Origin of the sequence: uncultured Nonlabens sp., from assembly GCF_947495285.1 — a bacterium.
In the GTDB taxonomy this organism is placed as follows: domain Bacteria; phylum Bacteroidota; class Bacteroidia; order Flavobacteriales; family Flavobacteriaceae; genus Nonlabens.
Window position 1 is genome coordinate 1 of record NZ_CANLXZ010000011.1, and the last position, 57,671, is coordinate 57,671.

Sequence of the window (57,671 nt, forward strand, 5' to 3'; positions counted from 1 at the left end):
AATCTAATGATAAAGATGGTGAAACATGACAGGATGAATCAATCAGAATTAGTAAGTAATTAAGTGACTACCTCTATTTAATAATTTATAATAGCATAGAAATTGGAAGAAACAAGACCTCCTTTATGGAATAGTAAGAGTATCGCGACTGTAACTAAAGTGATTGCTATTTATGCTGCGTTTTATTTATGTGTTGTCATTGTGCAAATTTTCACTAATCCGTTGTGGGATAATCCACTCGCTCCATCAAATGCTTACTATCCACTTTATTTAATGGCGGCTATTCATTTGATAGTATTGATACTAACCGGTGCTAGCGTTTTATTTAAAAACTACCATTGGGTAGTGACTGTAATTGCAGTATTAATCGTCACGCTGTCTCGATTTTATTACAATGAAATAGCAGAGTATATTTGGAATATAAGTGCGACACCATTTTATTAAATGATCTTATGAAAATCACTTTCACCTTTTTAGTATTAGTTTTCAGTTTAGGATTATCGGCGCAAGATTATGAGCAAGAATCATTAGACTACCGCAAGAATTTATCTGCCGAATATAAGTCGGGAGAGAATAATGTATTAACAGCCAAAGAAAGAAGAACCTTCGGCTATTTGAATTTCTATGATTTTGATCCTGAATTTGTTGTTGAGGCTCGATTTGAAAAAATAAATAATACAGAAGAGGTGAAGCTAGCAACATCTACCTCTCGCATTGCTTCTTATGTAAAGTATGGCTATTTATACTTTACCTTAAAAGGGAAGAAATGTAAATTACTAGTTTTATCTAACCCTAGTTTAAAAGATGATCCAGAGTACTACAATTACCTATCGGTTTTTTTTACTGATATGACTAACGATAAAGGTTCTTATGTTGTAGGACGTTATATGGAATTGAGATCTCCATTAAGTGAAAGAGTAGTTCTTAATTTCAATAATACGTATAATCCTTATTGTGCTTATAGTAATCGGTTTTCATGCCCAATTCCTTCTGCAGAGAATTATTTGCCTCTAGAAGTAACGGCAGGTGTTAAAAAAGGTTTTAAGAGTTTTAGGAAGTTTTAGAAATAGAAGGAATATCCTAATCCTAGTTGAAATTCTTCATAATTAGCGAGGTGTTTGTAATTGTCTGAAATATTCCATCTTCTCCAATTATAAGAAGCATTTACATTGAATTCATTAAATTTTTGCCAGTGGATGAAGCTAGTGCCTAATTTAACATTTCGTACTATAGATTTTTTAAAACCTGCTCCATATCCAAAGTCTTTATTTTTAGATAACCCATCATAATTGATGTGTCCAGATATGATTTGTATTTCTTCATAATCAGTTTTTGTAAATAAATGAACTGATTTCTCTAAGTTTAATTTATAACTATGGTATTGTAAATTATTGAAATTTGCAGTTTCAAAACTAGCTCTAAGGTTTAGATAGAATGAATCTGAAAATCGAACATCCTTTTCAAGTCCAAAATTAAAGTTTGAATTGTTTTTAAAATCTGTAGAATATAATAAGTCAAAATTGAAATGATGAGGTAATAGATTATAATCATTCTCAAATGACAAACCGTAAGTGTTGTAATTAAGGCCTTGTATAGTATACAATCGGTTAGAATAAGGGAAACAATGATAAAATAATACAATGTCTAAAGCAGGTTTTAAAAATATATCTATCGTTGTCAACTCTAAAACTTTTGACTCCTGAGTATCATAACCACTATAAGAAAAAACCAAAACATCTTCTGGATTCGCCTGAATAGAATACTTTCCATTAAAATCTGTTTGAGTAAAAACGCTTGTTCTTTTTACTAAAATAATAGTATTATAAATGGGTTCCCTATCTGTATCACTAACTGTCCCAGTAATCGTCCTTTGTGAAAAGCAAAAACTGGTAACAAATAATAAGAATTAGAGTAGTGCTGGTTTCATAAATTAGTTAAGTTACTCAAACATAAGAAGAACAATAACTTTTTTAAAGAAAGAATGAGTGGATAGCTGCTTTTGATTACAGAAAAGGTATTTTAAACTTAAACTTAAACTTAAACTTAAACTTAAAGCTAAACCTTATACCTAGATACGGCCAAAACTTCTCCATCACCATTCTTAGTTTCCACTATTTTATGAGAATCTGTAGAGATGAGTCGCCACGTGATTTCTTGTTCATTTATAGGGTGATCGCTTAGTAAATGTAGATCTAGCTTTCTTTCTTTAAATTCAATTTGAAAAGCTATATGTTGATTCAGATTGTTTCTAAATCGCAAATCTTTGTAACCGTAGACAACTGTTGCATCACTGCCTAATGGTGTGTAACGCGTCTCTTCTGTATAAATATCTATAGAATGATGATGGCGTTCTACGATTTCTATTCCCGCTCGCAACAGAGCAATGTATAACATGCCGGACAGCTGGCATAAACCGCCACCGTAGTCTTCTTGTAATTTTCCTGCGAGTAGATTACGACCTTTTTTAAATCCATTTTTTGCGATAGGCGCAGGAATACTGTTCCAGTAAGAAAATGTTTCTCCAGGTTGGATAATTAAACCATCTATATGTTGAAACGCAAGCTGGATGTTGTGAATTTTATTTGCAGCTCCTGCATTTTTTTTAATCGGTTGTGTTATGGTAAGTCGGTGTTTTAAATCCCATGTGGAGGATCTTGTGATTGCAATTTTATTTAAAAAACCACTACTGCTATCTTTTTGATTTCTTTTATAGAGTTGCCATTTGATTTTTAGCGATTTAGGGATTAGGTTACGTATCATTTTTTCTTCAAAATTACGGCTATATAACTGCTGTAGTATTTTAAAAAACTGCTGCATAGCAATTGGTCCATTCCATAAAACCACGATCGTATTTTTATAGGGAATTTATGAATAGGTAAGAATAGAAAACCACGAGAATAGGTTACTGTAAATAATTCTCCTGTTAACTTTTTTATATCTTTTAAATCCATACTGGTCGCACCATGCCAGCTGGCTGCATTGTAATGGATTAAACGGCGTCTTTTGTGTGATGGATAGTCAAATATGAGTGCGCCACCAGGTTTTAAAAGTCGGTGGGATTCTTTGATAATGTCCCTTATCACTTCACGATCCAGATGCATCATTACATGAAAGGAATAGATTTTCTCAAATTGTTGATCTGTAAATCCTGTAGCAGTTCCATCAGTAACTTTTAATTCTTTTTCTGGATGTTTTTTTATTGCTAGAGCTAGCATCTGGTCACTGGGGTCGATACCATAATGTGCATAATCTAGAAATCTTCCTGTGCCGCAACCTAAATCTAGATGCTTACTCAGGTCTTGCTTTCCTACATATTTATCCAAAAAAGCAAGTTCTTGACGGTGAATAAAAGCGCCGTAAGAATTGTTAAATCGAGAGCTGTCATAAGTTTTTGCGATTTTATTGTAGTACGATACATTCTCATTATTCTCCATTCTTTGTGTTGGGTTACAGTGCAATCTTGCCGTAAAGTTAGATAAAGAAAAGAAGCTTTGTTTTAGTTCTTATGTTGGATAGAAATTCCGCTTTCGCGAAAGCGAGATAAAAACAACCATTAAACGTATATAGTAGTGGGCTAAGTCGTAAATTTGCAGCCGCTTATGAGAACAAAAACAAGAAAAAAGAATAAGATCAACGTAATAACTTTAGGTTGTTCTAAGAATGTGTACGATAGTGAGGTGTTGATGGGCCAGTTAAAGGCTAGTGGCAAGGACGTTGTGCATGAAGAAGAAGGTAATATAGTCGTGATTAATACTTGCGGTTTTATAGATAATGCAAAAGAGGAGTCGGTGAATACGATTCTGGATTTTGTAGAACGTAAGCAAAATGGAGAGGTAGATCAGGTTTTTGTTTCTGGATGTCTGTCTGAGCGTTATAAACCAGATCTTCAAAATGAAATCCCAGATGTGGACCAGTATTTTGGTACTACAGAATTACCGTCTCTTTTAAAAGCGCTAGGCGCAGACTATAAGCACGAGTTGATAGGTGAGCGTGTTACAACCACGCCTAAAAACTATGCGTATTTTAAAATAGCCGAAGGTTGTGACAGACCCTGCTCTTTTTGCGCGATTCCTTTAATGCGTGGTGGACATAAAAGTACGCCTATTGAAGACCTAATTACTGAGGCTGAAAAGCTAGCCGCAAAAGGTGTTAAAGAATTGATTCTTATCGCTCAAGATCTTACTTATTATGGTCTTGATTTATATAAAGAAAGAAGACTGGCAGAGTTATTACGTGAGCTAGCAAAAGTAGAAGGAATAGAGTGGATACGTATGCATTATGCATTTCCTACTGGTTTCCCGCTAGATGTACTCGATGTAATGAAAAATGAGCCTAAGGTGTGTTTTTACTTAGACATTCCTTTACAGCACATTTCTACACCAGTTCTTAAATCGATGCGTCGTGGTACTACCTTTGAAAAGACTAATGCGCTTCTAGAAAAGTTCAGAACGCTGGTTCCTGAGATGGCCATACGTACGACTCTTATAGTAGGTTATCCTGGTGAGACTGAAGAAGATTTTGAGATCTTAAAGCAATGGGTAAAAGACCAGCGTTTTGAACGTATGGGATGTTTTACTTATTCTCATGAAGAAGATACACATGCTTATAAGCTAGAAGATGATGTCCCAGCAGATGTTAAACAAGAACGTGCCAACCAAATTATGGAGATACAGTCTCAAATCTCTTGGGAGCTGAATCAGCAAAAAATAGGTAAAGAATTTAAGGTAATGATAGATCGCAAGCGTGGTAATCACTTTGTGGGTCGTACAGAATTTGATAGTCCAGATGTGGATAACGAGGTGCTTATCGATGCAGAGAAGCATTATTTATCAGTTGGTTCTTTTGTGAACGTAAAAATCACAGAGGCAGAAGATTTTGACCTCTTTGCCGTACCGATAGATGAGAAATAAGTTTATAGCTATATCCATAGATATTAAATAATTTATATAAAAAAGGAACAGAATTTATTCTGTTCCTTTTTTTGTGGATATGAATTGTTTCTGCACCCTTTAGGGCTGGGGAATGGAAACAAAAAAAACAGCAAAAAGCCTTTGTTTCTGCACCCTTTAGGGCTGGGGAATAGAAACAGATTAAAAATTTTGTGTCGGGAACAGAACCAGATTAAAAGATTTTAGAAAACTTCTAGAACCTTAAAACCTCTTATTGCATAAAGGGTAAGTTACTAGTCCTTTTTTATATTAATTGTCTAACATTTAAAAACATTTGTTTCTGCACCCTTTAGGGCTGGGGAATGGAAACAAAAAAACAGCTAAAAGCCTTTGTTTCTGCACCCTTTAGGGCTGGGGAACAGAAACAAAGTAAAAATTTTGTGTCGGGAACAGAACCAGATTAAAAGATTTTAGAGAACTTCTAGAACCTTAAAACCCCTTATTGCATAAAGGGAAAGTTACCAGTCCTTTTTTATATTATTTCTCTAACAGTTAAAAACGTTTGTTTCTGCACCCTTTAGGATTGGGGAATGGAAACAAAAAAAACAGCAAAAAGCCTTTGTTTCTGCACCCTTTAGGGCTGGGGAACAGAAACAGATTGAAAATTTCGTATGGGAGAACAGAAACAAAAAAAAACTGCCTCAAATTAATGAGACAGCCTGTTTAAATATGTAGGATAGAATTGATAAAATTAGTTTTTAGCAATTTGCTCGCTTAGTTCTAGCCATTCCATTTCTAGTTCTTCTTGTTGCTCTTTAGTCTTTTCTAGTTGTATAGAGTTTTCGGTCATTTGATCTGCATGAATGTTGGGATCTAAGAAACTGTCTTGTAGTTTTTTCTTTAACTCTTCTAGTTGTTTAATTTTATTTTCCATTCTAGAAAGCATTTTCTGTTGCTCTCTAGTCGGTCCAGATGTAGGGGCAGCAGGGGTAGTATCTACTTTTTTTACTGCTATAGGTTTTACATCTTCGGTGATATCTTTGTCTAGTGCAATGTCTGTATTACCTACATAAGCTCTGAAATCACTGTAATTACCAGGAAAGTCTGTAATGTTACCAGACTGATTAAATACAAATAGATGATCTACTATCTTATCCATAAAGTAACGGTCGTGACTTACTACTATAATACAACCAGGAAAATCCATTAAGAAATTTTCTAGTACGTTAAGTGTAGGTATGTCTAGATCATTTGTGGGTTCATCTAGAATTAAGAAGTTAGGGTTTTGAATAAGTACGGTACATAAATACAATCTCTTGCGTTCACCACCACTTAATTTTTCTACAAAGTCATGTTTCTTTTTATTATCAAATAAGAAACGTTCTAAAAGCTGACTAGCGCTTATTATTTTACCTTTATTAAGAGGTATGTAGTCTCCAAATTGTTTAACCACATCGATAACCTTCATTCCAGGTTTTGCATCTATTCCACCTTGTGTGTAATAGCCTACTTTAACCGTTTCACCAGTGACTACCTTTCCAGTATCAGGTGCTAGAGCACCGGTAATCATGTTTAAGAAAGTAGATTTACCAGTACCGTTTTTACCTATAATACCCAGACGTTCTCCACGTAGAAAGTTGTAAGAGAAATCATTAATCAAATGCTTATCACCAAAGGATTTACTAATTTTATGCAGCTCAACTACCTTTGTGCCTAATCGCTGCATGCTTATCTCTAGTTCTATCTGGTGATCTTTGCGACGGTTACTAGCCGCTTCTTTGATTTGATAAAAATCGTCTATACGAGATTTAGATTTTGTGCGACGTGCTTTAGGCTGGCGACGCATCCAGGTCAATTCTTTTTTATAGAGTTGTTGCGCTTTTTCTTGATTAGTTTGCTGTATTTCTATGCGTTCTTGCTTCTTCTCTACATAGTAAGAGTAATTTCCTTTATAGGTATAAAGTTGACCTTGATCTAATTCTATGATTTCATTACACACACGATCTAAGAAATAACGGTCGTGTGTTACCATAAGTATGGTATAATCTTCTTGTTTAAAGTAGGCTTCTAGCCACTCGATCATTTCTAGATCTAGGTGGTTAGTAGGCTCATCCATGATTAAAAGTTGTGGATCTGACAGTAAGGCCATAGCCATCGCGATACGTTTTTTTTGTCCACCACTTAATTTACCTACTTTTTGCGTCAGGTCATCCAGTTTTAATTTAGAAAGGATCTGACGGTATTTAGTTTCAAAATCCCAGGCGTTTGCCGCATCCATTGCATCCAGTGCTTTTTGCATCATGTCAGCATCATCAGGATTTGCCATGGAGTGCTCATAATCTGCTATGATTTTCATGGTAGGTACGTCACTATCTAGAATTACTTCTTCGATAGTCATTTCTGGATTAAGATTAGGTTCTTGAGGTAAGAACGCCATTCTTAGGTCTGTTCTATAAGCTACGTTACCGCTGTCAGGTTCTTCGGCACGAGTTATTATATTAAGTAAAGTAGATTTACCATAACCGTTTTTTGCTACAAAGCCTATTTTCTGTCCCTGGTTAATACCTAACGATAGGTCTTTAAAAAGAACTTTGTCGGCAAATGCTCTTGAAACGTTTTCTACAGTTATATAATTCATGGTAATCCTGCTTAAATTAAGAAATGCAATATTACGGTGTTAAGTGTTAGAATAGGGTGGTGATCTCATAAAATTTGACCTCTTTTCAGGTAGTGATCTTGTAGTAGGTTTATTTAATTTTGTGCGAGATAGGCTGGTATGGTCTCCATTATTTTTATGTTTGTTCCGCTTTCGCGAAAGCGAGATTATAAAATACATTTTAACGTATGTATCGATTATATGCTAATGAATAGGATCAAAAAGAGTTTTTTACTTCAATAATTCTATATTTGCAGCTTAATTTATTTTCTATACATGAGAAAGCTGTTAGGCGTTTTGTTACTTTTTTTATTATTGATAGTAAGTTCTTGCATACCTACATCTAAGATTACTTATTTACAAGAGTCTAATAAAACTGTAAATGACTCTTTAATTATTATTAGAAAAATACAACCGCCATATCGTTTACAAATTAATGATATACTTTCTATTCAAGTAAAGGCACCTATAGATCCAGATCTAGTAAAGATGTTTAACGTTCAAGGTGATGAGGGAAATAATAATTCTAGTCAAGGTAGAAGTTTATATTTTACTGGTTACACGATAGATCAACATGGAGATATACGTGTGCCACAATTGGGTAAAATAAAAGCAATAGGGATGACGGTAGAAGGGCTGCGTGAGTTGATAGAAAAAAGACTTCTGACTGAATATTTTAAAGAAAATGCAAATCTATTTGTTACCGTAAAATTAGATGGTTTGCGATATACGATGGTCGGAGAGGTAAACGGTACGGGACAGAAAACGATTTTTAGAGATCAGGTAAGTATTATAGAGGCCATTGCAGACGGTGGCGGCGTGCCTATTACAGGTGATTTAACCGCTGTGAAAATTGTAAGACAATATCCCGACGGTGTAAAAACGCATGAATTAGATTTAACTAGTATAGATGTGGTGTACTCTCCTTATTATAATATTCAACCTAATGATATGATCGTGGTGAATCCTAAACCACAAAAGGCGCTAGGTACAGGTACAACAGGATTATCTTCTTTTACGACTATACTATCTGTGTTTACGGCCTTAGTAGGAACTGTATTATTGATTAACAATATCTCTAATTAACCATGGAAGAAGAAAATGATGTTAATAGCTTAGCGGGCATATTTGACGTGAGACAGTTTTTGTTTAAACTGTTGCGTTTATGGTGGTTGTTATTACTTTGCCTAGGTATAGGTACAGGTTATGCTTATTATAAGAACCAGTTTATCCAGACTTATTATGACATGGATTCCTTAATTAGTATAAAGGATAATTCTAATCCTTTATTTACGAGTAATACCAGTCTTACTTTTAACTGGGGTGGTACAACAGATAAGGTAACTACAGCGATTACTCAGTTTAAATCACGTTCTCATGCAGAAAAAGTGGTGGACGAACTGCAGTTTTATATAAATTACATAAAAGAAGGGGAATATTATAATGTAGACGCTTATAAGCAAACTCCTTTCTTTATTTATGCGGTAGAGGATGCTTTACAAATAAGAGGGAATTCCATTCGTATTAATGTGTTAAACGATAAAGAATTTGAATTAACCGCAAATTTTAATTCTAATAGTGCTGGCGCCTTTAATTATTTCACTAAACAAACTGGTAATGTAACTACTCCACAGGGAGAATGGAAACAGAAATTTGAATTTGGTAAACCTATAGACTTACCTTTTTTACATGTGACTATAGAAAAGACGAGTAGTAAAACTCAAAAAGGGACATGGTTATTTAATTTTGGTGATTACTGGGGTACGGTAAGTCGTTATAAAAATATTTCTATTCTTCAAAAACCTACTGGTTCTTCTATCGTACAACTTTCTTTAAGAGGTTCTAATAAAGAGAGATTAGTAGATTATATCAATTCTAGTTCTATTGTCCTAGAAAAAGGCGAACTAGAACGTAAGAATAAATTTGCTGTAAGTACTATTAAATACATAGATAGTAGTCTTATCGCACAGGCCGAGGCGATTAAAGAGTCTGAAAATGAATTAGAAGATTTTCAATCTAAGAGTCAGCTAGTAGACGCAACTGTTCAAAATAGTGATTTTAACACAAAGCTTACTGATTTTGAATTTCAACGCAGTAACCTTCAAAATAAACTGGACTACTATAATAACCTACGTAACTACTTAAGAGATAAAACAGATTATACGGCCATACAGGCGCCTACAGTAGTGGGTATTACAGAAGGTAGTGTCGTAGAAAGTGTGGCTAGATTGATACAATTATCTGAAGAACGTAAACGCAGGCAGTTTGCCATGAGAGAAGATGCGCCTATTTTTAAGGAAATAGATCGTGATATAAATGCTATTAAAGATGTTATTTTTGAAAATATTTCTAGTTCAAAACTTCAGCTTAATGTTGAGTTAAAACAACTCAATTCTGAAATTTATAAAATAGAAGCTCAGATTAAAACCTTACCTAGAGAACAACAAGAATTTCTTAAAATACAACGTAAGTTTGATTTAAGGCAAAACGCTTATAATATTTTTCTAGCTAGAAGAGCAGAGGCAGAGTTAGTAAAAGCAGCAAACGTATCTGATATTTATGTCATAGATGCAGCAAAAAATATAGGTAGAGGTGGACAGCGCAAGGACTCTAACATAAATTATTTAATCGCTTTATTAATGGCATTTGCAGTTCCTATATCAGTTGCCTTTGTGCTTACTGTTTTAGATAATTATGTGCATAGTCCTAAAGATCTTGAAAAACTAAGCCCTGTTTCTGTATTAGGTGTTGTGGGTAAAATGGATCATCCTACTAATTTAATAGTACGAGATAAACCTAAATCTACGATAGCAGAATCTTTTAGAGGTATACGTTCTAGTTTACATTTTATATATGATCAAGAATCGCAACACGATTCCCGTACGATTATGGTAACTAGTAGTGTGAGTGGAGAAGGAAAAACATTTACTAGTATCAATCTTGCTACGGTCTTTGCCTTAAGTGGTAAACGTACACTGCTAGTAGGATTAGATTTAAGAAAGCCTAAGATATTTGATGATTTTGAGATCGATAACGATCTAGGAGTTTCTAACTATTTAGTAAACGATTGTTCTTTAAATGATATTATTAGATCTGCAGGAGTAGAAAATCTAGATATAGCACTTTCTGGTCCAGTACCTCCTAACCCTAGTGAACTTATTATGTCTAAGCGTGCTGGAGAGATGATAGAAGAGTTTAAAAAGAATTACGATTACATCATTCTAGATACACCACCATTAGGTCTAGTGGCAGATGCTCTAGAAATAGCAAAGCATGCAGATGCTAGTCTCTATATGGTACGTCAGGGCTATACTAAAAGAGGGATGCTAGATGTGGTAAATGAAAAGTATAAAAGAGATGAAATAAAAAACTTGAGTTTTATATTTAATCACTTCAGTGATAAAGGAACATACGGCTACGGCTACGGTTATGGCTATGGCTATGGCTACGGTTATGGAGCTTACGGTAATGGTTATCATGAAAATGATGTGAAAGATGGTTTTTTAACTAAAATTAAAAGAGCTATACAATCTAAATTTAATTCTAAAGCCTAATTTATGTCAGATAACGATTGGCTTTATGAAATTAAGCCCAAAGGAAAATTAATAGACCTCAATCTTAAGGAGATATGGCGTTATAGAGATCTTCTTGTGCTATTTGTAAAACGTGATATTGTCACTGTTTATAAACAAACCGTTTTGGGACCTTTATGGTTTTTGATACAGCCATTGTTTACTAGCGTGGTTTTTACACTGGTTTTCAATACATTTGCCGATATTAAGACAGATGGAGTACCTCCATTTCTATTTAATCTAGCTGGTATCACCTTGTGGAATTATTTTAAAGAATGTTTAACCTCTTCTAGTTCTACATTTACCGCAAATGCCAGTTTATTTGGTAAAGTGTATTTTCCTAGATTTATAGTACCAGCTTCTAAGGTACTATCAGGATTATTTAAGTATGGGATACAATTATTTATATTTACTATCTTTTACCTGTATTTCATTTTTGTAAAAGACGTCAGTATAGCACCGTCTATATATGTTTGGATATTTCCATTAACTATACTTAATATGGCTTTGCTAGGACTAGGTCTAGGTATGATTTTAAGTTCTATGACTACCAAATATCGAGACCTGACTATATTAGTTTCCTTTGGTATCAACTTATTAATGTATTTAAGTGCTGTCATGTATCCATTGAGTGAGGCAAAAATTAAGAGCCCAGATTGGGCATGGATTATAGAAACAAATCCGCTAGCGCAGGTGATAGAATTATATAGAAACTTATTGTTAGGTACTGGTGATATTTCTTTCACAGGTTTAGGAATCAGTTCTTCCATTGCTATTATTGCTTTTTTAATAGGACTTGTTATTTTTAATAGAACTGAAAAAACTTTTATCGACACCGTATAATGGCAGCAGTAAGACTATACTGGTGGAGCGAGATCTTTATCCAGAAAAAACAGAAAGAAAACTATGGCGATCTATTAGGTAAATATCTAGTGGAAAAAATTTCTGGTAAAAAAGTGACTTGGGTACGTGCTCAAAAATTTAATATTAGAAATCTATACAGTCCTTTATACGTCACTATAGGCAGCGTGCTTGCTCATATTAATAAATACTGTACTGTATGGGGCAGCGGTATTAACCATAAAGATGAATCTATAGCTAGTGCTAGATTTTTGTCTGTAAGAGGTCCGCTTTCGCGAAAGCGAATTCTAGAACTAGGTTATGAGTGTCCAATGGTTTATGGAGATCCGGCACTATTATTACCGTTATATTATAAGCCTAAAGTAGTAAAAAAACACGCATTAGGGATTATACCACATATCACTGACTTAGAAATAGCAAAGAAACTTTATGGACATCGTAATGGTGTCAAAATTATAGATTTCAATACCAATGATATAGAAGAAACAACTAGTGAAATACTAAGTTGTGAGCAAATTTTATCTTCTTCATTACATGGTGTTATCGTTGCGCATGCTTATCAAATACCGGCTGTACAGGTTAAGTTTTCAGATCATATTTTTGGAGATGGAGTGAAGTATCACGATTATTTATTGTCTGTAGGTTTAAACACTTATCTGCCAGAATTTATAGAGAATGAGGAGGATATAGATAAAGCAGTGACCGTCATTAATAATCACGAGAGTTCCTTACCGTCTCAACAGGTAATTCATAAATTACAGAAAGGCTTACTAGCCGTGTGTCCTTTTAAAACTACGATAGATGAGTGATGATGTTATTTTAAAAGCTGTAAATGTTTCTAAACAATATCGTTTAGGAACCGTAGGTACTGGTACCTTAAGCCATGATTTAAATAGATTTTGGGCTAGGATAAGAGGTAAAGAAGATCCTTACCTCAAGATAGGAGCTGTAAATGATCGCAGTGCTGCGGCTAGTAGCGATTACGTATGGGCTATAAAAGATATCAACTTTGAGGTAAAACGTGGAGAAATACTAGGTATTATAGGTAAAAACGGAGCTGGTAAATCTACTTTATTAAAGATACTTTCTAGAGTAACTAGCCCGACAACAGGTTCCATAAAAACTAAAGGACGTATCGCGAGTTTACTAGAAGTAGGTACTGGTATGCATCCAGAACTTACAGGTAGAGAAAATGTATATCTCAATGGTGCTATTTTAGGAATGACTAAAGCCGAGATAGCAAGTAAGATAGATGAGATAGTTGAGTTCTCTGGTTGCCAGATGTACATCGATACACCTGTAAAGCGTTATTCTAGTGGTATGCGCGTGCGATTAGGGTTTGCGGTAGCTGCATTTCTCGAGCCAGATATTCTAGTGGTAGATGAGGTGCTGGCCGTAGGAGATGCAGAGTTTCAGAAAAAAGCCATAGGTAAAATGCAGGATATTTCTAATACTGGCGGTAGGACGGTATTATTTGTGAGTCATGATATGAAAGCCATGGAGAAATTAACAAGTAGATGTGTGTTGTTAGAAAATGGAATGGTAAAATCTATAGGTCCTACTAATGAAACCATAAATTTATATCTCAAAAACAGTCTTTCAGGGACAAACTTCATTAAGTATACAGAGAATTCTGGAAATGAGTTTGCTACTATAATGGAGGCCAAAATTATGAATAACCAAAATGAAATAGTTAATAATTTTGAAGTAAGTGAGAACATAAAAATAGAATTAAAATATATTGATTCAGGATCATTTAGTTCACGTGTAACAGGAATTATTCATATTTTAAATGAAAGAAGCGAAACCATTTTTGCAAGTAATGATTTTGAAAATGAAAATTGGGGAAAAACTAAGTCTAGAAAAGCTACTTTTATTAGTACTTGTACCATTCCGTCTTACCTTTTAAAAGAAGGTTCATATACAGTTTTAATAGCTTTAGGTAGCTATAATCCTAATTTAGTACATTTTATCGATAAGGAATCCCTTTCTTTTAGGGTGATAAATAGTCCAGATGTAGTAAAAGGTAATTATAACCTAACTAATAGTTGGCCAGGAATTGTTAGACCCAAGTTAGATTGGAACATCGTAGAAGTTGTAAATGGTTAATACATGAGTTTAAAAAAAAATATAAAGTTTATATTAATCAAGTTAGGTTTGTATAAACCAAAACTTATTTCACCACCTTTTTTTACCAAAGATTATTTTAAAAATTCTTCGTACGTAATAGGCGATTATAGTTATGGTAAACCAAATATTCGTTTCCCTCATCCTGATTCTAATTTGAGAATAGGTAAGTTTTGTTCTATATCCTCTGGCGTTAATATTTTTTTAGGAGGTAACCATAGAGTAGATTGGGTAACTACATATCCTTTCAATGATATCTCATTTTTTTCAGAACATTGTAATAATTTGAAAGGCCATCCTTCAACTAAGGGTGATGTAAATATAGGTAACGATGTTTGGATAGGATTTGGAGCAACTATTATGTCAGGTGTTACAATTGGTAATGGATCTGTGATAGCTGCTAATTCATTGTTAACTAAGGATGTAGGTCCTTATCAAATATGGGGAGGTAATCCAGCAAGGTTAATAAAGAAACGATTTACAGATCGTGAAATTGAATGCTTAAATAAAATGGCATGGTGGGATTGGGACATAGATAAAGTTATTGCTTTAAGTCCTAAATTGTGTTCTGAGAATTTAAATCATTTTATTGAAAAAAATAATGAATAAGAAAATTTTAAACATTGCTAAACTCATTAGGTTAGCTTTCATTAAACGAAATGCTTTGTCCACTTATAGATTTGGGGAAAAGGTATTAAAGGATAAGTATTTTATCAATGGTGACATAAAAAATAAGGCACAAAAGGAATCAGTTGTAAAAAGAACAGATGTTATTAATTATTTACTAAATTTTTTTGACACACCAACCTATCTTGAAATTGGAGTTAGAAATCCAGATCATAATTACAATAAAGTAACTTGTAAACAAAAATATGGAGTGGATCCTGGCTTAGAATTTGGATCTAATCCAGTTAAATTTAAAATGACAAGTGATGTTTTTTTTGAAAAACTATCTAGTGGCGATATTTTGGGTAAGGAAGTGAAATTTGATGTAATTTTTATAGATGGACTTCATCTCGCTGATCAAGTAGAACGAGATATCAGTAATTCTTTAAAACACTTGTCAGAAAACGGATTTATAGTGTTGCATGACTGTAATCCACCTACTGAATTTCATGCGTCAGAAACATATGATTATATGTTATCACCTTCACAAGGAGCTTGGAATGGAACTACTTGGAAAGCTTTTGCGAAATATAGAAAAGATTTAAATGTACATAGTTGTTGTATTGATACAGACTGGGGAATAGGGATTATAAGTAAAACTACTAAATTGGTAAACGTTTCAAAAGTTGTAAACCCTTATTTTGAATACTTTATTATGTCAGAAAATAGAAAAGAAACGCTTGGGCTTGTAGATTTTGAAACTTTTTGTAAAATGATAAATGAAAATATACACAAAGACATAAAGTGAAATTATCTATTATAATAGTCAACTTTAATACGCCTGAGTTAACAATTCAAGCCGTTAATTCATGTTATAAATTTATTAATAATCAAGAGTTTGAGATAATAGTTGTTGATAACGGCAGTACAACAGGTAAAATCACAGAAGAGTTTAAGAATTTTCATAATTTAAAATTGATCGAATCTACAGATAATATAGGATTTGGACGAGCAAATAATTTAGGTTTTGAAAATTCAATAGGTAAGTACGTTCTACTTCTTAATTCAGATGCGTATCTAATTGATGAGCAAAGTGTACGTCTAATGATAGATTACTTAAGTAAAAATGATAAGGTAGGAATAGTAGGCCCTAACTTTTTAAAAGCTGATGGTACTAAAAACTATGCATACGGTAACTTACTCAGTTTCCGTAAATATCTTAGCGATATGGGTGTTTTTCCGATTTCAAAAAATAATTATTCCAAATATAGTACTTATAAAGTTTGTGATGTTGATTCACCGACTGAGGTAGATTACTTAGGTGCTGCAGGAATTATACTAAAAAGAGATGAAATTATAAAGAATGGATTATTTGATCCTAAATTCTTTCTTTATTTTGAAGATATGGAGCTAGGTTGGCGGTATAATAAGAATGGGTGTAAAAGTGTTTTATTGCCTGCAGCCCAAATTGTTCATCTAGGAGGTGAATCTTCTGGGAATCTAAGTCTTTTTGTAAAAGGTAAAATTGAGGAGAGTAAGATTTATTTTTTAAAAAAGACTTTTGGATTGCCACTTTTCTATGTTTCACAGATAATAAAGATGGGTTATCTTCCTATCAAAAAAATCATTAAAAAAATCGTTAGATGAATTCATACTTCAAGAAGATTAAAAAACTCATTCAATTTACCTTTGGATCAAGACCATTAGTGTTTTGGTGGTCTATCAAATATAGGAATGGATTACCTAAAGAAAATTTTGGCGATATACTCACTCCATATTTGGTAAATAAAATATCAAAACAGGAGGTGTTGTTCTTTGAGTTGAAAAGTCAATTTGCCACTATTTTTAAACACTATCTTATGGTAGGAAGTATAATTACCTTTGCTACTAAAAAAAGTGTTATTTGGGGATCAGGTATTATTAGTAAATCTCAACCTATAAAAGAAGCCACATTCCTTGCTGTACGAGGACCTAGGACTCAAAAGAGGTTACGAGAATTAGGTTATCCAGTCCCTAATATTGTAGGAGACCCTGCGTTATTACTACCATTAATTTATAAACCAAAGAAGGAAGTGAAATATGAATTAGGGATCATACCACATTACGTAGATGAACAACTTGCAATTGAACTTAGAGGTAACGCAAGTAATACTACCATAATTTCATTACTTACAGATGAAATAGAACCTGTAATAAATAAACTCTTAGAATGTAAGGCAGTCATATCAACCTCGTTACATGGATTAATAATTGCACATGCATACGGTATACCGGCAAGATGGATTCAATTATCTGAAAATTTAAGTGGTGATGGGACTAAGTTTTATGATTATCTAGAATCACTAGATATGGTTTCAGAAAAAATAGATTGTAGAGGTTTTACCTTAGAATCATTGAGTCCTAACATAGATTTTCACTTACCTTGTCCCTCAAATGTGAGAAACCTTCAAGAAGGGTTATTATCTGTTTACCCACTTCAAATTAAGGATGATAGATTATTATCAATCATTAATAGGTAATAAAATGAGAAAAGGATTTAATGCAACCAGACATCAGCCTATAAAGAACTCTGTCGCACAACATAGAGTTATTATTCCGCTTTATATACCTCATGAAAATGAATACTATTCTGATGCTTTTAAAATCTTTGAACTTTGTATTAAAAGTATAGGAAATTCCTCAACAGCGTTAACACCTATAACGGTAATAGCAAATGGCTGCAGTCAAGAAGTTCATCAAAAATTACTAAATTTAGTTTCAAATCAATTTATTAACGAACTGATAGTAGAGACAGCACAGATAGGTAAGGTAAATAGTATACGTAAAGCCATACTCGCGAGTGAAGAAGAATTTTTAACTATAACAGATGGAGATGTTTTATTTTTAAAGGACTGGGATGCATCAGTAGCTCAAGTGTTTAATTCATTTCCTAAAGCCACTGCGGTTGCACCAGTACCTATACATAAGACGTTTAATCAATTTGTGTCTAACATTTGGTTTGATTACCTTTTTTCTGACAATATTGCTTTCGCAAAAACGAAAAATCCTGAAGCACTTGAGCGATTTGTGCAAAGTATAGGGTGGCCGCATCTCAACGAGCATCAAAAATTAGAAATCTTAACATTAAAGGCAAAAAATGGAACAGAAGCTGTAGTAGGTTGTAGTCATTTTTGTACTACCTATCGAAGAGATGTTTTTAAATTTTCCCCTTTAAAATCAACTAAATTTACACTAGGTGGTGACAGTGAGAAAATGTACTTAGATTTACCTTCAATTCAATCAAATGGATATAGATTATCTACAGCTCAGAATCATGCTTACCATTTGGGGAATAAATTCGAACCATGGATGCAAGAAGAATTTAATAGAATTCAACAACAGAAAAAAAGAATTGTAAACTGGCCTAAAATGAAAAGTTTAAAAAAGTCTACTTTTAGATTTTATTTAAAAAATCGTATTTTTAAAAAACTATTAAGCTACTTTAATTTCTATAATGCATATTTAAATAAATGTGGTATCAATAAGAAATGGGCTCATAAATACTATAAATAAAATCTGTTGAAAAAAATCCTTTTATTCTCATCATTATGTAAGCCTAAATCTATTTTAGAGGTAACTTTACCTTCATGGATAGCTCAAGAAAATGATGATTTTGTTTATGATATCCTATTGTATAATGATAATAAGGATCAAAGCGCAATAGAATTTACTAATGACTTTGGTCAAAAGCATAGCAAAGTCACAGTGATTAGTGACTGGTTTAAAAATACATCTTCCTATAGTAAACATAATTGGACTCAAGAATCTGTAGAACGTATTATTTATATAAAAAATAGAGCACTAGAAATAACTCAAGAAAAAGAGTATGATGCTATTTTTCTAGTAGATTCAGATTTGGTATTAAACCCAAAGACTTTACAACATCTCGTAGGTCTTCAAAAGGATTTTGTTTTTGAAATATTTTGGACAGTTTTCACAGATCAAACTTTTGCCAAACCTAACTGCTGGGATGTACATTCATGGGATTACTATAATGCTCAATCTATTCTTAAATTAAAAGAACCTGGAACCTATCAAGTAGGAGCTGGTGGCGCTTGTACATTGTTGAGTACAAAAGCATTGAATAAAGGTGTGAATTTTTCTAAGATTAAGAACATACCTTATGGCGGTGAAGACCGACACATTTGTACCAGAGCAGAGGTGTTAGGTTTCCCTATTTATGTAGATACTCATTATCCTGCATTTCATATTTATAATACGGGATTATTACCAAAAGTTGAGCAATGGTTTTTAAAAAAATTATCACCTTCTTATTTTGATACTTGGCTAGACAAAAAGTGGGAACAGCTAGTGATTGAATCACAAAAAAAACAAGAGATAATAGTTTTTAAAAATAGTTTTCAAAAAATTAAAATGGCTTTGTATAAAGCTAGACGTAGTTATATTAATTATATCAGATACCATTAAAGACAGTAATGAAAAGACCTTTGAAAATTCTTATCGTTGCAGATGTCCTTACCACTAAAACCAGTGGAGGAAAGGCAAGTAACGCCTTAGTACAAGGTTTCATAGAGCAGCGATATGACCTTAAAATATTACATTATTCCAGAGAAGATATAAACTTTGACGGTACTGATACAATTAGTATACCAGAAAAAAAATCAAGTTGGTCTTATATCACAGCAAAAATGCAAGTCGTTTTTCAACGAGCTACGGGACGCAATATAAACAATTGGGTAGAAGCCAGGAACGGTTTTTCTTATACACATAACTATGATGTGAAAAGTATAAAAGCAGCTATTAAAAAGGAAAGACCTCAGGATTATGACTATATCGTTGCATTAAGTTATGCTAGTAGCTTTAGGGCTCATAAGGCTATTTTAGAATTATCAGAGTGGCATCATAAGTTTTTACCCTACGTTCATGATCCGTTTCCCATGCATAGTTATCCTAGACCTTATGATTGGGTTGAACCTGGACATCAGAAAAAAAGAGATTTCTTTGTTTCTATGTATACTGCCGCAAAGGCTATTTTATATCCTAGTAAAATGTTAGGTGAATGGATGGAAAGCTATTACCCTACTGGTAAAGATAAATCTGTTGTTATACCTCATTTAATAGTTGACAGCTTAAAGGATAGTAGAGTATATCCACCCTATTTTGACCCTTCAAAATTCAATATATTGTATGCTGGTGCTTTAATGAGTGCTCGTAACCCTATGGCTTTAGTACAGGCTTTTTTAGAGTTTATAAGTGATGGAGATGGACTTGATAAGCAAGATCATGCACGACTAGTAATAGTTTCTGGCGATTCTATATTTGATAAAAAAATGAAATCTCTCGCTAGTTTAAATTCACAATTATTAATAAGTCCAAAGAAAGAACCATTTCAAATTGCTTATAATATGCAGCAGCAAGCTGCAGTAAACGTAGTTCTAGAGGCAAAAGGCCCAGCAAGTCCATTCTTACCAGGCAAAGTTCCACACTGTGTTACAGCAAATAAACCTATACTAGTGTTAGGTCCTTATTACAGTGAGACTAAGCGCATTTTAGGAATTGACTATCCTTATTGGAGTGAGATTTACGATGTAGAGACCATTAAAAAACATATTTCCATACTTTATCTAGATTGGAAAGAAAAAAAGGGTCAATCAACTTTGGAAATCGATGATTTGACTACATACTTTGAAAGTTCCAGTATAAATCTAGCCATGGATATAATTAGAGCAAAGATTTCTTAAATTTTTTTTATGAAAAAGATATTAATCGTCATAGGTACGCGTCCCGAAGCTATTAAAATGGCTCCTTTAATAAAAGGTTTTTTAGCACAGCCAGATTATTTTGATCTACACCTTTGTCTCACTGCTCAGCATAGAGAAATGCTGGATCAGGTAATGCACTTCTTCGATTTGAAGTCAGATAGTGATTTAAACTTAATGCGTCCTGATCAAAGTTTAACCACTTTATCGAGTAAATTAATGGAAGGGATTTCTTCCGTTATAGATAGTTTTAATCCAGATTATGTTTTTGTACATGGAGATACAACTACGGCAATGGTAGCAGCACTTTCATCTTTTTATTCTCAAAAGAAAATTGTTCACGTTGAAGCAGGTTTACGCACGCATAATATCTATTCACCATTCCCTGAAGAAGCAAATCGACAGATCATATCTAGACTTGCCTCATTGCATATGGCACCTACAGTGCGATGTCAAAAAGAATTATTAGATGAAAATATAGAGGTGCCAGCCATTACGGTAACTGGAAATACTGTGATAGATTCACTATTTCTAGGTTTACAAATTGTTAAGGAATCGCCATCACAAAGATTACTCGATTTTAAAAAATCGATAGGCAATTCAAAAGTTATTTTAGTAACTAGTCATCGCAGAGAGAATCAAGGTGTTGGTATTTTAGAAATTTGTAAAGCGCTTAAAATTATAGCAGAAGAATTTCCTGATACTCAAATTATTTTTCCAGTACACCTTAACCCTAAAATCCTAAAACCTGTTCACAAAGAACTAGATGGAATTAATAATGTAAAACTTCTTAAGCCACTGGATTACGAGTTGTTCATATGGATGATGCAACGTAGTTATTTGATAATTACAGATAGTGGAGGAATTCAAGAAGAAGCACCATCTCTTAATAAGCCTGTAATAGTTATGCGAGAATTTACTGAAAGACAAGAAGCAGTAGAAAGTGGAGCGGTACTATTAGTAGGAAATAATAAAGAAAGAATTATTAAAGAGACACGTCGATTAATAAATGATAAAAATCATTATGATAAAATGGCTGCTGCCTTAAATCCTTACGGAGATGGAAATGCGGTTGCTAAAATTATTGACGTAATAAAGTCCCATCATGAATAATTCTTTAACCATAGTGATTCCTAATCGCAATCGTGACCTTAAAACGGTTCAACGTAGTGTGAGTTCTATTATACCGCAACTTGATGAGTCTACGCAGTTGGTAATTGTAGATTATGGTAGTGAAAAGTCTTATCAAGCAGCGCTGGAACAGTTATTAAAAACACATGATCAAGTAGAGCTTGTAAAATGTCCTACACAAGGACAGTTATGGAATAAGTCTAGATGTATCAACATGGTGTTAAAATCCTGTAAGACCACTCATTTAATGGTGTCTGACATGGATATGATATGGCATCCTGAATTTATAAAAAGTCAAGTAAAATCGTTTTCTCAAAACGATACCGTTTATTTTACAGTAGGTATAATGACCGAAGAAGAAAGTTCCTTAGAAAAGTCTTTTGAAGATTACAAAATTAAATTTCAAACAGATCACGAGGCAACTGGAATCTCTATTTTTCCTACAGAACAACTCGTTAATATAAATGGTTTTGATGAGTTTTATCACGGTTGGGGTAGTGAAGATACAGATGTACATATGCGTTTGAAAAATGCTGGTTATGAAGTCCGCTTTTGCGAAAGCAAAATATTTTTCAAACATCAGTGGCATGAAAAATCATATCGTAGTTCAAGTAGCAGATTACCATTTCATTCAAATCAGGAGCGTGTAAATTTTAATTATTTTTCTATTAGTAAAAAGACGCAAAAGGTAAAAGCAAATAACTTTAAATTATGGGGTTTACCTTTTCATTCCAAGTGTTATAAAGCACTAGAGAAACCTTCTCAAAGTTTTGAAATTTATGCTACTCAAGAAGAATTACTAGCATTTTTATTCTATTTAAATGATGTAGAAATATCTCAAGTTGTACATCTAAAAGTAGTTGAACATCCTCAAGTTAAATCTTTAAAGTCGCTAATGAAAAAAGCAACTGGAAAAAAAGTTCCAAATTTTATAAACTTAGAAAAGGTAAATGAAATTCTATTGGAAGCTATAATAAAAAGCTACCACAACTCCCCATATACGTTTAAGTTCGATCGTTCAAATAAGTTTATTCAGTGGACTGTTAATTTAATTAATCGCTAATGAAAATCCTACTAGTTTCCATGAACTCTATACACTTCCGTCGCTGGTCAGAGCAGTTGCGGGATAGTGGTCATGAGGTGTACTGGTTTGATATATTAGATCAAGGATATGCCCCATCTATGAGTTGGATGACTCAAATTACAGGATGGAAAAAAGGATTTTTAAAAAAACGAGGACGTACTTTTATTAAAACTAGACTACCTAAACTTTTTAATGCTCTAGTTCATAAATATGATACGACAGTAGAAGACGCTTTTGCAAAAACGATACGAGAAATTCAACCAGATCTAGTTCATAGTTTTGCGCTTTACACTTCATGCTTGCCTATTATCGATGTCATGAATGAAAACCAAAACATTAATTGGTTGTATTCAAGTTGGGGAAGTGATTTGTTTAACAGATCAAATAAACCCAATTATAATATTGAAGTTTCATCTGTATTGAAGCGTGTAGATTATCTCATAACAGATTGTAAACGAGATCAAGGAATAGCTGTTAGAATGGGCTTTAAAGGGAATCATCTAGGTGTCTTTCCTGGTGGTGGTGGATTTAAGTTAGAACAGTTTTTGCCATTTAGAAATCCTATTAAAGATAGAAAGCTATTACTAGTTAAAGGTTATGAGAATGAATTAGCAAAAGCTTCTATAGTTTTAAAAGCTTTAGACTTAATTAATTTTTCTGAAGAAATACAAATTATACTATTTGGATGTGAAAACAACTTTGTTTTAGAGCACAAAACACATTGTAAAAACATCTCTTTTTTACCTTCCATATCCCATGATAATATCATGGAATTAATGGGCAAGTCTTTGATTTACATAGGAAACAGTGTTTCAGATGGTATGCCTAATACTTTACTCGAGGCCATATCTATGGGAGCATTTCCTATACAGTCTAATCCAGGAGGAGCAACAGCAGAAATTATAAGCCACGAGATAAATGGACTTCTTATAGAAGATCCACTTGACACAGAAGATATTGCGGCACTTATTCAGCAAGCAGTGATTGATACTCAAATGATTCAAAAAGCTTTTAAGTATAATCAAATATTGGCGCATGAACAATTAGATTATAAAGTGATTAAGAAAGAAGTCCTCAAAACTTATGCGAGTTTAGATGATTTAAAAAATTATCATAGATGATTGTAATTAGAGATATTATAGTTGAGGAATTTAGCGAGTCAGGACGTGTAGAAGTACAAGTTTCTCTAAATGATAAGTTGGAAAACCTATATTATCAAACCAATTTTAAATTAGATAAGATTATAGAGAGTGACCTTTGGAATGCTGCGATCATTGCTTTATTACCACTTTCATTTGAGAATAATTGGAACATTAAATCAAATGGTATTATTGATGAAACATTAAAGGATGGGTTGATTAATGAACTTTTTCCAGTAATGAAACAAGCCTATACAACTGATTTTACTCCTCTTCTAGATGTGGAATCACAACATTTTTCACCATGTTTGATGAATAATCAAACAGCTACTGGCTTATCATGTGGGGTAGATAGCTTTGCTACAATATTCTCTAAACAAAAAGAGTTAAGCGCTCTTACTTTTTTTGATGCTGGCTCTCATGGTAAAAATTTTCAACAAAAAACAGATTCTATTAGACAACATCGGTTTTCTAATGTAGAACTTGTTGCTAGTAAATTAAAAATGCCATTGTACACAGTCACCTCTAATTTAAGCAATTTTACTAAAGCAAAATTTCAAGATAATCATGCATTTTTACAACTGTCTTGTGCGCACTTGCTCTGCGGTATTTGCAATGTTTACCATTATAGTACTGGGCAAAAAAATGATTATTTAGATCGTCACGAACTAGACTTTATTTATATTAATAATTTCCTCACCCCAGCATTGAGTAGCGGCCGTTTAAAAATTAAAACCTCGTTAGGTACTTTAACTAGATTTCAAAGGACTTATATTATAAGTGAACAAAAAATCCCGCAGCAGCATTTAGACGTATGTGTTGACCCTTTTAAAGTTATAGATCAAGGTCTTATCAATTGTTCGGGCTGTGATAAATGTTTGCGAACTCAACTTGCACTAAAGATTCAAGGAAATTATGAAAGTTTTAGTTCTGTTTTTAATGAACAGATTTACAATGTGAAGATCTCTAGATATATAGCGTTTTTAAAATTTACTAGAAAAAAAAATGTTTTAAACGGTGAATTGTATGATCTTGCTGTGATAAACGGCCTGATAGATGTAAGGGTAAGAATGGAATTTGTTAAACTTAATTGGAATAATTTTAAAAAGATTTTAAAGAAAAAAATTAGAGATTAAACTTAGAATTTTGTAAAGTTTGTTTTTTAAATCATTTTCATTCAAATTTCCTTAAATTTGTCTACAACGCTATAATTATGAAATCCATAGGATTTATTCCCTTACGTGCAGGTTCCAAAGGTATTCCTGGAAAAAACAAAAAGAAACTTCTAGGAAGACCTCTTTTTTGCTGGACACTAGGAGAAGCGATTGCTTCTAATCTGGACAAAGTTTACATTTATACAGATGATCTGGATATTCTTTCATTTATAGAAAAAGAATACCACTGGACAGATAAGGTAAAAGCAGTAAAGCGCAGTGACGCAAGCGCAACGGACACAGCAAGTACAGAGCTAGCGATGATGGAGTTTATAGATGGATTAGAATCTAAGTTTGACTTATTCTGTCTATTGCAAGCCACCTCTCCATTCACGACAGCAGTAGATATAAATAAATGTCTAGAGGTAGTTAAAAATGGTAAAAATTACGATAGCGCGTTAACTGTTGTTAATTCACATCGTTTTACATGGCATGCAGACGGTACCCCTAAGAATTATGACATCTTTAATAGACCTAGAAGACAAGATTTTGAAGGGCTTTTAATTGAAAACGGTGCTTGCTACGTTACCACAGAGTCTGCTTTGCGTGAAAGTAATAATAGAATAAGCGGTAATATAGCAACAGTAACTATGCCTGAGGACAGTCTTACCGAGATAGATTCCTTAACCGATTGGAAAATTGTAGAAGAATTACTAGCGTCTCGATTAAAGGCAAAGAAACAAAGCGATCACATAACTCATTTAATACTCGATGTAGATGGAGTATTTACCGATGGATGCATCTACTATGGAGCAGATGGTGAGTTGATGAAAAAATTTGACATGCGTGACGGTATGGGATTAGAAATATTACGTCAGTATGGAGTAGAAGTTATGGTTATGACTTCAGAAGATTCTCAGATAGTCGCTAGCCGCATGAAAAAATTAAAAATTAAGGACGTTTATCTAGGAGTAAAAGATAAATATAGTTTGTTAACAAGAATAATATCCGATAGGAATCTATCATTTTCTAACATCGCCTACATAGGTGATGATGTAAATGACATGGCAAATATTTGTGCTGCTGGCTGGTCATTTACACCTGCAAATGCTACACAACCTATAAAAAATCATGCAGATGTTATACTGCAAAATAATAGCGCCGAAGGAGCAATCCGTGAGGCGACAGAATTTATAATAAAATACAACAACCGTTATGAGTCATTATAAAAAACCATACACCATTGCAGAGATAGGTGGAAACCATAAAGGAGATATGGAAATCGCCAAAGAATTAATTAAAGTAGCTGCCATTTTTTGTAAAGTAGATGCTGTAAAGTTTCAAAAACGACATAATATAGAGTTGTTAACTAAAGAACAGTACGAGGCGCCACATCCTAACCCTGTAAACTCTTATGGAGATACCTATGGTGCGCATAGAGAATTTTTAGAATTTGATGTAAAACAGCATGCAGAGTTAAAAGCATATTGTGAAGAAGTAGGAATTACTTATTCTACCAGTGTATGGGACACGACTAGTGCAAAGGAGATCGCTGGACTAAATCCAGAATTCATAAAAATCCCTAGTGCTTGCAATAACCACTATGAAATGCTAGGCTGGTTGTGCGAGAATTATAAAGGAGAAATTCACTGTTCTACAGGAATGACTACTAAGGATGAGATAGAAGAGCTAGTTAAATTTTTTGAAAAGCATAACAGAGCCAAAGATCTAGTTCTTTACAATTGTACATCTGGTTATCCAGTACCATTTCCAGACGTTTGTTTACTAGATATCACAACTATGATTCAAAAGTACAGCGACCGTGTAAAAACTATAGGTTTTTCTGGACACCATCTAGGTATAGCTGTAGATATTGCTGCTTATACACTGGGAGCAAATGTCGTAGAGCGCCATTATACACTAGATCGCACCTGGAAAGGAACCGATCATAGCGCATCTCTAGAGCCTGCAGGAATGAGAAAACTAGCACGTGATTTAAAAGCAGTTCATGAAGCACTAGATTATAAAGCGACCGATATACTTCCTATTGAGCAAGTACAACGCGATAAATTGAAATATAGAAAAATATAATGTCTGGCCAGAGCCTGTCGAATGCGTGTTATTAATCACGATCTTATCAGATTTTAACGCTACTTCGACAAGCTTAGTAGGACACTTTTTTAAAAAGTATTTTGATGATAAAGGTGTGTAATAGTCTGCTTAATTAAAAAACTAGATCGAGAACGATTTAAAAATATAGATGTCTGATTCTAAAAATAACCAACCCAAAGTTTTCATTCTTTTTCCTGATGGAGTAGGATTGCGCAATTTTGCATTTACACATTTTAAAGAAATAGGTGAGCAACAAGGCTTTGATATCACCTACTGGAACAACACTGTTTTTGATCTGAAAAAAGAATTAAATTATCCAGAATTAAAAATAACGAGTACTAAAATTCACCCTAAAACACCGGTCTTGAATCATGCTCGTAAAAGAGTGGAGTTATCGCTTTCGCGAAAGCGAACCAAGGACCATGTGTATCCTACCTATCGATTTCCTTTAAAATGGAATAGTTTAAAAAATATAGTGAAAAGCTCTTTTGTTAGCTTCTATGAAAAATATAGAGCAACACCTAAGGGATGGCAGTCATTAATGAATAAAATGAACGCTGCAGAGCGTTCTACTAGTCGTTATCAAGAAGTAAAAGCACAATTAGAAGAACACCGGCCAGATCTAGTTTTTTGTACAACGCAACGAGCAACACAAGCTATTGCACCTATTCTTGCTGCCAGAGATCTAGGAATTAAAACCGCGTGCTGGATATACAGTTGGGATAACCTACCTAAGGGAATGACCACCATAGAAACAGATTATTACTTTGTGTGGTCTGAGTTGATGAAAGCGCAACTACTAGAGTATTATCCTAAAACTAGAGAAAAGCAAATCTTTGTAACAGGAACACCACAATTTGAACCGCATTATGATAGCTCTTTATTGCTTTCACGTAAACAGTATTGTGCAGCACATAATTTAAATGAGAACACAAAATACATATGTTTCTCTGGTGATGATCAAACCACATCGCCACTAGATCAATACTATCTGGAAGACACGGCCATCGCTGTACGTAAATTGCGAGAAGAAGGTAAAGATGTAGCGATTATTTATAGAAAAGTACCTATTGACTTTTCTGGGCGATATGATGAGGTTTTAACTAACTATAGTGATGTTATTACATCTATAGATCCATTATGGAAACCTATGGGGAGCCAGTGGAATCAAGTAATGCCTACTAAGGAGGATTTTGCTTTGCTCGTAAATACGTGCTACCATAGCGAGCTTGTGGTAAATATATGCTCGAGTATGGTCTTTGACTTTGTGGCGCACGAGAAACCCACGATTTACCCAAACTATGAGCAACCGCAACTTAAAAAAGGAATACGTGATATAGGACAAAATTATAAATACGTTCATTTCCGATCGATGCCAGATTATGATACTAGCGTTACTTGGGCAATGAATAAAGATGAGATTTATGATGGAATTAAAGGCTTACTTAATGGTAGTCTTAACCCAGTGCCTGTCACAAAAAAGTGGTTTGGAATCGTAAATAAACCAGAGCAACCTGAAAAAGCTAGTGAGCGTATCTGGGAAGCGGTTAGTAAATTATTAAAAACATGAAAAAAGTTTTTTCTTACCTAGCTATTATTTTAACACTGGTAATTAGTTCTATGTTCATTCTAAATGAAATATATTCTTATTCTTTTAGAAATGGTATTGTTAGAAATAAGAGGCAGGAACTTTTACTACATAAGAACGATAAATTTGATATCCTTTTTTTGGGATCGTCTAGAACTGAATCTCATGTGGTGGATAGTGTTTTTGAAAATATAACAAATCTAAAAGTTATAAATGCAGGAATGGAACGGTCTACATTACACGATTCTTATGCTGTGTTTTATTCGTTATTAAAGAATAATAATAAATTAAGTGAGTGCTGGATTCAGCTGGATTACACGCATAATATAACCAAGCACTCAGCAAATATGTTCGCTGAAATAGTTCCTTTTTTAAATGACGAAACTTTAGAAAGTCATGCTATTGAAATAGGTCAAATTTCGTCAGTAAGAGTGCCATTTACTTTATTTATGAAAAACGATAAGCCTATAGGTTTTAGAGAGTTTTTCTTAAAAGTAATCAATAAAAAGTCAGAGCAAGATTTTTCTTTGCAATTTAAGCCACTATTGGGTTGTGGTACTGGGCTAAAAGGTAAATGGCCAAAGTCGATGGAGTCTAATATTGCCATGAATAAAATCTTGAAATTGGCTAAGGAATATGGCATAAGAGTTCACTTTTATACCAGTCCTAATTGCCCTAAAGCGGAAAATCGAGATGATTTTGGGTTCTCTTTAAAAGAGAACTACCGTTTCAAAAACTATTACGACATTTTTGATGATTCTCTGGATTATTTTTATGATTGTGGACATTTAAACAATAAAGGTGCGTTAGCATTTACTAAACTACTCGCCGAAGATTTTTTAAGAAATAAAACATGCTTTTCAACTCAATAGAATTTTTAATTTTCCTGCCACTGTGTTTTATCCTGTATTGGTTTGTAGTGAATCGCAATTTGAAATTGCAAAATGCTCTTATTCTTGTGGCGAGTTATTTCTTTTATGGCTGGTGGGATTATCGTTTTTTGGGTCTAATAGCCTTTAGTACAATTATAGATTATTCATTAGGTATAGCTATTAATAAATCAGAAATAAAGTCTAGTAAGAAGTGGTTGCTTTTTATATCTCTAGTGGTTAATCTTAGTTTACTAGGTTTTTTTAAGTACTTTAATTTCTTCATAGACTCCTGGATAGATGCTTTTAACTCTCTAGGTTATGAGATGCAAGCGAGTACTTTAAATATTATCTTACCTGTAGGTATTTCTTTTTACACTTTCCAGACTTTAAGTTATACTATAGATGTCTATCGTGAGAAATTAGAACCTTCTAAAAACTTGATCAATTTTGCAGCTTATGTTGCCTTTTTTCCTCAACTAGTTGCAGGTCCTATAGAAAGAGCGACTAATTTATTACCACAATTCTCTAAGAAACGCATCTTTAATGAAGAACAAGCCATTTCTGGAATTAACCTCATTCTATGGGGTTTATTTCAAAAAGTGGTCATAGCAGATAGTTGCGCACCTTATGTAAATAGTATTTTTGATACTTATGAAAGTATGAACAGCCTGAGTCTTATCCTTGGCGCTGTCTATTTTGCTTTTCAAATTTATGGTGACTTTGCAGGGTATTCAAATATTGCAATCGGTACGGCACGTTTATTAGGCTTTGATTTAATGCGTAATTTTAATTACCCATATTTTTCTAGAGACATGGCAGAGTTTTGGCGACGCTGGCACATTTCACTGTCCACGTGGTTTAGAGATTATTTATACATACCACTGGGTGGATCTAGAGGTTCTAAATGGATGCAACTGCGCAATGTGTTTATTATATTTATGGTGAGTGGTTTATGGCATGGAGCTAACTGGACTTTTGTATTTTGGGGATTTCTTCATGCACTCTTTTTTATTCCGATATTACTACTGGATAAAAACAGAAATAATTTAGATCAAGTAGCGCAGGGCAAGATATTACCTTCATTAAAGGAGTTTTTTCAGATGACGGTGACTTTTCTACTGGCCTGTATAGCTTGGGTTTTCTTTAGAGCTTCTAACATTGCAGAGGCTTTTCAATACTTAAAAAATATAATTACAGATACTGGATTTAAAATACAGTACCTAAACATTGAGCGTTATAACATAGAAATGTTGTTGATACTATTTATTTTCATAATGTATGAATGGTTTCATAGAGAAGAAGAACATCCTTTTAATGGGAGGTTAAAATGGCTGAAAATAGGGACTGTTATCTTAATGTTACTTACTTTAGGGGTGTATTCTAATCATCAAGATTTTATCTATTTCCAATTTTAATGAAGATTTTTTTTAAATATATATATGGATTGCTTTTAGTTCTAATTATTGGTGTATTTATTTTAGATACGGTATATACGGCTGCCTTTCACACAGGGTTTGCAAGGAATAAGACCCAATATGCTGTACAACTTAAGGAGAGTCATATTGATTATATATTTTTAGGTAGTTCTAGAGTAGAAAATCATATTGATTGTGAGTTAATCACTGAATTAACAGGTAAATCTTGTTTAAATTTAGGTTTGCAAGGAAGTAGAGTTAATGATTCCGCATCACTATTACAGATTTTAAAAGATAACGATATTTCTTATAAAAAAGTTTTTTACCAATTAGATTATTCAGTTAATTCCGATGGTTTTTCACCTGCTTTCCTTTCTTCGCTAATGCCATTTGTGAATGATGATAATGTTAAAATTAATTTGTTGTCAAAACTAGAATTAACAAAATCCACTAAATTACCTTTTTTACAGTATGCTACTAATGATAAAATTGTAGGATTCAGAGAAGTGATTCTTCAGTATTATGGGAAACCAAGTAGACAAGATTTAACAAATGGATATGACGGTAGAGATGGTATAGGAGTAGATATTAAAGGTGAATTACCTAGCTCTATTAAAGAGAATAATAGCGGTATTCTATGGATGCAGGAGCTAGAACCTAAAAATCTAGTTTTTTTCACTGCACCATATTGTAAAGAAGCTATTAATAGAGATCTCATGATTAAGGATTTGAAAGATAAATACCCAAGTGTCACGAGTTTTATAAATATTTTTGATGATAAAGAGATGTATTTTGCAGATTGTGGTTACTTAAATAATAAAGGAGCGAAATCCTTTACTCGAATATTGACACAAGATTTACTTTTGAATTAACTTATGCACATCGCCTTTCTCACTTCAGAGTATCCACATCCAGCAGTTCGTCATAGTGCAGGAATAGGAACTAGCATTAAAAACCTCGCGACAGCACTTGTAGAAGAAGGTCATCAGGTTACACTATTTATTTATGGTCAGAAAAAACACTTGACATTTGTAGAGCATCAAATTAACTTTCATTTGATTAAACAAAAAGAATACAAGCTAGGTGGCTTTTATTTTTATAGAAAATATGTTCAAAAATTTATTAATGCGCATAGTGCACAAATAGATGTGTTAGAAGCACCAGACTGGACAGGCATAACTGCTTTTATGAATTTTAAAAAGCCTCTTGTAATAAGACTACATGGCAGTGATACTTATTTTTGTCATTTAGAAAATCGACCTCAAAAAAAGAAGAATTATTTATTTGAAAAATGGGCACTTAAAAGAGCAAAAGCTATAACTAGTGTGAGCGTATTTACCGCTCAAAAAACGCAGGAGCTATTTCGACTTAAAAAACAAATAACCGTCATTCATAACATAATCCTTCTGGAGAATTTTATTCCATTAGCATCGATAGCAGAATCTAGATATATTTTAAACTTTGGTTCTGTAATAAGGAAAAAAGGTGTTATTGCGCTGGGAAAAGCTTTTAACAATCTCGCTGGTAATTTACCAGACGTAGAACTTAAATATTTAGGTAAAGATATAAGAGATGCCTTAACAGGGACTATGACATCCACACTTATCTTAAATGAGATAGATCCTTGTTTTCAAAAACGAGTAAGTTTTATAGAGCAAGTACCTTACGACGAAGTAAATCAATACATTAATAAAGCAGCTGTAGTATGTCTACCTAGCTATGCCGAGGCTTTTCCTATGACATGGCTAGAGGCAATGGCATTAGAAAAACCACTAGTGACAAGTAATATAGGCTGGGCAAATGAAATTATGATAGATGGAACTACAGGCTCAACTATGCAACCAGATGATAGCGAGCTATTTTTTCAGGCATTAAAAAAAATGCTAACTGATAAAGAATTTGCAATGCAATGTGGAAAAAATGCGCGTATGCATCTAGAGTCTAATTTTTCAAAAAAACAAATTGTGAATCAAAATTTATCCTTTTATAAATCTGTAATTAATGATTAGTTTAAACGCCATTATAGCCAAAAATAAAAAGCGTTTCAGGATGTTTAAATGCCATGAGTTAACAGCTAATAAGCCACGACAAGCTCTAAGGCGATACATAAACACAAACTTGCAATTTAGTTATAAAACTCGTGTTATACATCAATGGGTAAATGGTCTGAAATTATCTATTCAAAAAGGTGATGCTGGATTAGTAGGGAACATATATTATGGGTTATATGAGTTTAGAGAATCATTGTTTTTACTGCATTTTTTGAGAAGAGAAGATTGCTTTCTAGATGTAGGAGCAAATATGGGACACTTCAGTATTCTTACCTCAGGCTCTGTAGGTAATAAGACTATTTGTGTAGAGCCATTAAAAACTACATTTAATAGATTACAAGAACAGGTAATTCTTAATAAACTAGATGCACTTGTACAAGCTCATAATTGTGGTGTTTCTAGTGAGGCTGGGACCTTGTTTCTTAGTAATGATAAAGGTGTGATGAATAAAATAGTTGATGTATGTCATCCCAAAGCTACTGCTATAAATGTTCAAACGATAGATCAACTGGTAAACAGAACTAGTGTGACAGCTATGAAAATAGATGTAGAAGGTTTTGAATTACAAGCGCTTAAAGGTGCTGTTAGAACATTAAATAGCGCAACTTTAAAGGTTGTTATTGTTGAGTTAAATGGATCTGGAAAAAATTACAATATTGAAGATGATGAAATTTCAAATTTCTTAATAGCACTGGGCTTTTTACCATATAGATATTTGCCATTTACGAGAAAACTGAATCCTTTAGATAAATATGATAAAAACCAATTCAACACTATATTTATAAGAGATGTTGATTTTATAAACGAGCGCATCGCAACTGCACCGCAAATTAAAGTGCTTCATCACCATATTTAATAAATTCTATTATTAGGTTTGCAACTTATGATCTTCATCGAACACGAGAATAATAGAGTAACTAGTTTACTTCATAATGGAGAAAGAGCCATTACAGCTATTGTAAAAATCGCTCAAAAAAATCCAAATCATTCCATAGTTATATCTAAGAAAGGTATCGATGTTACTCCGTTTAAAGATGCTATAAAAAATTTATTGCTGCCTTATATTATTGTGTCTTCTCACACTCGATTGCATAACGATTTAGGTTATGTGGAAGACTCACCATTCATTAATGTTTCTAATACTGTTACCTATCCCACGTGGATAAAAAGCGCCGCGATATTTACTATTCACGCCTCTTTAATTAATCAATTAAAAGATCAGTTAAATGAGAAAATTAACTTGCTGTATTGGATTAATTCCATTAGTAAATTAGCAAGACCTCTCGGGATTTTAAGTTATCAAATTCCTATTTATGTATCACAAGAAGATCAATTTGATACAACGACATTGTATCGTTTTGTAAAACAACATTATAAAACACGGTGGATTTTTATCTTGCTTATTTGTCATATGTGGTATGAGAAACGTATTCCTTTGTACGCTTTCGCGAAAGCGATATTCTCAAAATCACTTTCACTTGATTTAGACATTCAAGCCCTTCAAGAACCCATAAAAGCTGTTGCTCAAGAGTCTTTGATATACGACGTAGTGATACCTACGATGGGTAGAGCAGGCTATTTAAAAAATGTACTAGAAGATTTAAATGCACAAGAAATAGTACCGCGTTCCATTATAATAGTAGAACAGAATGAAGATGAGAATGCTGATACAGAATTAGATTTTTTAAAAAAGGCTGCATGGAGATTTGAGATAAAACATATATTCACACACATAACAGGAGCTTGTCGAGCGCGTAATGAAGCGATCAATTTAACTACATCGCCATGGGTATTACTTTTTGATGATGATGTTCGTGTGCCAAGAAATTTTTCTCTTGAGACAAACACTTTGTTAAATAAGACCAGTGCAACTGCGGTTACATTTGCTTGTTTACAAAAAGGAGAAATAGAAAAGATGCAAGTCTTTAAACAATGGGAATCCTTCGGTTCTGGATGTTCTATGGTACATAGAGAGGTTATAGAAAAATGTAGTTTTGATATGTCGCTAGAGCACGGTTATGGGGAAGATGTGGATTACGGTATGCAAATACGTAACGCTGGACATGATGTGATCTATGCACCGCAAATACAGTTGGTGCATTTAAAAGCGCCCGTAGGTGGTTTTAGAAAACCACATGTCTTCCCATGGAAGAAAGATGCAGTGCAGCCTAAGCCTTCGCCACAAATTATGTACCATCGTAAAAAGAATTACACACATAAGCAGTTGTTAGGTTATAAGATGATTCACTTCTTTAAATGGTATAAGAATTCTGGAACTAAGCATCCAATACAGTATTTTAATCATTTTAAAAAGGCATGGAGCCTTAGTGAACGTTATGCAAAAGAGCTATGATTAAATTATATACAGACTATTCTCTTTTACTTCCAGAAAATAGAAAACACGCTCATCCATTAATATTTGATTTGCATTACTATGAGCATACACCTCAAATTGTTTTTGAGAAGTATCAACTAGTAGATACAATTGAGAAAGCAGACGCGATTATTTTTCCTTTGAACTATTTATCTAAAGGAGTTTCTAATTTGAGAAAATCTTACGAGCTATTGATTGCATTAGCCCAAAAACAGAATAAAAAAATCTTAGTGTATACAGGAGGAGATTATGGTAAAACATTTAATGACTCCAATATTATTACATGGCGCAATGCTGGTTTTAAGAGGTCTAACGATGAAAATACACTTATTCTACCTGCTTTTATGAACGATCCATTAGAAAAGGGCTTCCTAGATTTTAAATTATTAGAATATGAAAAAGTTCCACACGTTTCATTTACCGGTTTTGCAACGGCTAGCTTTAAAGAGCAGGTTAGAATCAATTTATCAACGTTAAAAAGTAACATCAAGAGACTGTTTAAACAAGAAGATAGCGACTACCAAAAAGTGTACAATGCAGCTGGTAATAGATTCAGCTATCTTCAAATGCTGGAAAGGTCTACAGATATAAAAACTGATTTTATCCACAGAGATAAATACCGTGCTGGTTCAATAACAGTAGAACAAAGAGAAAAATCTACTCGTGAGTTTTTTGAAAATTTAAATAGCTCTCCGTATACTTTTTGCTTGCGTGGTGCAGGTAATTTTTCAGTTCGATTTTTTGAATCCCTTGCATTGGGAAGAATACCTATATTAATAGATACTGACGTGCAATTACCGCTAGAAGGAATCATAAATTGGGATAAACATATATGTCGTGTCAGTACAGAAGAAAACCTTACAGATGCGATAACTAGATTTCATTATTCTCATGATCGTGAATCGTTTATAGAATTACAAAATAGCAATCGTAGTTTATATGAGAGATACCTAAATAGACACGCTTATCTTTGTGAAATTCATTCTATTTTAAAATCGATATTGTAATATGAAAATGTCTCTTATCATTTGCACCTATATGCGTCCAGAACCTTTATCTAGGCTTATGGAGAGTGTCATGTTACAAGAGCGATTACCAGATGAGGTATTGATAATTGATGGTTCTATAAATGATGAAACCGGTGCTCGCTTTCGCGAAAGCGAAAACAACATCATACACTATCACAAAGTACCACCAGAAGAGCGTGGACTGACTAGACAACGCAATTTTGGAATAAATAAAGTGGCGGCAGATATGGATATTGTCGCTTTCCTAGATGACGATACGATTCTTTATCCAGATTACTTTAAGAAATTGCTAGGTACATATATTCATTTTCCTACGGCAATGGGTGTAGGTGGCTACATTATTAATGAGGTGTCTTGGGAGAGTACAGCACAAGAACAAATTGATGATTTGAACCATTATTATTACGATGGTTATAGAAGAAACGAGAGCAGTCGTTACAAATTAAGAAGGAAATTAAGACTAGCACAAACGACACAACCAGCTATATATCCTGAGTTTGGTCATGGTAGATCTATAAGTTTCTTGCCACCTTCAGGAAAAATTTATAAAGTAGAACAATTAATGGGTGGTGTTTCTAGTTTTCCACTTGCTGTATTACGAGAACATAAGTTTTCTGAATATTTTGAAGGTTATGGTCTTTATGAGGATGCAGATTTTACTTTGCGATTATCTCACATAGGAGATTTATATGTGAATACTGCTGCGCAACTAGAACACCATCACGATGCAGCAGGAAGACCTAATAAATATACTTATGGTAAAATGGTAGTGCGTAATGGCTGGTACGTATGGAGAGTAAAACATCCTCAACCATCTTTTAAAAATAAGCTCAAGTGGTATCAAATCACCATCTTGCTTACTGGTATTAGATTTATCAATATCTTTACTACGAGCGAGCGCAAAGAAGCATTTACAGAATCGATAGGAAGAACCGTAGGAATTATGAGTCTGTTATTTAATAAACCTAGATAATGAAGTTCTTAAAAGACATCAAGCGATATACCGATTACAGTGGTAAACCTGCTGTGCTTATGTTGCTTACACAACAAGGTTTATGGGCGTTATTCCACTATCGTTTCTTTAATAAAATATATACATCTAGATTACCTAAAATATTAAAATGGCCTTTATTATCTATAGGAGTTCTTAAATTAAAAGGTATAGAAGTATTAACAGGAATAACTATTCCATACAGTGCTACCATAGGAGAAGGATTTTATATAGGCCATCATTCTGGTATTATTATCAACGCAAATGTTGTGATAGGTAAGAACTGTAATATATCTCAAGGAGTAACCATAGGGGTAAGTGGTCGTAGAGATAAACGTGGTACACCAGTAATAGGAGATCAAGTTTATATAGGAGCAAATGCCACTGTAGCGGGAAAGATAAAAATAGGTGATAAAGCCGTGATAGGTGCAAATAGTCTTGTAGTTAAGGATGTGGTTGCAGGAACTACTGTAGTAGGTGTACCAGCCATTAAAATAAGTGATAATAATTCTGCAGACTATATTTTATGAAATTACTTATTATATCAGACGCACCTATTTTAAGCAAATCTGAGGATAAAGAAGCATATGCACCTTATGTAAAAGAAATGGATTTATGGATGCAACACTCCAGTGATGTTTCCTTTGTATGTCCTACAAAGTACGATCGCAAACTGTTAACACAACCTTTTAAAAAACAAGATTTTAAAGTAACTTCTCTTAGGCGATTAGAGTTTCACACATTACTTTCGGCATTCATATCGTTAATCACCATTCCATACCAGGCCATTGTATTATGGAATGCGATGCGCAAGGCAGATCATATTCATTTAAGATGTCCAGGTAATCTTGCTTTGCTTGCTTGTTTGATGCAGATTACGCTTCCGCGAAAGCGTAAAACAGTTAAATATGCTGGTAATTTTGATCCCCATGCCTCACAACCATTATCTTACAGATGGCAGAAGAAAATACTCTCCAACACTGCGTTAACTAAAAATATAGATGTTCTAGTTTATGGTGAGTGGCCAGAACAGACTAAAAATATAAAACCATTTTTTACAGCTACTTATTCAGAAAGCGATAAAGGTAGTTTTTTAAAAGAATTTAATGAACCGTACCAATTCATTTTTGTAGGAACACTATCTCAAAATAAGAATCCGCAATTGTTAGTAGAACTTATGGAGCAATTACATAAAGAAGGGGTTGAGGTACAAGCTCATTTTTATGGTGATGGTCCTATGATGGAAGATTTAAAAACGATGGCCGCTTTTAATTCTACACCTTGTTATTTTTATGGGAACCAAAATAGCGAGGTTCTTAAGTCGGCTTATAAAAAGGCTCATTTTTCTTTTCTAGCATCTCAAAGTGAAGGCTGGCCTAAAGCCGTGGCAGAATCTATGTGGTATGGATGTATTCCTATCGCGACATCAGTAAGCTGCGTACCATGGATGCTTGGAGTAAATGAAGAATATAAAAAACAAAAAAACACTTTAGAACATATAGGTTCTAGAGGATTGATTTTTAAAAATAAAGAGCAGGCCATTTTTGATATTAAAAAACTAATAAGTACTACTGCGGCATTAAAAAAGATGTCTCAAAATGCGGTAGCCTGGTCTCAGGATTATACCATTGAAAAATTTGAACGTGAGATAGTTAAACTGGTCCATTCATGAAAGTACTTCAAATCATAGATAGTCTAGATGCTGGCGGTGCAGAGCGTATGGCAGTTAATATTGCAAACGAATTACAAGCTGCTGGATATGAATCTCATTTATGTGTTACCAGAAAGGAAGGTCTGCTTAAAACGGCTATAAGCAAAGAAGTCGGATATATATTTATAGAAAAAAAGGGTAAACTAGGTTGGACAGCTTTAAGTAAGCTGAAAAGATATATTAAAGAACATCAAATAGAAGTAGTTCATGCCCACAGTACATCGGCATTTACTGCAGTAGTAGTACTTTTTTTATTGAAAAGTAAACCTAAATTAATCTGGCACGATCATTATGGTAAAGCAAATCAACTAGAAGCCCGACCGTTAAAAGTATTGAGGTTTTTATCAGGTTATTTTAATCAGGTGATAAGTGTAAATAAGCTTTTAAAAGCTTGGGCTATAAAAGAGTTGAAATGTGAGTCGGTAACGTATTTAGAAAATTTTGCAACGGCTACTTTTAATCAAGAATTGCAAACACAACTAGCTGGTAGAGATAATAAAAGAATCGTCTGTCTGGCCAACCTAAGAGAACAAAAAGATCATTTAAATTTATTAAAAGCTTTTGAAATAGTACATAATCAGTTTCCTGAGTGGAGCTTACATTTATGTGGTAAAGATTTTAATGACGACTATTCTTTAAGTATAAAGCAAGAAATAGAGCAAAAAGGTCTTAAGGATAATGTGTTTATTTTAGGTTCTCGAGCAGATGTAGGAGCTGTTTTAAATTCTTGTGATATTGCTGTGCTTTCTTCTCGATCAGAAGGTTTACCGGTAGCGTTATTAGAATATGGTTTACATCATTTACCAGTGGTAGTTACCGATGTAGGAGCGTGTAGAGAAGTCGTTGCTGATTATGGAATAGTAGTAGAATCAGAAAATGCTCAATTACTGTCTGCAGCTCTTTTAAAGTTGATTAAAGATAAAATACAGAGAGAGCAGTACGCTGCACAGTTTCATAATCATGTGATTGATAATTATGGGAGCAAGCGTTATATAAATAATCTAGTTAACATTTATAAGAGCGCCTAAGTTTAGTACAAAAAAAACTATGTTAGATCTTTTTAGGAATTAAAACGATCTAACATAGTTATCTACACGTAATAATGAAGTTAAGCTTTCTCTGAGGCAGCTTTTTCTTCTACAGCATCCCAGTATTCATAGGCACGACGCAGGTGAGGTATCACAATTGTTCCACCTACTAGAGTAGCTATAGAGAGAGCCTCTACCACTTCTTCTTTAGAAATACCTTCTTTATGACTAGCTTCTAGATGGTACTTTACACAGTCATCACACCTTAAAACGGTGCTGGCCACTAGGCCTAGTAATTCTTTTGTTCTTTTATCTAACTTTCCTGCTGTAAAAGCATTTGTATCTAAATTAAAGATGCGTTTAATGATTTTATTGTTGTCTTCAAGAATAGCATCGTTCATTTTCTCACGATACGCATTGAATTCTTCTACTTGATTGCTCATAATTTTAAGGGGTACCTAATTTCTTTTTTCTTTTTTCCTGACGGTAGAGGACAAATTTAGATATGAAAATACTCATTTCATATAAAATTAACACAGGTATGGCAACTATTATTTGACTAGCCACATCTGGTGGTGTTATTACGGCAGCAACTATAAGGACTATGACTAGAGCAAATTTTCTATTTTTTCTTAATCCTGCAGGTGTTGCTAGTCCTATTTTAGTAAGGAAATAAATTATCACCGGTAGTTCAAATAGCAGTCCAGATGCTAGAATAGAAGCTCTTATGTAACCTATATAACTAGATAAACTAGGCTCTGTAGATATTTCTGGACTTAGATTATACGTCATCATAAAATGAACAGATAATGGGGCAATAACAAAATAACCAAAAGTCACTCCTAAAAAGAAGAGTAAAGAACAAATGATTATAAAACCACTGCTGTATTTCTTTTCACTAGGTTTTAATCCAGGTGAGATAAATTTCCACACTTGATAAAGTACCCATGGAAAAGCAACCACAAAACCTACCAGAATAGAAGTCCATATATGAGTAGAGAACTCGTCAGACATTTCTTTGGATTGTACTTTAAAGTTAAAGTTCACATCGCAAAAATCACTCACCACACCAAAGAGTCTTCCGAATTCACAAAAGTATTCATAAGTAACAAACGTACCTCTCTTAGGACCAAAGATGATCGTGTCAAAAATAAAGTCAGTAAAAACTCCAGCTACTATGGCACCTGCAAGAATACCGACTATAGAACGTATCAAACACCATCGCAGTTCTTCTACGTGGTCTAAAAAAGACATGTTATTAGGGTCTACATTTTTACGAGCCATGCCTATACGATTCCTTCTCTAATTAAATCATGTATATGCACGACGCCAGCATAACCATTATCATCTATAGCGATAAGTTGGGAGATGTTTTTTTCTTCCATTAGTTCGCGAGCCTGCACCGCCATGGAGTCTGCAGTAATGGTTTTAGGAGTACGGCTCATGATGTCGCTCGCTACTAGGTCATCGATATTTTTACCGCTAGAAAGCATGCGTCTTAAATCACCATCTGTAATAATACCTATAGCATTATTATTTTCTGTAACCACAGTCATACCCAGCATGTTTTCTGATATGTTTACGATAACATCTCTTAAAGACGTACTGGCACTTACCTCTGGTTTTTTATTACCGTCTATAATTCCTTGCACTCTTAAGTACAGTTTTTTACCTAACGCGCCACCTGGGTGGTACTTTGCAAAATCTTTATCAGTAAAACCTTTTAATTCTAATAGACTTACCGATAGTGCATCACCTATAACTAGTTGTGCTGTCGTACTGGTAGTAGGTGCAAGACCATTAGGACAGGCTTCTTCTTTAATAGGAGCATGTAACACATAGTCTGCCTCTAGGCCTAGAAAAGAATCTCTATGACTAGTAATAGCAATTAATTTATTATTAAAGTTTTTAATGAGCGGCACTAAAACCTTAATCTCTGGAGTGTTTCCACTCTTTGAGATACAGATCACCACATCATTATCCTGTACAATGCCTAAATCTCCATGAATAGCATCTGCAGCATGCATGAAAATCGCAGGTGTGCCAGTAGAGTTCATAGTGGCAACTATTTTCTGTGCAATTATGGCACTTTTACCTATTCCTGTGATAATTACTCGACCTTTTGAGTGGTGTATGTGCAGTACCGCTTTCGCGAAAGCGGAATCGATTCCATCTACAAGATCTGTAATAGCCTGTGCTTCAATGCGAACGGTTCTCCTCGCAACTTCTAGTACTTTATTTTCTTGATTCAAACTTGATTACTTTTAACTATAATTTGCGATAAACAAATTATATCGTAAATTTAGCTTACAAAGATAAACAAAAACGCAGCAGCCGCATGGCAGATAAGCAGATAGGATTAGAAGAAAATCTAAAGAAATATTTTGGATTTGGGCAATTTAGAGGATTGCAAAAAAAAGTGATAACCTCCTTATTAAATAAGGAAGATGTGTTTGTGATTATGCCCACCGGTGGTGGTAAATCACTATGTTATCAACTACCAGCGTTAATGCAAGAAGGTACCGCTATTGTGGTTTCACCTCTTATAGCATTAATGAAGAATCAGGTAGATGCTATACGTGGTGTTTCTGATCACGATGGTGTTGCTCATGTATTAAACTCTTCTTTATCAAAGGGTGATGTACAGCGAGTAAAGGATGACATAACTAGTGGAGTCACAAAACTGCTATACGTAGCACCAGAATCCCTCACTAAGGAAGAATATGTAGATTTCTTAAAAGAACAAAAGATTTCTTTCCTTGCTGTGGATGAGGCGCACTGTATTAGTGAATGGGGACACGATTTCCGTCCTGAATATAGAAACTTGCGCAGGATTATAGACCGTATAGGTAAAGACATACCTATCATAGGTCTTACTGCAACTGCAACGCCTAAGGTGCAAGAAGATATTCTTAAAAACTTACAGATTACTGACGCTACTACGTTTAAAGCCTCCTTTAATAGACCTAACCTTTTTTATGAAGTACGTCCTAAAACAGCTACGGTAGATGCAGATATTACTCGTTTTATCAAACAAAACGATGGTAAATCTGGTATCGTATATTGTTTATCACGTAAACGCGTAGAAGAACTAGCACAAGTCTTACAAGTAAATGGAATAAAAGCTGTTCCTTATCATGCAGGGCTAGATTCTAAAACCAGAGTCCTTCATCAAGATATGTTCTTGATGGAAGATACAGATGTGGTGGTAGCGACTATCGCATTCGGTATGGGAATAGATAAGCCTGACGTGCGTTTTGTAATACACCATGATATACCTAAAAGTATCGAGTCTTATTATCAAGAAACTGGTCGTGCTGGTCGTGACGGTGGTGAAGGGCACTGTCTAGCTTACTATGCTTATAAAGACATTGAAAAATTAGAGAAATTTATGTCTGGTAAACCTATTGCAGAGCAAGAGATAGGTCATGCTTTACTACAAGAAATGGTAGGGTATTCTGAAACAAGTATGAGTCGTAGACAGTATATCTTGCATTATTTTGGTGAGAAATTTGACCCAGCTACAGGTGCTGGTGGTGATATGGATGACAATATGCGCAATCCTAAACCACAAAAAGAAGCAGTAGAAGAGGTCAAAAAACTAATACAATTAATAGGTGATGCAGGTGAGCGTTATAAATCAAAGGACATAGTTAGTATCCTGATGGGAAAAAATAACGCCATGATTTCTAGCCATAAGGTAGATCAACAAGAGTATTTCGGTAGTGGTAAGAATAAAGACAAAGCCTACTGGACCGCCTTAATACGTCAGGTTCTAGTGGCTAGACTCATTAAAAAAGATATAGAAACTTATGGTACTTTAAAAGTGCTAGATGCTGGTCGTGAGTTTATTAAAGCAGGAAAGACGTTTATGATGAGCGATGATCATACGTATAACGCGTCTTCAGATCAAATAGTAGGCGCTGCAAAAGGTGGTGCAGTAGATGCACAACTGGTTAAATTCTTGAAAGATCTACGTAAAAAAGTAGCTAAACAAAAGAACGTACCTCCGTATATCGTATTTCAAGATCCATCTCTAGAAGATATGGCTACTAAGTATCCTGTGAATATGGAAGAAATGGCAAGTATTCATGGAGTAGGAGAAAGTAAAGCAAAGAAATATGGAAAGTCTTTTGTTGAATTGATATCCCGCTATGTAGAAGATAATGACATTATTAGACCAGATGATTTGGTCATAAAAAGTACTGGGGCAAAATCTGGTAATAAACTTTATTTTATTACTAGTATAGATCGCAAACTTAGTTTTGACGATATGGCCAGTGCAAAAGGAATGGACATGGATCAGTTAATAAATGAGTTAGAGAGCATCGTTTATAGCGGTACTAAACTCAATTTAGGTTACTGGATAGATGAAATGCTGGACGAAGAACAACAAGAAGAATTACATGAATACTTTATAGAGTCAGAGTCTGATAAAATAGATGCTGCTGTAGAAGAATTTGATGGTGATTATGAAGAAGAAGAAATACGACTTTATAGATTGCGCTTTATCAGTGAAGTAGCTAATTAAAGAATATCTTAAGCTTTAATTTTCTGTTGAAAAAAGTCATCTGGCTGTTAAGATTCTAGATCTCTGTTTTATAAAATTTATGATGTACTGTATTGATATATTGCACATGGTGGCACGGAGAACCTGCCTTGCGGTTTCTTAGTTCGCTTATCAGGTTTTATTGTACGTCTTTTTTTACAAAAAAAATGTCCTTATCATATCATGGTAGGGATAGGTTTTTATGATGCGTTTTGAGATAAAGACTAAACATATAACAGGTAAAAAAAACTATAACATGATTCTGAAGACTGAATTCTAATGAATTATCTTTGCGGCCTTAAAAAAAACTATAAAAATGCAAGAAGGAATTTACGCAAAATTTGATACAAGTAAAGGAGAGATCCTGGTTCAACTTCATCATGATAAAACACCTGGAACTGTAGGTAACTTTATAGCACTAGCTGAAGGTAATTTAGAGAACAAAGCAAAAGATCAAGGAACACCTTATTATAATGGTCTTAAGTTTCACAGAGTAATTCCAGATTTCATGATCCAAGGTGGTGACCCACAAGGAACTGGTGCTGGTGGTCCTGGTTATAACTTTGATGATGAGTTTCACCCAGAATTACGTCACGATGGACCTGGTGTTTTAAGTATGGCAAATGCTGGACCTGGAACAAATGGATCTCAGTTTTTCATAACGCATATCGCTACAGATTGGCTAGATGACAAGCATACAGTTTTCGGTAAAGTTATAGAAGGACAGGATGTGGTAGATGCTATTGCACAAGGTGACGAGATAAAAACGGTTACTATAGTAAGAGAAGGTGATGCTGCAAAAGCATTTAATGCTGTGGAGGAATTCCGTCAGTTTGAAGGAGCTGGAAAACTACGTGAAGAACAGGCAAGAAAACAAGCAGACCAAGAGATCGACGAGATCGCAATGGGCTTTGATAAAACAGAAAGTGGTTTACGTTACAAAATCATTCAAGAAGGTGATGGAGTAAAAGCTGAAAAAGGAAAAACAGTAAGCGTACATTATAAAGGAATGCTGCCTAACGGTAAAGTTTTTGATTCTAGTTTTGATCGCAAGCAACCTATAGACTTTGCTCTAGGTATGGGACAGGTAATCGCTGGTTGGGATGAAGGTATCGCTTTACTTAAAGTAGGTGATAAAGCACGTCTAGTTATACCATCGCATATCGCTTATGGTAGTGCTGGTGCAGGTGGTGTTATACCGCCAGATGCAACATTAGTATTTGATGTAGAGCTAGTTGCTGTAAAGTAATTGTCCTTAAATTATATTTTTAAAGTCCTATTCTTTCTGGAATAGGGCTTTTTTGTGTTTAGACATTAGGTATATGTGGGATGAGGTATGTGGAACGAAGTTTTTTTTTGATCTTAAAAGCTATTTATAACAACCGTAAAACCCTTTTGATCGCTCACTAGGTTTTGCTGAGACCTTGGTCAGCCTGTTTTCTACTTCGACAAGCTCAGCATAAAACCTTGGGAAAAGGGAAATACATTTAGTTATTCCTATAATCAATAACCTAAGCCCAAAAATCCTACACCTAATACCTTATTCTAATACCACATGCCTCATGCCTAATACTTATATTTGTCTCAACAAAGAAAAAAGCATGAAAGGATTAGTTACATTTTGCCGTTGGTTCGTTGGAGTATTATTTATATTTAGTGGCTTAATTAAGTTAAATGACCCCTTAGGATTCTCTTATAAACTAGATGAATATTTTAGTGCAGCGGTTTTAGGGTTAGAATTCTTACAGCCTTTTGCATTACCACTGGCCATCTTTTTAGTAATCTTTGAGGTAGTTTTAGGAATCATGTTATTAATAGGATTTCAAAGAAAATTTACAATCTGGTCACTTTTATTGATGATAGGTTTCTTCACGTTCCTAACTTTTTATTCTGCTTATTTTGATAAAGTAACGGACTGCGGCTGTTTTGGTGACGCGATACCACTAGTACCTTGGGAATCCTTTGCAAAAGATGTGGTGCTATTAGTGATGATATTGATTTTGTTTTTCAATATGGATAAATGGAAGCCCGCTTTCGCGAAAGCGAAGTCCTCCATAATCATTCTCGTTTCTACTATCATTTGTTTTATAATCGCTTACTATGTATTAATGCATTTACCGATTTTAGATTTTAGAGCTTATAAGGTAGGGACCGATATAGAGGTGGCCATGCAAGAAGATCCTAGTCAACCAGATATTTATGGTTATGACTGGTATTACATTGTAGATGGTAAAGAAGAGATAATTACCACAGATGGTCAGGTCCCAGAAGGCCGTCCAGGTTATGATAAAGTAGAGACACGTATTATTCAAGAGGCAGCACTTCCTAAAATTCATGACTTTTCTATAGAAAAAGATGGTAAAGATTATACCCAAGAGATTCTAGATAAGGAAAAAGTTGCCTTTGTAATGATCTATGATGTGTCAAAAGTGGAAGAAGGTGGTATGGAAAAGCTAGCTAGTTTTATCACGAGAGCACAAGTTGCTGGTTATGAGGTTATAGGTTTAAGCGCAAATGGTATCCAGCAACTAGAACCATTAATGGAATCTTATGATTTTAGTATTCCATTTTACACGACAGATGGAACGCAATTAAAAACTGCTGTACGTTCTACACCGGCGGTTATGACTATTAAAAAAGGAGTAATTGCAGGTAAATCTCACTGGAATGATTTAGAGAGTTTATCTCTATGATAAGCTATGTGCTTAAAAAAATAGGATATGCATTACTGACGCTTTATGGAGTAGTAACCGTTATATTCTTGTTGTTTTACCTCTTACCTGGCGACCCTGCACAAATGATGTTGGGGCAAAACGAGTCTGAAGAACAGCTGGCAAATGTGCGGGCCAAATATGGATTAGATAAATCTATAGGTACTCAGTATATGTATTTTTTAAACGACCTCTCTCCAGTCTCTTTTCACAGTACTCGTGCGAGTGATTTTACTTATGACAGCGGTAAATATATTGGTGTAGATCTCTTTACTATAGGGACTACATCTACTTATATTAAATGGCCTTATTTAAGAGAATCATTTCAGAAAACTGGTAAAAAAGTAAGTTATATAATAGGAGAGACCTTGCCTAATACCATGATTCTAGCACTGGCAGCAATAAGTCTAGCTCTAATTCTAGGGTTGATTTTAGGAGTTATTTCTGCATGGTATAAAAACAGCTGGATAGATCAATTCATACAGGTAGTAAGTACTATGGGTATGAGTGTGCCCAGCTTTTTTAGTGCTATTATTTTTGCCTTTATCTTCGGTTACGTGCTTCATGAATTTACAGGACTTAAAATGAGTGGTAGTCTTTATGAAATGGATGATTATGGAGAAGCGATGCATTTACAATGGCGCAATCTTATATTACCAGCATTAGTCTTAGGAATAAGACCGCTCGCAGTTATTTCTCAATTAATGAGAAATAGTCTTCTAGAAGTAATGGTGCAAGAATACATTACTACTGCTTATTCTAAAGGACTTACCACACTGCAAGTGATAAAAAGACATGCTTTTAAAAACGCGCTTAACCCTGTAATTACAGCAGTAAGCGGCTGGTTTGCGAGCATGCTAGCAGGAGCAGTTTTTGTAGAATACATATTTAACTGGAATGGTATAGGTAAAGAAATAGTAGAGGCGCTACACACACAAGATTTACCGGTTATTACTGGGGCTGTTCTAGTCATAGCGACGTTGTTTATTTTTATTAATATAGCGGTAGATTTAATTTATGTGTGGTTAGACCCTAGAGTGAAATTAGAGTAAATTATAAATTCTTATTGTCTTCTTAATAAACATCTGTACACAAACTTTACAGAATAATTAAAAGGCAATACCTTTGCAGTTGCTTACATAAGAGTATTGAAAAAATCAATTTTGATACTATGGAAACATTAACGACCTTAAAATAAACACGATGAGAAAAAATATAGTAGCCGGAAACTGGAAAATGAATTGTGATCTAGCACAAACACAAGCCTTAATAACAGATTTAAAAAAAGCTCTAGTTAATGACGTTAATTGCGAATTAATGATAGCCCCATCTCATCCCTTTTTATACAATGCTTTTAATAGTACTTGTGATACTGTAATAGAGGTTGTAGCACAAAATGTTTGTGAAGCCGACAGTGGTGCTTACACAGGAGAGATCTCTGTACCTATGTTACAAAGTATAGGTATTAAGACAGTAATTTTAGGTCATTCTGAGCGCAGAGATACCTATGGAGAAACGGATCAATTAATTGCTGCCAAAACTAAAGCGTCTCTAGAAAAAGGATTGCGTGTTATTTTTTGTTGTGGAGAACATCTAGAAGATCGTAAAGCTGGTAACCATTTTGATACGGTAACTAAACAAATAGAATTAGGCCTTTTTAACCTAACAGCTGCACAAATGGAAAATGTAGTAGTAGCATATGAACCTGTATGGGCTATAGGTACAGGAGAAACTGCAAGTCCAGAGCAAGCACAAGAAATGCATGCGCATTTACGTTCCTTTATAGAAACTAAATTCGGTAAAGAAACGGCAAATAATACCAGTATCCTTTATGGTGGTAGTGTAAAACCTGCAAATGCAGCTGAGATTTTTGCAAAACCAGATGTAGATGGTGGACTAGTAGGTGGTGCATCTCTAGATGGATCATCTTTTCTTGATATAGCAAATGCTTTTTAAGAAGTTGCATAACACTAGATCCTAGATTTACTAGAAAGAAGAGCATATGTATATAAACTCATATTTCTTTCTATACTCAAATATCTAGGGATTGAAAAAAAGCACCTATCTATATCATAGAAGAGACTCTAATTTACCTTGTTTCTTTACATTTAAAGGAGCTAGGACTGCAGCAACGCACTATGTAAAAGATTGTTTACTTGATTACACAGTAAGTCGGACTTTATGAAATGTAGTAAAACAGATGAAGCATGGTTTCTAAAACCAAATTAAAAGATCAAAAAAGGTACCTAATAGTACATCATATAGGAGCAAGGCAAGTGCTAGAAGACTGCCTTTTTAATTTAAAAATTACAGGACATTACCGTTATGGAAAATAATACTACCGACCAGATTTATGTAGAGTATAACTTTACAGTTACACCGCAATTACCATGGAATGATGTTCTCATGGCGCAATTAGGAGAGGTAGGTTTTGAGAGTTTTATAGAGACTGAAACCGGGATCAAAGCATATGTTCTAAAAATCACAGACACTCCGATTATTCTAAACACTGTAGATATTATGAATAATGATTTGTGTGATATCGCTTTCGCGAAAGCGGATATACCACCAACTAATTGGAATGCAGAATGGGAAAAAAATTTTAACCCAATCACAGTTAATAATAGATGTGAAGTGCGCGCACCTTTTCATGAACCTAGCGGCGTAGAATATGATATAGTTATAGAACCTAAGATGAGTTTCGGTACAGGACACCATCAAACCACACATATGATGATCGAGCATTTACTTAATGAAAATGTAGAGAATCTAGAGGTCTTAGATATGGGTAGTGGTACTGGAGTGTTGGGTATTCTGGCACAAATGAGAGGTGCTGTAAAAGTAGATGCAATAGATATAGATACCTGGTGTTATGAAAATGCACTTGAAAATGTAGAACGTAATAAAACAGATAAGGTAGCTGTTATTTTAGGTGGAGCAGAGCAGCTAGAAGGTAAAACTTATGATTTTATAATTGCAAATATTAATAGAAATATATTACTTCAAGATATTCCCGTATATGCAAAAAGCCTTAAGAAAGGCGGTACCATACTTTTCAGTGGTTTTTATGAAGATGACTTAGTTCCAATTACAAATAAGTGTAAGGAAAATGGAATTGTTTACGACTATCACCTTGAAAATGATAACTGGATAGCTGCAAAAATGATAAAATCATAATTTAATCTTTAAAAGTATAGATATTTTAATGTATTTGCTTAAATTTACCCTATGAAAATGAGCACACAAGATCAGGTTCTTCCAGAACTAGAATTGGAAGTCTTGGAGCAAAAGGAAAATAAAATAGTCCTTTTTAATGACGAAGTAAACACCTTTGATCACGTTATAGATATGCTAGTAGCAGCCTGTGATCATACGCCTGTACAGGCAGAGCAATGTTCTCTTATAGTACACTATAAAGGAAAATGTAATGTTAAAACTGGCGGTTATGAAGATTTAAAACCACGGTGTACAGCCTTATTAGAAGCTGGACTAACCGCAGAGATTCAATAAAGATTTTGCTTTCCCCTTTTTATTCTAATTGAATAAAAACATAAAAAATGCCTGCCGTAAGCAGGCATTTTGTGTGCTGTAACTTCAGTATCGGTTTTAAAAACCTGCTAGTTGCTCATAAAAAGCGCCAATTTCATTTTTTTTATCAATCAGGTGAATCTCTATAATCCAGTATCGATTTTTTCCACTCATGTCTTTTTGATTCATAGGTAGGTGATTTTCTGGATGTATGTAATTTGTCTTATCCTCACTCTCTAGTTGTTCGTGGGGGAAATGCCCTATTAGATGTCCGGCGATGGGACCTCCATATTCCCATCCATTGTTTAGTGCTAGAATGGTACAGTACTGGTAAAGTTGTGCACCAGTGATGTCTGGGTTTTTAATAAAGTAATCGTTAGCATTTTTCCATATACTTTCTGCATCATGCATTATTTTTATCTTTTGTAAGTCGTTACCCACTACATATGTTCTACCATAGTCAGCTTCCCAGTCTTCTATAATAGGACCAAAGTCTATAAATAGTATATCGTTTTCTCTGACAGTTAGATTTTCTGGATTTTCATCATAAGGATGCAGTGTGTTCTTACCTGCCCTGACGATACGTTTGTGCCAGTATTTTTTGATTCCGAACATTTCAAATGCTAGTTCAAAAACCTCATTGTTAATTTGCTTTTCAGTTTTACCTGGCTTTATAATTCCTTTAATTTCAATTTCTTGAAATAAAACCGCCGCCTTTTCTTCAGCTTTTTGAAGTTTTAATAATGTCTCAGTCATCAAGTAAAAATAATATTACGTTATTGAGGAGAATAATAATTTGCTTTAAATTAACTAACTGGATTTATTGAGTTAAGATATTTACATAGTGTTAATTAATATATAAACTAATTTAAGTTAATAGTATTACTATTATGTTTGTCTCATAATTGATAGGTATGCATTCACTTTTAAAAAATCTTAAAGTTGAGATTAACGATAAGCTTTATCTTAAAGATCCAGAAAGCTCTGATCTAGGTAAACGCATAGTTAGTCACAGCATAGAGATGATTTATGACTTAGGTTTTGAAAACTTTACATTTAAGAAGTTAGGTACGGTTATAAAATCTAACGAGAGTTCTATATATAGATATTTTGAGAGTAAGCATAAACTCTTATTGTATCTCACTTCATGGTACTGGAGCTGGATAGAATACCAGGTAATTTTAGAAACCATGGTTATGACTACTCACGAGGATAAGTTAACTAAAGCAGTAGAAATTTTAACCCAAGAAATTTCTCAGGACTCAAATTTTAGTCATATTAATGAAGTGCTTTTAAATAAAATAATCATTTCAGAGTTCTCAAAATCATATTTAACAAAATCTGTAGATCAAGAAAATAAAGAAGGTTTCTTTGCTATTTATAAACGTCTAGTTTTACGACTCAAAGATTTAATCATATCGGTAGATGGGACTTATAAATACCCTTCTTCTTTAAGCAGTATGATTGTAGATGGAGCTTTGCATCAACATTTTTTAAAAGATCACTTTTCAGCAATCACAGATTGCAGTAGCAATACGACACCTACCCATTACTTTTTAAATTTAATTAATCAACTTATTATCACAAATGAAAAAAGATAAAAATATACTCACAGCATGGCAGCGTTTAATACGTATGTTAGAGGTTGATAAAAAAGATATTAGACAGATATTTTACTATGCCATTTTTGCTGGAGTAGTTGGGTTATCCTTACCGTTGGGAATACAGGCTATTATAAACCTTATACAAGGTGCTCAAATAAGTACCTCATGGATACTACTGGTAATTCTCGTAACTGCTGGTGTTGCCTTTGGTGGTGTGTTACAAATAATGCAAATAAGAATAACAGAAAATATACAGCAAAAAATATTTACGAGATCCTCCTTTGATTTTGCTTTCAGATTTCCTAAGATTAAAATGAGTGAGTTGCGTGGTACGTATCCGCCAGAACTGGCTAACCGGTTTTTTGATACCCTTACCATTCAGAAAAGTCTTTCTAAATTATTAGTAGACTATCCTACCGCATTATTACAAATTATGTTGGGGCTACTTTTACTATCTTTTTATCACCCTTTCTTTATAGTTTATGGTGTCTTATTAGTAGTTTTAGCTTATATATTGTTTAAATTCACAGCAGAAAAAGGTTTAGAAACCAGTATTTTAGAGTCTAAAAGTAAGTATAGAGTAGCACACTGGTTACAAGAAATTGCAAGATCATTAGTAAGTTTTAAACTTTCTGGAGTAACTAATCATGCGGTAGAAAAAAATGATGCATTAGTGTCTAACTATCTCAATTATAGAGAACAACATTTTAAAGTATTAGTAAGACAGGCTATTCAACTAATAGGGTTTAAAGTTCTAATTACAGCTGGTCTACTTTTAATAGGTGGTTTATTAGTTTTAAGTAGAGAGATGAATATTGGACAATTTGTCGCGGCAGAACTTATTATTTTAATCATAATAGGTGCTGTGGAAAAAATAATTTCTGGTCTAGAATCGTTTTACGATATGCTTACTTCTTTAGAAAAACTAGGTGAAGTAGTGGATAAAGAGCTAGAACCACAATCTGGAGAACATCCTTTTACTCAAGATCAAAGTTTTAGTGTAGAGTTGGATCATGTAACTTTTACAGTTCCAGAAAGAACACAACCTATTCTCGATAATATATCTTTAAAAATATCTGAAAATTGTACCATTTTATTAAATGGAGCAAATGGTAGCGGTAAAGCCACTCTTTTAAGATTAATCGCTGGTATTATAGAACCTACACAAGGTAGTATTCATGTAAATAATTCAGACTTGAGAGGTTTAGATCTAAATTACTATAGAGCAAATCTAGGTCAGTCACTGGGTGAAGAAAGTCCCTTTGAAGGTACTTTAAGAGATAATATAACCTTTGGCGATAGTTCAGTCAGTGACGAGCGTATATACTGGGTTTTAGAAAAGTTAGGACTAGTAAACTACCTTAAGAAATTACCTAAAGGGCTAGATACTATCATTTTTCCAGAAGGTAAACAGTTAAGTTACACGGTTGCAAAGAAAATTGTTTTGGCGCGTAGTGTAGTTAGACACCCTAAAATGCTTATTCTTAAAGACCCATTAGATCAATTTGAAAGTGAAGAGTCTGCTAGAATTATGGACTTCTTAACTGATAAAGCTAACGGCTGGTCCATCGTAGTGGTTAGTCAAAATAGAGAATGGATGAAAAGATGTGGTAGGATGATCACATTACATAATGGTAAATTAATCTTAGATCAATAAGTATGCTTAATATTTCTAAAAATAAACTTTCTGAACAGTTAGACCTGAACAATTTTAAGTCTGGTAGAAGAGTATTGAAGCGCAAGCATTATAAATTCTTCAATAGGTTTCTAGGTGGTTTTGCCATATTTGCCATCATTTTAATGTTTTTCCCTTGGACTCAAAACGTGAGTAGCAACGGTTACATAACCACGTTAACACCAGATCAAAGACCATTAACGCTGCAGTCTCCTATCGCAGGTCGTATCGTAGAATGGTATGTAAAAGAAGGTGATAGAGTTATAAAAGGTGATACTATCTTGAAAATAAGCGAGGTAAAAAGTGAATACTTTGACCCTAATCTGGTAGACCGTACGGGACAACAAATAGACGCAAAATCTGCCAGTGTAGAATCCTATCGATTTAAAATAGCCGCTCTAGATAATCAGATAGCTGCTATACGTAGAGAACGCGAGTTAAAACTAGATCAGGCAAAAAATAAATTGATCCAGTCACGACTTAAAATTATACAAGACAGTACTGATTTAGAAGCGGTTAAAAACGACGAGAAAATTGCACAAACACAATTAATACGTACCGAGACTCTAGAAAAAGAAGGTTTTAAATCTCAAGCAGACGTAGAAGAGAAAAACCTGAAAGCTAGAACCACCACTTCTAAAACCATATCGCAGCAACAAAAATTATTGCAAAGTAGAAATGCATTAATTAATGCAGAGATAGAGCTTAACCGTATAAGGCAAGAATATGCAGAGAAGATAGCAAAGGCAAGAAGTGACCAGTTTACTGCACAATCGAGTCAGTTAGATGTAGAAGCACAAGTTAGTAAACTAGAGACAGATCGTACTAATTATCAAATAAGAAACGACCTGTATTTTGTAACAGCACCACAAGATGGTTTTATAAATAAAGCAATAAAAGGTGGTATAGGAGAGACCTTTAAAGATGGAGAGGCGCTTATCAACATCATGCCTACTAATTATGACCTAGCTGTAGAGACATTTATATCACCTATAGACCTGCCACTTATGCACGTAGGAGAAGAGGTGCGTGTACAATTTGATGGCTGGCCAGCGATCATTTTTTCAGGATGGCCCAACGTTTCTTATGGTACTTATGGTGCAAGAGTTGTTGCTGTAGAGACTTTCATAAGCGATAATGGAAAATATCGTGTACTACTTGCTCCAGACCAGCAGGACCATGAATGGCCAGAAGCACTACGTCCAGGCTCTGGAGCGCGTACCATTGCCTTATTAGAAGACGTACCTATCTGGTATGAAATGTGGCGTAAACTCAACGGTTTTCCACCTAATTATTATACACCTCAAACTACTAAAAAAGATCAGAATGGGAAGAAATAAATCATTCTCTGTTTGCTTTACGATAGTGTTATTATTGGTTTCTTTAAGTGTGATGGCGGTTCCGCTTTCGCAAAAGCGAGACCTACAACAACCTCCAGAAACTATAACTCTAGATACTACCATAATGAGTCTTAGAGAGTTTTTAGGCTACGTAAAAAAGCATCATCCAGTAGTGAAACAGGCAAATCTTTTAATAGACGAAGGTCAGGCGCAACTATTAAAAGCTCGTGGTGGTTTTGACCCTAAAATAGAGGTAGATTATAATCGTAAAGATTTTAAGGGTACTGAATATTATGACGAGTTGAGCGGTGCTTTTAAAATTCCTACATGGTACGGTGTAGAATTTAAAGCAGGTGCAGAGCGTAATGAAGGTGAGTTTCTTGATCCATCACTTACTGTTCCAGAAGATGGGCTTTACAGCGCTGGTGTTAGCGTGCAATTAGGTCAGGGATTATGGATCAATGAGCGTATGGCTACCTTGAGAAAAGCTAAACTATTTAAACAGCAAACTCAAGCAGAAAAGAATTTACTTGTTAACGCTGTTATTTATGATGCAACACAAGTTTATTTTAAATGGTGGCAAGCCTCACAAGAAATAGATTTATTTAAAGGTATTTTAAAAAATGCACAAACTAGATTAAGAGGTATAAAACGAAGTGTTGAAACTGGAGATAAGGCCGTTATAGATTCTGTAGAAGCGCGTATTGCGGTTAAAAAAAGACTCTTAGGTTATGAGCAAGCAAAGATAGATTTCTTAAAGAATAGCCTAGAATTATCAAATTACCTATGGATAGATGACATACCAGTAGAATTGCAAGAAAATGTTTTTCCAGAAGAAGAGCTTATCTCTCAAATAGATGCTGCACTAGAAATTATGGGACAGTCTCTAGATCTTTTTACCATCGATAATCATCCTAAAATTCTAGCATTAAATCTTAAAATGAACCAGTTAGAGGTAGATAAAAAACTCAAAGCAAATAAGCTATTGCCTAAAATTGAAGCAAAATATGATGTTTTATCCCCAGATTGGAACAACGCAAATTCTTATAAGTTGAGTGACTATAAAGCTGGTGTGAAATTTTCTATTCCTTTATTTTTAAGGAAAGAACGAGGTGATTTAAAACTAGCTCAAATTAAATTGCAGGATGCACAATATGATATACTGTCTTCTAGTCTAGCAATAGATAATAAAATAAAAGGTATATTCAGTGAGATAGATTCTTATGTCTTACAAAATGAAATCACTCAAGAGATAGAACAAGACTCTAGACTCATGCTCACCGCAGAGGAGCGTAAATTTGAATTAGGAGATAGTTCTCTATTTTTAATTAACTCTAGAGAAACTAAATTAATAGAGGCCAGTCTTAAAAAACTAGAAGTAGGCATGAAATTATTGGGCTCAAAAGCTCGATTATTTAATAGCCTGGCTATAGTGCCAGAGAATTTATAACTAGCTGGTTAACCGGCTAGTTGTTTTTTTGAGCTTTATATTTATGGTATTCTTTAGAACTCTCACTAGTTAGTTCATTAAGTTTATTTAACTCTTCTTTAGTCAGGTCTCTGTAAGTACCATGCGCCACATCTAGAGGTATGTTCATGATACGTACACGTTTTAATTTAGTCACGCGATAGTCTAGATATTCACACATGCGACGTATCTGTCTATTAAGTCCCTGTGTTAGAATTATTTTAAAAGTCTTGCGACCTATTTGTTCTACTTCACATTCCTTAGTAACCGTGTCTAGAATAGGGATTCCTGAAGCCATTTTTCTAATAAAATCCTCATTAATCGTGCGGTCTACGGTAACTATGTATTCCTTACCGTGGTTGTTACGAGAGCGTAATATTTTATTCACTATGTCGCCATCGTTAGTAAGTAAAATTAATCCTTCACTCATTTTATCTAGTCTACCTATAGGAAAAATACGAGTAGGATAGTTTATAAAATCTATAATATTGTCTTTTTCTACACGTGTGTCTGTAGTACACACTATTCCTACAGGCTTGTTAAAAGCAATGTAAACAGGCTTTTCTTTCTTTTTAGAAATAGATTCACCATCTACAGCAACCGCATCGTTAGGTAATACTTTAGTTCCCATTTCTGGTACTTTACCAT

Annotated in this window: 54 protein-coding genes and 1 pseudogene (1 of these 55 running past the window's edge); 45 read left to right on the top strand and 10 right to left on the bottom strand. The window is 34.1% G+C overall.

Features of this window, described 5'->3' with window-relative positions; all coding sequences use genetic code 11:
- Window positions 1–102 precede the first annotated feature (102 nt).
- Both Q0838_RS06080 and Q0838_RS06085 read left to right on the top strand, forming a co-directional pair.
- Window positions 103–444, top strand: coding sequence for a hypothetical protein (locus Q0838_RS06080; RefSeq protein WP_298952404.1), 342 nt, complete (start codon window positions 103–105; stop codon window positions 442–444).
- 8 nt (window positions 445–452) lie between these two features.
- Window positions 453–1,064 carry a DUF1684 domain-containing protein gene (locus Q0838_RS06085; RefSeq protein WP_298952406.1) on the top strand — a complete coding sequence of 204 codons (612 nt, stop codon included), beginning with the start codon at window positions 453–455 and terminating at the stop codon, window positions 1,062–1,064.
- Here Q0838_RS06085 and Q0838_RS06090 read toward each other — a convergent pair.
- From Q0838_RS06090 to Q0838_RS06100, 4 genes and pseudogenes are all read right to left on the bottom strand, one after another.
- Window positions 1,061–1,681 (bottom strand): hypothetical protein, encoded by a 621-nt coding sequence (locus Q0838_RS06090; RefSeq protein WP_298952409.1) that lies wholly within the window; start codon window positions 1,679–1,681, stop codon window positions 1,061–1,063. The genes Q0838_RS06085 and Q0838_RS06090 overlap by 4 nt on opposite strands.
- Window positions 1,682–1,687: 6 nt before the next feature.
- A pseudogene (locus Q0838_RS14365) lies at window positions 1,688–1,864 on the bottom strand (carboxypeptidase-like regulatory domain-containing protein); the annotation flags it as partial.
- A gap of 191 nt (window positions 1,865–2,055) precedes the next feature.
- On the bottom strand, window positions 2,056–2,760 hold the full coding sequence (locus tag Q0838_RS06095) for a VanW family protein (protein WP_298952411.1): 705 nt from the start codon (window positions 2,758–2,760) through the stop codon (window positions 2,056–2,058).
- Window positions 2,757–3,434 carry a class I SAM-dependent methyltransferase gene (locus tag Q0838_RS06100; RefSeq protein ID WP_298952412.1) on the bottom strand — a complete coding sequence of 226 codons (678 nt, stop codon included), beginning with the start codon at window positions 3,432–3,434 and terminating at the stop codon, window positions 2,757–2,759. The genes Q0838_RS06095 and Q0838_RS06100 overlap by 4 nt, the downstream gene beginning before the upstream one ends.
- Window positions 3,435–3,599: 165 nt before the next feature.
- Here Q0838_RS06100 and rimO point away from each other — a divergent pair, with 165 nt between their 5' ends.
- Window positions 3,600–4,910 (top strand): 30S ribosomal protein S12 methylthiotransferase RimO, encoded by a 1,311-nt coding sequence (rimO, locus tag Q0838_RS06105; RefSeq protein ID WP_298952414.1) that lies wholly within the window; start codon window positions 3,600–3,602, stop codon window positions 4,908–4,910.
- 730 nt (window positions 4,911–5,640) lie between these two features.
- Here the strand turns inward: rimO and Q0838_RS06110 are convergent.
- Complete coding sequence (locus Q0838_RS06110) at window positions 5,641–7,527, bottom strand: ABC-F family ATP-binding cassette domain-containing protein (protein WP_298952416.1); 1,887 nt, start codon at window positions 7,525–7,527, stop codon at window positions 5,641–5,643.
- 294 nt (window positions 7,528–7,821) lie between these two features.
- On the opposite strand from Q0838_RS06110, the gene Q0838_RS06115 reads away from it, so the two are divergent.
- The 30 genes from Q0838_RS06115 to Q0838_RS06260 all read left to right on the top strand — a co-directional run bounded on the left by Q0838_RS06115 (window position 7,822) and on the right by Q0838_RS06260 (window position 40,148).
- On the top strand, window positions 7,822–8,631 hold the full coding sequence (locus Q0838_RS06115; protein ID WP_298952418.1) for a polysaccharide biosynthesis/export family protein: 810 nt from the start codon (window positions 7,822–7,824) through the stop codon (window positions 8,629–8,631).
- Between the two features lie 2 nt (window positions 8,632–8,633).
- Window positions 8,634–11,099, top strand: a complete 2,466-nt coding sequence (locus Q0838_RS06120; protein ID WP_298952421.1) for a polysaccharide biosynthesis tyrosine autokinase — start codon at window positions 8,634–8,636, stop codon at window positions 11,097–11,099.
- Window positions 11,100–11,102: 3 nt separating this feature from the next.
- Window positions 11,103–11,960, top strand: coding sequence for an ABC transporter permease (locus tag Q0838_RS06125; RefSeq protein WP_298952423.1), 858 nt, complete (start codon window positions 11,103–11,105; stop codon window positions 11,958–11,960).
- On the top strand, window positions 11,960–12,787 hold the full coding sequence (locus Q0838_RS06130) for a polysaccharide pyruvyl transferase family protein (protein WP_298952425.1): 828 nt from the start codon (window positions 11,960–11,962) through the stop codon (window positions 12,785–12,787). Before Q0838_RS06125 ends, Q0838_RS06130 begins: the two co-directional genes overlap by 1 nt.
- On the top strand, window positions 12,780–14,087 hold the full coding sequence (locus tag Q0838_RS06135) for an ABC transporter ATP-binding protein (protein ID WP_298952427.1): 1,308 nt from the start codon (window positions 12,780–12,782) through the stop codon (window positions 14,085–14,087). The genes Q0838_RS06130 and Q0838_RS06135 overlap by 8 nt, the downstream gene beginning before the upstream one ends.
- A gap of 3 nt (window positions 14,088–14,090) precedes the next feature.
- Entirely contained in the window at window positions 14,091–14,714 is a 624-nt protein-coding gene (locus Q0838_RS06140; protein WP_298952429.1) for a CatB-related O-acetyltransferase, read from the top strand.
- Window positions 14,707–15,519 (top strand): class I SAM-dependent methyltransferase, encoded by an 813-nt coding sequence (locus Q0838_RS06145; protein ID WP_298952431.1) that lies wholly within the window; start codon window positions 14,707–14,709, stop codon window positions 15,517–15,519. Before Q0838_RS06140 ends, Q0838_RS06145 begins: the two co-directional genes overlap by 8 nt.
- A complete protein-coding gene (locus tag Q0838_RS06150) occupies window positions 15,516–16,358 on the top strand; it encodes a glycosyltransferase family 2 protein (protein WP_298952433.1) in 843 nt (280 codons plus the stop codon). The genes Q0838_RS06145 and Q0838_RS06150 overlap by 4 nt, the downstream gene beginning before the upstream one ends.
- On the top strand, window positions 16,355–17,230 hold the full coding sequence (locus Q0838_RS06155; RefSeq protein WP_298952435.1) for a polysaccharide pyruvyl transferase family protein: 876 nt from the start codon (window positions 16,355–16,357) through the stop codon (window positions 17,228–17,230). The genes Q0838_RS06150 and Q0838_RS06155 overlap by 4 nt, the downstream gene beginning before the upstream one ends.
- Window positions 17,199–18,263 (top strand): glycosyltransferase family A protein, encoded by a 1,065-nt coding sequence (locus Q0838_RS06160; RefSeq protein ID WP_298952436.1) that lies wholly within the window; start codon window positions 17,199–17,201, stop codon window positions 18,261–18,263. The genes Q0838_RS06155 and Q0838_RS06160 overlap by 32 nt, the downstream gene beginning before the upstream one ends.
- Before the next feature lie 6 nt (window positions 18,264–18,269).
- A complete protein-coding gene (locus tag Q0838_RS06165) occupies window positions 18,270–19,178 on the top strand; it encodes a hypothetical protein (RefSeq protein ID WP_298952437.1) in 909 nt (302 codons plus the stop codon).
- A gap of 8 nt (window positions 19,179–19,186) precedes the next feature.
- Window positions 19,187–20,452 (top strand): hypothetical protein, encoded by a 1,266-nt coding sequence (locus Q0838_RS06170; RefSeq protein ID WP_298952438.1) that lies wholly within the window; start codon window positions 19,187–19,189, stop codon window positions 20,450–20,452.
- 9 nt (window positions 20,453–20,461) lie between these two features.
- A complete protein-coding gene (wecB, locus tag Q0838_RS06175; protein ID WP_298952439.1) occupies window positions 20,462–21,583 on the top strand; it encodes a non-hydrolyzing UDP-N-acetylglucosamine 2-epimerase in 1,122 nt (373 codons plus the stop codon).
- Complete coding sequence (locus tag Q0838_RS06180) at window positions 21,576–22,664, top strand: galactosyltransferase-related protein (protein ID WP_298952441.1); 1,089 nt, start codon at window positions 21,576–21,578, stop codon at window positions 22,662–22,664. Before wecB ends, Q0838_RS06180 begins: the two co-directional genes overlap by 8 nt.
- Window positions 22,664–23,806: a glycosyltransferase gene (locus tag Q0838_RS06185; protein WP_298952443.1), complete on the top strand. Its 1,143-nt coding sequence runs from the start codon at window positions 22,664–22,666 to the stop codon at window positions 23,804–23,806. The genes Q0838_RS06180 and Q0838_RS06185 overlap by 1 nt, the downstream gene beginning before the upstream one ends.
- On the top strand, window positions 23,803–24,960 hold the full coding sequence (locus Q0838_RS06190) for a hypothetical protein (protein ID WP_298952445.1): 1,158 nt from the start codon (window positions 23,803–23,805) through the stop codon (window positions 24,958–24,960). Before Q0838_RS06185 ends, Q0838_RS06190 begins: the two co-directional genes overlap by 4 nt.
- A 77-nt stretch (window positions 24,961–25,037) precedes the next feature.
- Entirely contained in the window at window positions 25,038–26,207 is a 1,170-nt protein-coding gene (locus tag Q0838_RS06195; protein WP_298952447.1) for an acylneuraminate cytidylyltransferase, read from the top strand.
- A complete protein-coding gene (locus tag Q0838_RS06200; protein WP_298952449.1) occupies window positions 26,194–27,069 on the top strand; it encodes an N-acetylneuraminate synthase family protein in 876 nt (291 codons plus the stop codon). Before Q0838_RS06195 ends, Q0838_RS06200 begins: the two co-directional genes overlap by 14 nt.
- Window positions 27,070–27,238: 169 nt before the next feature.
- Window positions 27,239–28,660, top strand: coding sequence for a UDP-glycosyltransferase (locus tag Q0838_RS06205; protein ID WP_298952451.1), 1,422 nt, complete (start codon window positions 27,239–27,241; stop codon window positions 28,658–28,660).
- Window positions 28,657–29,550, top strand: coding sequence for a hypothetical protein (locus tag Q0838_RS06210; protein WP_298952453.1), 894 nt, complete (start codon window positions 28,657–28,659; stop codon window positions 29,548–29,550). The genes Q0838_RS06205 and Q0838_RS06210 overlap by 4 nt, the downstream gene beginning before the upstream one ends.
- A complete protein-coding gene (locus Q0838_RS06215) occupies window positions 29,532–30,965 on the top strand; it encodes an MBOAT family O-acyltransferase (RefSeq protein ID WP_298952455.1) in 1,434 nt (477 codons plus the stop codon). The genes Q0838_RS06210 and Q0838_RS06215 overlap by 19 nt, the downstream gene beginning before the upstream one ends.
- Window positions 30,965–31,837, top strand: a complete 873-nt coding sequence (locus Q0838_RS06220) for a hypothetical protein (protein ID WP_298952457.1) — start codon at window positions 30,965–30,967, stop codon at window positions 31,835–31,837. Before Q0838_RS06215 ends, Q0838_RS06220 begins: the two co-directional genes overlap by 1 nt.
- Window positions 31,838–31,840: 3 nt before the next feature.
- Window positions 31,841–32,974 carry a glycosyltransferase family 4 protein gene (locus Q0838_RS06225; RefSeq protein ID WP_298952459.1) on the top strand — a complete coding sequence of 378 codons (1,134 nt, stop codon included), beginning with the start codon at window positions 31,841–31,843 and terminating at the stop codon, window positions 32,972–32,974.
- Complete coding sequence (locus Q0838_RS06230; protein ID WP_298952461.1) at window positions 32,967–33,872, top strand: FkbM family methyltransferase; 906 nt, start codon at window positions 32,967–32,969, stop codon at window positions 33,870–33,872. The genes Q0838_RS06225 and Q0838_RS06230 overlap by 8 nt, the downstream gene beginning before the upstream one ends.
- A gap of 27 nt (window positions 33,873–33,899) precedes the next feature.
- Entirely contained in the window at window positions 33,900–35,369 is a 1,470-nt protein-coding gene (locus tag Q0838_RS06235) for a glycosyltransferase (protein ID WP_298952463.1), read from the top strand.
- Window positions 35,366–36,397, top strand: a complete 1,032-nt coding sequence (locus tag Q0838_RS06240; protein ID WP_298952465.1) for an exostosin family protein — start codon at window positions 35,366–35,368, stop codon at window positions 36,395–36,397. Before Q0838_RS06235 ends, Q0838_RS06240 begins: the two co-directional genes overlap by 4 nt.
- 1 nt (window position 36,398) lies before the next feature.
- Entirely contained in the window at window positions 36,399–37,391 is a 993-nt protein-coding gene (locus Q0838_RS06245) for a glycosyltransferase family 2 protein (RefSeq protein ID WP_298952466.1), read from the top strand.
- On the top strand, window positions 37,391–37,939 hold the full coding sequence (locus Q0838_RS06250; protein WP_298952468.1) for a serine O-acetyltransferase: 549 nt from the start codon (window positions 37,391–37,393) through the stop codon (window positions 37,937–37,939). The genes Q0838_RS06245 and Q0838_RS06250 overlap by 1 nt, the downstream gene beginning before the upstream one ends.
- On the top strand, window positions 37,936–39,081 hold the full coding sequence (locus tag Q0838_RS06255) for a glycosyltransferase family 4 protein (RefSeq protein ID WP_298952470.1): 1,146 nt from the start codon (window positions 37,936–37,938) through the stop codon (window positions 39,079–39,081). Before Q0838_RS06250 ends, Q0838_RS06255 begins: the two co-directional genes overlap by 4 nt.
- Window positions 39,078–40,148 carry a glycosyltransferase gene (locus tag Q0838_RS06260; protein ID WP_298952472.1) on the top strand — a complete coding sequence of 357 codons (1,071 nt, stop codon included), beginning with the start codon at window positions 39,078–39,080 and terminating at the stop codon, window positions 40,146–40,148. The genes Q0838_RS06255 and Q0838_RS06260 overlap by 4 nt, the downstream gene beginning before the upstream one ends.
- 80 nt (window positions 40,149–40,228) lie before the next feature.
- Here the strand turns inward: Q0838_RS06260 and Q0838_RS06265 are convergent, their stop codons facing one another.
- From Q0838_RS06265 to Q0838_RS06275, 3 genes are read right to left on the bottom strand one after another with little or no spacing between them, the layout of a single operon-like run.
- Window positions 40,229–40,591: a carboxymuconolactone decarboxylase family protein gene (locus tag Q0838_RS06265; RefSeq protein ID WP_104515512.1), complete on the bottom strand. Its 363-nt coding sequence runs from the start codon at window positions 40,589–40,591 to the stop codon at window positions 40,229–40,231.
- Between the two features lie 4 nt (window positions 40,592–40,595).
- A complete protein-coding gene (tatC, locus tag Q0838_RS06270; RefSeq protein ID WP_298952483.1) occupies window positions 40,596–41,432 on the bottom strand; it encodes a twin-arginine translocase subunit TatC in 837 nt (278 codons plus the stop codon).
- Between the two features lie 2 nt (window positions 41,433–41,434).
- The gene (locus Q0838_RS06275; protein ID WP_298952485.1) at window positions 41,435–42,400 is read right to left on the bottom strand and encodes a KpsF/GutQ family sugar-phosphate isomerase; all 966 of its coding nucleotides are present in this window, start codon (window positions 42,398–42,400) and stop codon (window positions 41,435–41,437) included.
- An 86-nt stretch (window positions 42,401–42,486) separates the two neighbouring features.
- Between Q0838_RS06275 and recQ the strand changes: the two genes are divergently transcribed.
- From recQ to Q0838_RS06315, 8 genes are all read left to right on the top strand, one after another.
- Window positions 42,487–44,679 carry a DNA helicase RecQ gene (gene recQ, locus Q0838_RS06280; RefSeq protein WP_298952487.1) on the top strand — a complete coding sequence of 731 codons (2,193 nt, stop codon included), beginning with the start codon at window positions 42,487–42,489 and terminating at the stop codon, window positions 44,677–44,679.
- A gap of 334 nt (window positions 44,680–45,013) precedes the next feature.
- Complete coding sequence (locus tag Q0838_RS06285) at window positions 45,014–45,946, top strand: peptidylprolyl isomerase (protein WP_104515506.1); 933 nt, start codon at window positions 45,014–45,016, stop codon at window positions 45,944–45,946.
- Between the two features lie 352 nt (window positions 45,947–46,298).
- On the top strand, window positions 46,299–47,390 hold the full coding sequence (locus Q0838_RS06290; protein WP_298952491.1) for a BT_3928 family protein: 1,092 nt from the start codon (window positions 46,299–46,301) through the stop codon (window positions 47,388–47,390).
- A complete protein-coding gene (locus Q0838_RS06295; protein ID WP_298952493.1) occupies window positions 47,387–48,460 on the top strand; it encodes an ABC transporter permease in 1,074 nt (357 codons plus the stop codon). Before Q0838_RS06290 ends, Q0838_RS06295 begins: the two co-directional genes overlap by 4 nt.
- Window positions 48,461–48,611: 151 nt before the next feature.
- Window positions 48,612–49,364 (top strand): triose-phosphate isomerase, encoded by a 753-nt coding sequence (gene tpiA / locus Q0838_RS06300; RefSeq protein WP_298952495.1) that lies wholly within the window; start codon window positions 48,612–48,614, stop codon window positions 49,362–49,364.
- A gap of 251 nt (window positions 49,365–49,615) precedes the next feature.
- Window positions 49,616–49,744, top strand: coding sequence for a DUF1287 domain-containing protein (locus tag Q0838_RS06305; RefSeq protein WP_298952497.1), 129 nt, complete (start codon window positions 49,616–49,618; stop codon window positions 49,742–49,744).
- A complete protein-coding gene (prmA, locus tag Q0838_RS06310) occupies window positions 49,734–50,585 on the top strand; it encodes a 50S ribosomal protein L11 methyltransferase (RefSeq protein ID WP_298952499.1) in 852 nt (283 codons plus the stop codon). Before Q0838_RS06305 ends, prmA begins: the two co-directional genes overlap by 11 nt.
- Window positions 50,586–50,642: 57 nt before the next feature.
- A complete protein-coding gene (locus tag Q0838_RS06315) occupies window positions 50,643–50,918 on the top strand; it encodes an ATP-dependent Clp protease adaptor ClpS (protein WP_298952582.1) in 276 nt (91 codons plus the stop codon).
- Window positions 50,919–51,014: 96 nt separating this feature from the next.
- Here Q0838_RS06315 and Q0838_RS06320 read toward each other — a convergent pair whose 3' ends face one another.
- The gene (locus tag Q0838_RS06320; protein WP_298952501.1) at window positions 51,015–51,692 is read right to left on the bottom strand and encodes a M24 family metallopeptidase; all 678 of its coding nucleotides are present in this window, start codon (window positions 51,690–51,692) and stop codon (window positions 51,015–51,017) included.
- Between the two features lie 158 nt (window positions 51,693–51,850).
- On the opposite strand from Q0838_RS06320, the gene Q0838_RS06325 reads away from it, so the two are divergent.
- Genes Q0838_RS06325 through Q0838_RS06340 form a run of 4 tightly spaced genes read left to right on the top strand, consistent with a single transcriptional unit; the run spans window position 51,851 to window position 57,005 of the window.
- Window positions 51,851–52,537 carry a TetR/AcrR family transcriptional regulator gene (locus tag Q0838_RS06325; protein WP_298952503.1) on the top strand — a complete coding sequence of 229 codons (687 nt, stop codon included), beginning with the start codon at window positions 51,851–51,853 and terminating at the stop codon, window positions 52,535–52,537.
- Window positions 52,524–54,197: an ATP-binding cassette domain-containing protein gene (locus Q0838_RS06330; RefSeq protein ID WP_298952505.1), complete on the top strand. Its 1,674-nt coding sequence runs from the start codon at window positions 52,524–52,526 to the stop codon at window positions 54,195–54,197. Before Q0838_RS06325 ends, Q0838_RS06330 begins: the two co-directional genes overlap by 14 nt.
- A 2-nt stretch (window positions 54,198–54,199) precedes the next feature.
- Window positions 54,200–55,555: an HlyD family efflux transporter periplasmic adaptor subunit gene (locus Q0838_RS06335; protein ID WP_298952507.1), complete on the top strand. Its 1,356-nt coding sequence runs from the start codon at window positions 54,200–54,202 to the stop codon at window positions 55,553–55,555.
- Window positions 55,542–57,005: a TolC family protein gene (locus Q0838_RS06340; protein WP_298952510.1), complete on the top strand. Its 1,464-nt coding sequence runs from the start codon at window positions 55,542–55,544 to the stop codon at window positions 57,003–57,005. Before Q0838_RS06335 ends, Q0838_RS06340 begins: the two co-directional genes overlap by 14 nt.
- Window positions 57,006–57,021: 16 nt before the next feature.
- Here the strand turns inward: Q0838_RS06340 and rluF are convergent, their stop codons facing one another.
- Window positions 57,022–57,671, bottom strand: the 3' portion of a protein-coding gene (gene rluF, locus Q0838_RS06345; protein ID WP_298952512.1) for a 23S rRNA pseudouridine(2604) synthase RluF. Its footprint extends 106 nt past the window's final position; the window shows 650 of its 756 coding nt (coding positions 107–756); its start codon lies beyond the right edge, outside the window; its stop codon occupies window positions 57,022–57,024.

Bases quoted from the DNA above. Each gene is read 5' to 3' on its own strand.
- Q0838_RS06130 (WP_298952425.1), top strand. From the start codon at position 11,960: ATGGCAGCAGTAAGACTATACTGGTGGAGCGAGATCTTTATCCAGAAA.
- Q0838_RS06295 (WP_298952493.1), top strand. From the start codon at position 47,387: ATGATAAGCTATGTGCTTAAAAAAATAGGATATGCATTACTGACGCTT.
- Q0838_RS06305 (WP_298952497.1), top strand. From the start codon at position 49,616: ATGGTTTCTAAAACCAAATTAAAAGATCAAAAAAGGTACCTAATAGTA.
- prmA (WP_298952499.1), top strand. From the start codon at position 49,734: ATGGAAAATAATACTACCGACCAGATTTATGTAGAGTATAACTTTACA.
- Q0838_RS06110 (WP_298952416.1), bottom strand. From the start codon at position 7,527: ATGAATTATATAACTGTAGAAAACGTTTCAAGAGCATTTGCCGACAAA.
- Q0838_RS06285 (WP_104515506.1), top strand. From the start codon at position 45,014: ATGCAAGAAGGAATTTACGCAAAATTTGATACAAGTAAAGGAGAGATC.
- Q0838_RS06220 (WP_298952457.1), top strand. From the start codon at position 30,965: ATGAAGATTTTTTTTAAATATATATATGGATTGCTTTTAGTTCTAATT.
- Q0838_RS06195 (WP_298952447.1), top strand. From the start codon at position 25,038: ATGAAATCCATAGGATTTATTCCCTTACGTGCAGGTTCCAAAGGTATT.
- Q0838_RS06250 (WP_298952468.1), top strand. From the start codon at position 37,391: ATGAAGTTCTTAAAAGACATCAAGCGATATACCGATTACAGTGGTAAA.
- Q0838_RS06225 (WP_298952459.1), top strand. From the start codon at position 31,841: ATGCACATCGCCTTTCTCACTTCAGAGTATCCACATCCAGCAGTTCGT.
- Q0838_RS06235 (WP_298952463.1), top strand. From the start codon at position 33,900: ATGATCTTCATCGAACACGAGAATAATAGAGTAACTAGTTTACTTCAT.
- wecB (WP_298952439.1), top strand. From the start codon at position 20,462: ATGAAAAAGATATTAATCGTCATAGGTACGCGTCCCGAAGCTATTAAA.
- Q0838_RS06320 (WP_298952501.1), bottom strand. From the start codon at position 51,692: ATGACTGAGACATTATTAAAACTTCAAAAAGCTGAAGAAAAGGCGGCG.
- Q0838_RS06290 (WP_298952491.1), top strand. From the start codon at position 46,299: ATGAAAGGATTAGTTACATTTTGCCGTTGGTTCGTTGGAGTATTATTT.
- tatC (WP_298952483.1), bottom strand. From the start codon at position 41,432: ATGGCTCGTAAAAATGTAGACCCTAATAACATGTCTTTTTTAGACCAC.
- Q0838_RS06325 (WP_298952503.1), top strand. From the start codon at position 51,851: ATGCATTCACTTTTAAAAAATCTTAAAGTTGAGATTAACGATAAGCTT.
- Q0838_RS06210 (WP_298952453.1), top strand. From the start codon at position 28,657: ATGAAAAAAGTTTTTTCTTACCTAGCTATTATTTTAACACTGGTAATT.
- Q0838_RS06240 (WP_298952465.1), top strand. From the start codon at position 35,366: ATGATTAAATTATATACAGACTATTCTCTTTTACTTCCAGAAAATAGA.
- Q0838_RS06215 (WP_298952455.1), top strand. From the start codon at position 29,532: ATGCTTTTCAACTCAATAGAATTTTTAATTTTCCTGCCACTGTGTTTT.
- recQ (WP_298952487.1), top strand. From the start codon at position 42,487: ATGGCAGATAAGCAGATAGGATTAGAAGAAAATCTAAAGAAATATTTT.
- Q0838_RS06085 (WP_298952406.1), top strand. From the start codon at position 453: ATGAAAATCACTTTCACCTTTTTAGTATTAGTTTTCAGTTTAGGATTA.
- Q0838_RS06120 (WP_298952421.1), top strand. From the start codon at position 8,634: ATGGAAGAAGAAAATGATGTTAATAGCTTAGCGGGCATATTTGACGTG.
- Q0838_RS06095 (WP_298952411.1), bottom strand. From the start codon at position 2,760: ATGATACGTAACCTAATCCCTAAATCGCTAAAAATCAAATGGCAACTC.
- Q0838_RS06230 (WP_298952461.1), top strand. From the start codon at position 32,967: ATGATTAGTTTAAACGCCATTATAGCCAAAAATAAAAAGCGTTTCAGG.
- Q0838_RS06140 (WP_298952429.1), top strand. From the start codon at position 14,091: ATGAGTTTAAAAAAAAATATAAAGTTTATATTAATCAAGTTAGGTTTG.
- Q0838_RS06135 (WP_298952427.1), top strand. From the start codon at position 12,780: ATGAGTGATGATGTTATTTTAAAAGCTGTAAATGTTTCTAAACAATAT.
- Q0838_RS06260 (WP_298952472.1), top strand. From the start codon at position 39,078: ATGAAAGTACTTCAAATCATAGATAGTCTAGATGCTGGCGGTGCAGAG.
- Q0838_RS06335 (WP_298952507.1), top strand. From the start codon at position 54,200: ATGCTTAATATTTCTAAAAATAAACTTTCTGAACAGTTAGACCTGAAC.
- Q0838_RS06255 (WP_298952470.1), top strand. From the start codon at position 37,936: ATGAAATTACTTATTATATCAGACGCACCTATTTTAAGCAAATCTGAG.
- Q0838_RS06185 (WP_298952443.1), top strand. From the start codon at position 22,664: ATGAAAATCCTACTAGTTTCCATGAACTCTATACACTTCCGTCGCTGG.
- Q0838_RS06145 (WP_298952431.1), top strand. From the start codon at position 14,707: ATGAATAAGAAAATTTTAAACATTGCTAAACTCATTAGGTTAGCTTTC.
- Q0838_RS06200 (WP_298952449.1), top strand. From the start codon at position 26,194: ATGAGTCATTATAAAAAACCATACACCATTGCAGAGATAGGTGGAAAC.
- rimO (WP_298952414.1), top strand. From the start codon at position 3,600: ATGAGAACAAAAACAAGAAAAAAGAATAAGATCAACGTAATAACTTTA.
- Q0838_RS06340 (WP_298952510.1), top strand. From the start codon at position 55,542: ATGGGAAGAAATAAATCATTCTCTGTTTGCTTTACGATAGTGTTATTA.
- Q0838_RS06330 (WP_298952505.1), top strand. From the start codon at position 52,524: ATGAAAAAAGATAAAAATATACTCACAGCATGGCAGCGTTTAATACGT.
- Q0838_RS06115 (WP_298952418.1), top strand. From the start codon at position 7,822: ATGAGAAAGCTGTTAGGCGTTTTGTTACTTTTTTTATTATTGATAGTA.
- Q0838_RS06205 (WP_298952451.1), top strand. From the start codon at position 27,239: ATGTCTGATTCTAAAAATAACCAACCCAAAGTTTTCATTCTTTTTCCT.
- Q0838_RS06160 (WP_298952436.1), top strand. From the start codon at position 17,199: ATGATAGATTATTATCAATCATTAATAGGTAATAAAATGAGAAAAGGA.
- Q0838_RS06125 (WP_298952423.1), top strand. From the start codon at position 11,103: ATGTCAGATAACGATTGGCTTTATGAAATTAAGCCCAAAGGAAAATTA.
- Q0838_RS06100 (WP_298952412.1), bottom strand. From the start codon at position 3,434: ATGGAGAATAATGAGAATGTATCGTACTACAATAAAATCGCAAAAACT.
- Q0838_RS06315 (WP_298952582.1), top strand. From the start codon at position 50,643: ATGAGCACACAAGATCAGGTTCTTCCAGAACTAGAATTGGAAGTCTTG.
- tpiA (WP_298952495.1), top strand. From the start codon at position 48,612: ATGAGAAAAAATATAGTAGCCGGAAACTGGAAAATGAATTGTGATCTA.
- Q0838_RS06180 (WP_298952441.1), top strand. From the start codon at position 21,576: ATGAATAATTCTTTAACCATAGTGATTCCTAATCGCAATCGTGACCTT.
- Q0838_RS06170 (WP_298952438.1), top strand. From the start codon at position 19,187: ATGAAAAGACCTTTGAAAATTCTTATCGTTGCAGATGTCCTTACCACT.
- Q0838_RS06245 (WP_298952466.1), top strand. From the start codon at position 36,399: ATGAAAATGTCTCTTATCATTTGCACCTATATGCGTCCAGAACCTTTA.
- Q0838_RS06265 (WP_104515512.1), bottom strand. From the start codon at position 40,591: ATGAGCAATCAAGTAGAAGAATTCAATGCGTATCGTGAGAAAATGAAC.
- Q0838_RS06190 (WP_298952445.1), top strand. From the start codon at position 23,803: ATGATTGTAATTAGAGATATTATAGTTGAGGAATTTAGCGAGTCAGGA.
- Q0838_RS06155 (WP_298952435.1), top strand. From the start codon at position 16,355: ATGAATTCATACTTCAAGAAGATTAAAAAACTCATTCAATTTACCTTT.